Below are 57,160 nucleotides of genomic sequence, written 5' to 3'. Positions count from 1 at the left end.
ATGGCCGGGGCACTCCCGAACCACACGGCACAGGAGAGCGGATCGGCCTCCTCGTCGACGCCCTCGGCAAGGCGCTCGGCGACGCAGACCCATCGGCCGTCATCGCGATGCGACGATCGATGTTCGGTTCACCCGAAGCGTCGCAGCGCCCATCGTTCCCATCTTCGCGACGCGGATCCGCTGGTTAGTATCGCGACGTGACGGATGACGCCCTCCATGACCATGCCGTTGACGCGTTCATCGCGGCGACCAATGCCGATGACCCGGCGCGACGGGCCACGCTGCTGAGCCGTGCCCTCACCGGCGACGTCGTCTTCTGGGGTCCACTGGGCCGAGGTGTCGGGCGCAAGGCGGTCGAGGACTTCATCACCGAGGTGGTGCAGGGGCACCCGTCGGGCCCCTGCCGGATGGTCCGCACCACCAGGGTGGACGCACCGGGAGAGTGGGCGCGTTTCGGGTGGCGCTACGAGGACGCCACCGGCCGAAGCCTGCTGACCGGGATGGACGTGGTGCACGTCACCGTCGAGGGCGACATCGACGAAATAGTGATCTTCGCCGACTCCCTGGAATGACTTCCAAGGGCGAAGAGACCCCAACGTGTGCCGATCGCGGCGGAGTCCGCCGATCAGCGATGGGCCGCTTCGGTGAGGCGTCGCAGTGCGGCGTGGGCGGGTGGGCCCCAGGTGGGCTTGCCGCCTGGGCGGCCGTGGACGCCGGCGTCTCCGATGAGGATGCCGCTGAGGGCCTGCCCCGCCGCCCATCCGCAGGCGCGGCGCAGGGTCGCGGCGTCCGGGGCCGGCTGGTAGGCGGCATGGAAGAGGTCGGCGGCGCCGTCCGGCAGCAGAGCCCACGCGGCGGCGAGGTCGCAGGCCGGATCGCCGGCGCAGAGGTCGCCGAAGTCGATCACGCCGCAGATGGTGCCGTCCGCGGTGAGGATGTTGGCCGGATGCAGGTCGCTGTGGAGCCATAGCGCCGGGCCTGCCCAGTCGGGCGCGGCGGCGGCGTCGTCCCAGACAGCGCGAACAGCCTCCGGGTCGGGGATGAGCCCCAGCTCAGTGGCCGAGGCGAGCTGCGTGGCAAACCCCTCAGAGCAGTCGGCCAGCGACCCTCCGCGGCCGAAGCGGCCGGCGGGCGCCTGTTCGGGGGCAGGTTGATGCAGAGCGGTCAGGAAGGCGGCCAGGGTGGTGGCCGCCTCCGCGGCGCGCGTGACGGGAGCACGGTCGGCCGGCTCGCCCGGCACCCAGGTGGTGACGATCCAGGGGCGCGGAAACCGCACGGAGGGCTCACCGAGGCGCTGCGGGACAGGAACCGGCAGCGGAAGGCTCGGGGCGAGGGCGGGCAGCCAGGTGTGCTCCTTGCGCAGCAGCGCGTCCGCAGACTGCGTCGCCCAGGGCAACCGGACGGCGAGGTCGTCGCCGAGCCGCCAAAGCTGGTTGTCCCAGCCACGCGCGCCGAGCCACACAGGGCGATCGGCCAGGTCGGGGTGCTGGTCGCGCAGCAGATTCCGCACCAACTCCGCGCTGATCTCGATCTCGGCGTGCGTCATGCGGAGCAACGGTAGCCAATTCTCTCCCGGTTCAGGGCTTTCCGACCGGGAGAGTCAGGGGTACCGGCGCTTCCCGGACCATCGGCTGCCGCTCGGGGTCGGTTTCCTCCTGCGCGCACTGGCTGATCAGCTCAGCGAGGGCTTGCCGGTACTGCTCCAGGAGCTCGATCGCCATCTGGGGTTGTCAGGCGTTTTAGCCGGTCAGCCGGTCAAAGGTCGTTAAGCCATGTCAGGCGAACAGGCTGGCCGCAGCTGACATCTGGCGCCAATGAGAAACTACTGCTGCGATATCCCATGACGAGTGGAGAGAGCTGTGTCGTTCCAGGCGTACTTGGACAACATCGAGGACAAGACCGGACTGACGCCGCGAGAGTTCATCGCGTTGGCGAACGAGCGCGGCTTCGATGACCCGTCCACGAAGGCGGGGGCGATCATCGAGTGGCTGAAGCAGGATTATGATCTTGGGCGCGGACATGCGATGGCGTTGGTGCATGTGATCAAGAAGGGCCCGAAGATCGACGCGAAGCATATCGGCACCTCCGGTTCCCATCGCGACGAGTCCGACACGCTGTGGCTGGACGGCAGGAAGAACCGGCCTGAGACGGGTTGACAGCCGGGCCCGTCCGGAGTCGCGCCTGATGATCGAGGCCGGCGGCCGTCGTGATGCACTCATCGTTCCCATGTGGCGAGGCTCGTGAGCAGGTTCCGGCATTGGGATGAGAGCCCCCCGGCGGGGTGCTCCAACGGGGGAGGTGGAGCCGGAGCGGCACGCAGGTTCTTTCGTGGGGGACGAATCCGGGTGCCGCCACCCGCCGGGGGTGGTTCGCCGGCTCCCAACGGGTGCTGGGAGCGGTGTGTCACCTCGGCTGAGCGGAGCTCTGCACTCCGGGAAGGAGATCATCCGGAGACGACGGGGCTGATCTCCCGGCGGGACCCTCGTCAGCGTGCGGCGGATTCGCGGGAAGCTCGCACCAGACGGTCCGGCCGGGTTCGCGGCCGTGGGAGCGGTAGCCCCAGTTTCCGCCGGAGAGCATGCCGACGATGGCCAGCCCTCGGCCGTTCTCCATCAGGAGGCATACCCGGTCCGCCCGGAGGCGGGGTTCCTCGGCGTTCCGCTGACGCATTTCCTGCGCCGGCCTCCAGCGGTCGTATCACGTCGTACCGAGCTCATCGACGACCCGGCAACGGACGCCACCTGCCGGTCATATCGGCTTGAAGCAGCTCTGGCGATGTGGCTGGACGATGTCCGGCAACTCGTCGAGCTACAAGAGTTCTTTCCTCCCGCGCCCGAGAGATTCCGCGGTGCCGTGGAGAACGTCGAGACCGCTCGCCAGGCGGCCAGGTGGGCCAGGCAGAAACTCGGCCTTGGAATTGATCCGATCAGTTCGCTGATGAGCGTCTGCGAAGGGCTCGGCCAACTGGTGGCGGTGGTCGACACGCCGGGAGACGGAGCCTCTCTGATCGAGGGCGGAATCGCGGTGGCGGTCGTCAGCAGCCAGGGGACCCCGGAAGACGTCGAGCGACCGCCGCTCACGAACTGGGTCACATGATCATCGGCGATGAGTACCCGGCGGATCTGGGCGTCAACACCTCTCGCGCCGAAAGAGAACTGGTGATCGACGCTTTCGCCGCGGAACTTCTTCTTCCCATCGAATCCGTGCTGAACGGTTATTCGGGAAACGAGGATTCCTTACGAGACCCCTCGTAGTCCTCGCCGCCAAATACCGAACATCCTGGTCATTGGCCATCCGCCAAGCGGTCGCAGCCGGAGTCCTGGACAGGGACGCCAGGGATCTGCGACGGAAGAATCCAACGCGCGCCGAACTCATGGAGGCCGTGGGCTGGACGCCACAGCCTGATCTCCAAGCGGTGCTCGTGCCGCCGGGGTACGCTCACGCCGTGCTGCAGGCATGGAAGAAGAACCGGATGACCACATCCCGCGCCGTGGAACTCATGCGTGGCCAGATCGAGGAACCGGACCTCGAACCTTCGGGAAGCGTCAGCTAGGCCCTCATAATCGCGGGATGGACCAACCTTTCACCATCGGCGGCCTGAGCCTGCGGACCGATGTGCGCGCCGGCGACTGGGCGGTGGCCACAGCCCGGAACTTCAACGACAACGTCGTGGGATGCCTCGTCCCGCCGATCTTCGCGGCCTATGCGCGTGTTTTCCATCCGGCCCTCCGGGAGGACGGTGAGCGGACCGAGGAGGTGTCGTGGGCGGAGGTGGCCAGCGCCAACGGGCGCCTGACGCATCCGGCGATGCAATGGCCTTCAATCAGCGGTTCCTGGCGGTTCCTCTTCTCCGATCATCAGCCAGGACTGTGGGATACGCCTCCGAGGGAGGGCTCCCTCCCGGTGCGGCAGGCGGCACGACTGGCCCGGATCCTCGCCGCGTACACCGTGATCCCTGAGCAGTGCTGGTTCGCCGTCTGGGAGGGCTTCGGGGGGCTCGCTCTCCCCGTGGAGGATGAGGAGATCCCGAGGATGGAGATGCCCGCCCGGCCGATGTTGCTGCTGTCGGGACCGCTGTCCGCCGCGACCACCTCACTCGGCGAGCCGTCGTGGTTCGACCAGCGTGCCAGCCTGTGGTGGCCGCGGGACCGCGCGTGGTGTGTCGCCACCGATGTGGACCTGATGACCACCTATGTCGGCGGCACTCACAAATGCATCGCGACACTGGTCGCCGATGACGAACTGGAGGTCATGAAGGTCGGCGCCGACCACCGGCTCGGCTGGGACAGCGACTCTCTCAACCCGCCCCCTGCGGACCAGAGGCCTTAAGAGACGTACCGACGACGGCTTGACGACTCGTTGGCTGCGGAGGTTCAGAGTGGCCCCGTCGGGAGGGCATGGTCTCGCTAAGGACTGTGCTGCGGATCAGGGCTGGGGTGCCGCGGTGAGCTTCGCGACGTCGGAGGCGTAGACGGTCGCCCAGTGCGGATGCAGCCGGTAGTAGACCACGTCGTTGTCCCAGTCGAAGGCACCCTCGCCGTAGAAGTCCTTGAAGTACGCGAGCAGGTAGGGCCAGTCCGCGGCGGGCTCGCCGTCCTGGGGGTTGAGGATCTCCACCGTGCCGTGCGTGAACACGCCCAGTTCCTCACCGCGCATGTGCGCGGCGCTGACGGCGGGCCTGGCGGCGAGGTGGCGGGCCTTGGCGGCGTTGCGCGCCGTGCCGAAGTGCCATTTTCCGTGCAGGAAGTGCCCGTCCACACCGCTGATCCGCGGCTCGCCCTTCGCCGTCACGGTGGACAGGGCGAGGGGGCACATGCCGGTGAGGACCTCGGTGAGCTGCTCCGCGGTCAGGGTGCGCTCGCTGTTGATGATCGAGCGGAGGTACGAGGTGGAGCGGGAGAGGGAGGCGTCGAGGAGGGCCTGGAACTCCTTGATCTCCTCTGGCGTTTCGCGCATTGAAATCCTTGTCTATCCGTAGGGCCCGGTCCACGCCCGCCATCGACGCCGACCGGTGAACCCATGCTCGCCCTAAAACCCGACACCTTATGTCATATTTCTTCACCCGTCTTGCGGACCGCGGCGGGTCGCCAGGGCCGGTACGGACCCCGGACCCACAGGATTGCTCCGCATGGGCGAAGGAGCTCGCCGTGCACAAATCTCATGCGGTATCGCCACCTGCCCACACCGTGACGACCGGCTCGGCGGTGACTCACCCCGGATCCGGCAGGTTCATCGACGCGAGCCTGGCCGGGTCGGTCACGATCGCGATGCCGGCGATCCGGCCGTCGACGACGGTGAACGCGACGACCGAGAACGGGGCGCCGTCCTCGCGCCAGGACACGACCCCGGGAAGGCCGTTGACGAGCACCGCTCGCCTTCGTGCGACTGCGCCGGCGGACAGCTGCGCACCGGCGGCGACCTTGGTGGCGCCGAGGGTGACGACCACACCGTCGGAGCTCTCGACGGTCAGTTTCACCTGGGGGTCGAGCACGCGCAGCAGCCCCTCGAAGTCGCCGCGGCGAGCCGCCGACAGGAAGGCATGGACGACCTGTCGCTGCTCCCGTCCGGTGCCCGTCGGCTGCTCGGTCGCCTGCACCTTCCTGCGGGCGCGGCTGGCGAGCATCTTGGTGGCGTCGGTGGACCTGCCGAGGATCTGGCCGATCTCGTCGAACGGCACCGCGAACAGGTCGTGCAGCACGAACGCCAGCCGCTCACTCGGTCCGAGCGATTCGAGGACGACGAGGAGTGCGAGTCCGACCGAGTCGGCGAGCGCCACGTCGTCCTCCGGCGCGGGGCCGTCGTCGACCGTCACGACGAATTCGGGCAGCCGGTCGTCGTAGGAGGCCTCAGGGTGGGCTTGGCGTGATCGCAGGACGTCCAGGCTGATCCGGCCGACCACCGTGGTCAGCCAGCCGGCGAGGTTGTGGATGGTCGCCGTGTCCTGGCGGGAGAGCCGCAGCCAGGCCTCCTGGACCGCGTCCTCGGCGTCGGCGTGCGATCCGAGCATGCGGTAGGCGACCGCGCGCAGCCGGTCGCGCTGGGCCTCGAACGCCGTGGCCACCGGGTCGGTCGGGCTGGTGTCGGACATGTTGTTACCTTCCTCGGATCTGCTCCGTCATGGGTGATGACGAGCCCGGACGGGCGCAGGTAACCGATGAAGGGGCAAGGCCCATGGAAGCACGGATGAAGAGCAGGACGAGCGCCGACGTGATGACGGCGATCCAGCACCTCTACAAGGCGATTCACACCGGCGGCGTCGACCCGCGCCTGCTCGGGCTGGTCCACCTGAGGGTCAGCCAGATCAACGGCTGCAGCCCGTGCGTGTTCGCCGGGATCGAGTCGGCCAAGAAGAACGGAGAGACCGATGAGCGGCTGCACAGCGTGGTCGCCTGGCGCGAGACACCGTTCTTCACCGAGGCGGAGCGGGCCGCGCTCGCGCTGACCGAGGCCGCCACCCGGATCCAGGACGGCGCACCGGGTGTGACCGACGAGATCTGGGACGCCGCCGCCGCCCACTTCGACGACAAGCAGCTGTCCGCGCTCAACCTGGAGATCGCGCTGACCAACTTCTTCAACCGGATCAACCGCACGATTCGCGAGCAGGCCGGCAAGACCTGGTGAGCCGGGCGGGGCGTCGTCCATCCGGAGGCGAGGGATGACGCCCCGCCGGCAAGACGTCGAGCGACCACCGCTCACGAACCGGGTCACATGATCATCGGCGATGAGTACCCGGCGGATCTGGGCGTCGACACCTGCGGATCCACCACGCTCTCAGGGGCGGCGGTATCGTTCCCGCCATGTGCCGATCGACCGAAGCCGGATCTTCCCCCGTGACGGCGGACGACCTTGACCTGGCCGTTCAGCTCGCCGTCGGCACCCTCCGGGAGGTGCCCGCGCCGGCCTGGGACGGCAAGGCCGGCTCGCTGGAGTGGACCTGCTGGGAGACCGTCGAGCACCTCAGCGACGACCTCTTCTCGTACGCCGCCCAGCTGGGCCCCAGGACACCGCCCCTGGACGGCGTCGTGCCCTTCGCCTGGGAGCGCAGAAGACCCCGGGGTCCGGCGAACGCCATTCATGCCGACCGCGCGGCGGGGCCGGCCGGGCTGCTGCAGGTGCTGGAGGCGAGCGGCGCGCTGCTGGTCGCCATGGTGCGTACGACACCGCCGGAGATTCGCGCCCACCACGTGCACGGGACGTCGGACCCGGAGGGCTTCGCCGCGATGGGGATCGTGGAGACCCTGGTGCACACCCACGATCTGGCCGAGGGGCTGGGGCTCACCTGGACCCCGCCCGCGGACCTGTGCTCGCGGGTGCTCGCCCGGCTCTTCCCGGACGCCCCGACGGGCACGGACCCCTGGCCCACCCTGCTGTGGGCCACCGGACGCGCCGAACTCCCCGGGCACCCGCGTCTGACCACCTGGCGCTGGTACGGCGCACCCCGGTCATAACCCCTGCGGCCGCCCGCACATCATCAGCAACCGCTCGGAGACCGTCACCGCCGTCGCGACGTGGCTCATCGTCCGCCGCTGACACCTGTTCGTACGGCGGAGGACGTCACCTGAATCAATGCCTTCCCCCTGGGCCGGGCGTCGGCGTAGGGCCGAGATCTCCGCGAAGGCGTTGCCGCCCCCCTACCCACCGCGGAAATGAAAACGATTCTTTACATGACCTTGAATGTGACTGTATGTTGTTGTCCGATCACCCTACGCACTCAAACGAATGTAGGTGAGCAACCATGCCGGACAACGGCACCGAACACCCCCCGGACCCACGGGTGGCGTTCGCGGACCCCACGGCGGCCAGCACGGGAGAGTCGAGCGAGCGGCCGGGAGCGGCCGACCGCGTCGCGGTCGTCGCGAAGAGCGATGACCACCTTCCCCCGGTGGCCGGCGAGGCGCTTGACGACAGGCCCCTGGCCCTGCGATTCACGGAAGCGGAGGAGTAGACATGCAGCTGCGTTTCCGTAACCGCTACAGCTCCAAGGTGTGGGTCGCGATCATGTTCTACAGCCCCGACGGCTGCCGCGACTACGGCCAGTGGGGCACCCGGGGCTGGTGGGCCATCGACCCGGGCGGCGAGGCGTTCGTCCTCAACACCAACAACCGCTACGCCGCCTTCTACGCCGAAGCCGCCAACGGGGCCGTCTGGACCGGCCCCTACGGCCCGATGTACGTCTATCAGAACGCCTTCGACTCCTGCATCAACATCGGCAGCACCGCCGCCAGGCGCGTGGGCACCCGTCTGATCGACATGAACGGTTACTCCACGTACTACGTCAACCTCGTCGCCTGATCCGCCTCCTCACCTGACGCCCCGACCGGCTCCGACCGGTCCGGCCCCATGGTGAGGGCCCAACTGAGCGCCTCCTGCGTGACGGACACCGATCCCTTCTCCGTGTCCGTCCCCTTCTACCGGGAGGCGCTCGCCCCCAGAGCATCCGCCGGAAACCGCACGTCACCGGACTGCTCCCTGCCCCGCGCATCGAGACCCCTGCCGGACAGAAGCCGACCGAAATGACCGACCGGTCAGGACACTCCCGGGCCTTGGCGGCCCTCCCGCTCCCGATTCCTCTCCGGTCTGAAGGCCGGGGCATCCTGGTGACCTTCGGCAGGCTTCGCCAGGCAGGCCCCAAGGCCCGCCCTCACCTGCGAGTCCCGTTCCTGGCCAGCGCGACCGCTTCGGCGAAGCGGTGATACCGGGACAGCTCCTCCTCCATCGGGTCGAGCACCAGTTCGCGGGCGACCCGGTCGACACTCGCCCGCAGCGCCCTCGCCGCCCTGCGGGCGCGGCGCCGGCCGCCGAGCCAGGAGGCCACCCGGGAGAGCAGCGCGATCAGCAGGCCGAGCAGGACACCCCCGATCAGCAGTGTGGTGGGCCAGGGCAGCTCCCCCGCGGTCGGCAGGTAGAGCTGCGGAAGTCGTAGGTAGTCGATGGCGACCAGGGCGAGCAGCCAGGCCCCTCCGGCGAGCACCGTCGCCAGCGCCAGCCACTGCGCCAGCCCGGCCAGCCGCCACCACAGGGGCCGCCGGGCGGCACCGAGAGAGGTGGTGGCGACCGCTCGGTCCAGGCCGTCCTCCAGTTCGTCCCCGTGTGACCTAGCCGCCTGTCGCACGGCCGCCGTCCACGGCGCGGGCAGCCCGGCCGAGGCGCCCCTCGCGGCCTCCCTGATCGCGTTGTCCATCCGGGAGCGCTGGACGACCGTCGCCACCGGGATCGAGGTCCTCCCGACGATGTCCCCCTGCTCCCCCGACTCCCCAAAGGCACGGCTGGTGGCGTCCAGGCGGAGGCGGCGGAGCGGATCGGGCCGCAGGCGGCGGATCCACCGGGTGGGTGGCCATCCGGTGGCGGCGACCGAGCGGTGCCGATAGGACCTGGCCACGGCCTCGACGACGACCGGCACCCCGGCGGCCTCCGACAGCGCGTCCCTCAGCGGCTTCACCAGCTCGTCCATCGAGCGGTTCTCTCCCGGAGCGGTGGCGCTGGACACCTCTCCAAGCACGTCGGCGGCCATGCCGGTGTCGGCGGCGAGGCGGGCGGCCCATGATCGCCGGCCGGCGACCCGGGAGGCGAGCAGGGAGCGCAGTTCGGGGATGCCCGCGCCGGTGCGGGCGGAGACCCCGATCACCGGCACCCCGGTCAGCCCGTCGGTGTCGAGGAGCCGCCGGAGGTCTTTCAGGCACCGCTCGGCGGCGGCCGGGGAGAGCCGGTCGATCTGGTTGAGGACGACGACCATGACCTCCCGGTGCCGGGCCAGCGGCCTGAGGTAGCGGTCGTGGACCGCCGCGTCGGCGTACTTCTGCGGATCGAGCACCCAGACCAGCAGGTCGACCAGCTCGACGAGCCGGTCGACCTCCAGCCGGTGCGAAGGCTCGATCGAGTCGTGGTCGGGCAGGTCGAGCAGGATCAGTCCGGCGGCCTCCCCGTCCATCCCGGACGGCTGACCGGCGGGCACGGGAGCATCGGGGACGAGAGCGGCGGAACGCGCCTCGTGACCACCGGGGGCGGGCGTCTCGGAAACGCCGGAACCGGAAACGTCGGGAGGCTCGTGTCCCCCAGGGACGACGCCGGCGGAGCGGGCCTGGTGACCACCGGAGACAGGCCCCTCGGGGGCGATGCCGGCCGAGCCCGAGGTGTCCAGGAGTTCGTGGCGGCGGGGGACATCCAGCCAGTCGAGCAACGGTCCCGCGCCGCCGCCCTCCCAGAGGGCGGCCTGGGCGGTCGAGGTGGTCGGCCGGGTGACCCCGACCGTGGCGAGCGAGGTGCCGGACAGCAGGTTGAACAGCGAGGACTTACCGCTGCCGGTGGCTCCGGCCAGCGCGACCGCGGTGTGGTCGACCGACAGGCTGGCCCGTACCCCGGCGCGGGAGACCACCGAACGCGCCATGGCGACCGCCTCGGCGTCCAGCCGCCCGTCGGCCAGGTCGGCGGCCCGCGCCAGCGCCGCCAGCCGGTCGTCCAGCGAGACCGCCTTCTCCCTGCGCAGCAGCTTCACGCCTCGCCCACCTCTCCCGCGCCGGGAGCCCACCGGCCCCCGTCATCAGGTCCGCTCTGCGGACGTGGAGAATCAGGTTCACCGTCCGCCCGTGGAGCACCGTCGGATCCGCCCGGCGAGCGCGGATGACCGGGTCCACCGGTCGCGTGCGGGACATCCGGCCTTTCTGCCGGATGCTGGACGCCGCCGGACCGTCGCCGGGAATCGCGCACGGTCTCCGAGCCTTCTTCAGGCGCCGTCGTGGCTGAGGCGGCGGAACCCGCGCCCGGCGAAAGGGCGGCCCGGCGGTCCGCGACGGGCAGTTCGCGCAGGTGCTCGCGTACCGCGTCCGCGGTGGCACGGAGGGCGGGGGCGGTGCCCTCGGGCGGCTGGACGGCGTCCAGCAGGGCGGTGAAGCGGTCGGCGTCCGCACCGAGCAGGATCGCCACCCGGGCGCGCAGGTCGGAGCGGGCCTTGACGGTGAGGGTGCGGACGGCCTGGTCGCCGAAGACGGCCTCCAGGACCTTCTGGCTGAGCACGCTGGTGCCTCCGGCGATGCCGACCTCGATGCCGGTCAGGCCACCGGTCGAGGCGAACACCGCGAGCATCAGCAGCAGCCCGGCGCCGTTGAGTCCGAACGAGGTGACGCGAGCGGTGGTCCGCTTGTCCGCCCCCTCCTTTCTGACCAGGTCGAGCACGTACGACTGCCAGCCCCTGACCGCCTCCTGCGCCCTGGCGGGCAGGTCGGCGGAGGCCCGGCCGAGACGCCCCGCGGTGGCGACCCCTTCGCGTTCCAGCAGGGCGCGTCCCGACGGGTGCGACGACCACGACTCCATCAGGCGCTCGGCGGCACCGTCGGCCGAGGCCCTGATCAGTGCCTCCACCCCGCTCTCCAGCGCGACCCGCAGCTCGCTCTCCGGCGCGGGCCGTCCGGTGACGAACGCCACGACCCGGTCCCTGAGCCGGCCGACCCGGCTCTCCAGGGAGCGCATCAGGTCACCGGTCCCGATGAAGTCCTGCCAGCGGGCCAGGACCTCCCCCCTCAGCAGCGACCCGTCCCGCATGCCCTCGTCGAAGGAGGCGAGGCCCACGGCGTAGGCGGCGTCCGCCATCGAGCGCAGTTCGGCGGCCCCGGCTTGCTGGCGCTCGACCGCTCCGGCGAGCGCCGGAACACGGGTGGAGAGGCTCTCCAGTGCACCGGACAGGGTGTGGCGCACCACGTCGGCGCGGGAGCGGGAGTCGGCGGCGATGGTGGCGAGCCAGTCGGCGACCGGCTGGACCGCCTGGCGCGGCAGCCGGGCGTTCTCCTCGGGCAGCACCAGCTCGGGCACCTCGAAAAGCCGGGTTCCGCCCAGACCGTTGGCCTCCAGCAGCCGGGCCAGGTCCTTGCGCACCACGCCCAGCGCCTCCGGCGGCACCCGGGAGAGGATGACGGCCAAGGCCGTGCTCCGCTCCCTGGCCGAGCGCAGGAAACTCCAGGGGACCTCGTCGGCGTACCGGGCGGCGGTGGTGGTGAACAGCCACAGGTCGGCGGCGGCGAGCAGTTGGGCAGCCAGCTCGCGGTTGGCGGTGACGACCGAGTCGATGTCGGGGGCGTCCAGCAGGGCCAGTCCCGGCGGCAGTGCCCCGGTGGTGACGACCCTGAGCGTGCCGGGCTCGCCCCTGCCGTTCCCGGTGACGCGGGGCAGGCCGGGCAGGATGTTCTGGGCGGTGAACCAGTCGCGGTCGGCGGGACTGGTGACCAGGGTGGGGGCCATCGTCGTGGGCCGCAGCACGCCGGGCTCGGAGACGTCCGTACCGACCAGGGAGTTCACCAGCGTGGACTTGCCGGCCCCGGTGGAGCCGCCGACGACGGCGAGCAGCGGGGCGTCGATGGCGCTCAGCCGGGGGATGAGGTAGTCGTCGAGCTGGCCGGTCAGCTCGCGCAGTGCCCGGCGGTCAGCCGCCACGTCGCCGATCGCCAGGGGGAACAGGTCACGGTCGAGATGTCGCCGCAACTCTCGCAACGTCTCCAGCAGACCGTCGTTGTCGCCCATACGGTCGATCCTGCCCGACGGAATGCCCCTCTAGACGCGATCGGTGCCACCGCTCGCCCGGGTCATGGAGGCGAACACGGTCGGTACCTCGCCGCGAGGCCCCCCTCAGACGAAATTGGCCCCACCGCCTGACCGGGTTACGGGGGCGAACTCGGTAAAGCGGTGGGGCCCAGCCCTCGGATCCCAGCCGCGGACCGTGCCGGACTCGTCTCCCCCGCAGCTGGAGGCGAGCCCGAGTCCATCGGATGGTTCCGAGGAGATCGGGGGTCGTGCAGTGTCTATTTGAACACACAAAACTCAGAATCAGGTCAGGTAGAGCTGAATATCGGCTGAAAATTCAATCACTGTGCGGAGGGCGCAGCACGTACCCCACCCCGCGGAGGGTGTGGATGAGCCTCGGCTCGGCCGTGTCGACCTTCCTGCGCAGGTAGGAGACGTAGGACTCGACCACCCCGGCGTCGCCGCCGAAGTCGTAGTTCCAGACGTGGTCGAGGATCTGCGCCTTGGACAGCACCCTGCCGCTGTTGACCATGAAGTAGTGCAGGAGCTTGAACTCGGTGGGCGACAGCCGCACCGGAACGCCGGAGCGCCAGACCTGGTGCGCCTCCTCGTCCAGCTCCAGGTCACCGACCTGCAGGCGGGCCGGCAGGTCGAGGTCTCCTCTGGTACGCCGGAGCACGGCCCGGATGCGGGCGAGCACCTCCTCCAGGCTGAACGGCTTGGTCACGTAGTCGTCGGCCACGCGTAGCCCGGCGACCTTGTCGTCGGTGCCGTCCCGCGCGGTGAGGAAGAGCACCGGCATCTGCCCGCTCATCTCCCGCAGCCGCCCGGCCACGGCGAAACCATCCATGTCGGGCAGCATCACGTCCAGCACGACGAGGTCGGGGCGGATGCGCTCGGCGAACTGCATGGCCTCCCGGCCGTCCACCGCGGTCACCACCTCGAACCCGGACAGTCGCAGGCTGGCCGAGAGCAACTCCCTGATATTCGGTTCGTCGTCCACGACCAGCAATCGGGCTTCCACTCTGTCCAGCACCCCCCGAGGCTCGCTCACCTCTCTGGAACGAAGCTCAGCCGAAGCTGAACATTTCCTGGGAACCTGCTCACCGCCGGCCGCCCCCCTCGTTGATCGCGGTCGCGCTGACCGAGCCGTCCTCGGCCTTGGCTCCCTGTACGACCACCGTGCCACCGGGTTTGAGGTCCGCGACCTTGCCCTCCTTGGTGAGGCGCACGGACGTCTCGTCCGTGGTGTTCACCGTCACGACGGATCCGTCGGTCGTCTGGAGGTAGACCTTCTCGCCCTCCACCCGCTGCACGGTGCCGACGGTCATGCCACCTCGGCCGCCACCGCCCTGCCCCGGCCCTTGGCCCTGTTGCCCGTTTCCAAAACCGCCATATCCCCCGGAACCACCGGGCCCCGCGCCCTGCCGTATCGCGGCTCCCGGGGCACCGGTCGGGCCGGATGTGACGCCCATCGCCTTCTGCATCTGGATACCCACGACCACCCCTGCCACGAGCATCACCCCGGCGCCCAGCACGAGGGTGAGCGTGGACAGCCGGCGCGGCGGCCGGGCCGCCAGCTCGCTGTCCAGATCCCCCTGGAACGGGGAGCCCTCCAGGGATCTCCCCGCCGGGACCGTCTCGTCGGCGTTGCCGCCCATGTCTCTCTCCTTGCCTAAGCCGTACGGGGTCACTCGTGGCGCAGGGCCTCGATGGGCCGGAGCTTGGCCGCCCGGTTGGCCGGGTAACCGCCGAAGAACAGCCCGATGCCCACCGAGACGCCGAGGGCCAGTGCGATCGAGGACGGTACGAGCACCGGTGAGATCCCGGCGATCGTGAAGCGGGTGCCGGCGAACGCGATCGCGACGCCCACCAGGCCGCCCACCAGGCTCAGCACCGTCGCCTCCAGCAGGAACTGGCCGAGGATGGCGCTCCTGGGCGCGCCGATGGCCTTTCTGATGCCGATCTCCCTGGTCCGCTCGGTGACGGTGACCAGCATGATGTTGGTGATACCGATGCCGCCGACCAGCAGGGAGATGGCGGCGACCGCACCGAGCAGGGCGGTGAAGATCCCGATGGTCGAGCTGACCGTCTCCTGCAGGGTGGCCTGGTTCAGGATCCGGTAGTCCGCGGTGCCCGTCGGGGTGATGCCGTGCCGCTGGTTGAGTACGGCGGTGACCTCGGCCTGCGCCGAGTCGGTGGCGTCCGCGCCGGTCGCCTGCACGATGATGGAACCGAGCGCGCCGAACCCGGTCAGGCTCTGCTGCACGGCGGGCAACGGCACGATGGCCACGTCGTCGGCGTCCTGCATGCCCGTGGAGCCCGACTCCTTGAGCACCCCGATCACGGTGAACGGCACGCCTGAGACGCTGACCGGCTTGCCGACCGGATCGGCGGTGCCGAACAGCCCCTCGGCCACGGTCCGCCCGATCACCATGACCTTCCTGGCGGCGATCACGTCGTCGTTGACGAAGTAGGTACCGCTCTCGACGGGCTTGTTCGTCGCCTCGAAGTAGCTGGGGTAGGTGCCCACGAGCTGCGCGATCGGGTGACTGGCGCCCTCGTGGACCGCGGTGGCCGAGTTCGCGGTCACCACGGGCGACACACTCCGTACCGAGGGCACCTGCTCGCGGTCGGTCAGCGCTCTGGCGTCCTCCAGGGTGAGCGACCTGGCCTGGGTACGCGGGCCGGCGTTCTGTCCCGCGCTCACCCGGCCTCCCCCGGCACCGCCACCGCCCCCGGCGAAGGACGCCGAGATGGTGAGGGTGTTGGCGCCGAGCCGCTGGATGGACTGCTGGATGCTCTGTGAGGCTCCCTCGCCGAAGGCGACCAGCAGGATCACGGCCGCCACCCCGATCAGGATGCCGAGCGTGGTCAGGAAGCTGCGCAGCTTGTTCGCGGCCAGCCCGCGGAGCGCGAACCGCAGAATCTCCAGTCGGCTCACGCGATGACCTCCGGCATGCGGGGCGGGAGCCCGTCGACGGGGGCCTGGCGGCGGTCCTCGATGATCTGGCCGTCCACCAGGCGGATGACCCGCTTGGTGTGAGCGGCCACGTCATCCTCATGGGTGATGATCACGATTGTCCTGCCTGAGGCACTGAGCCCGTCGAGGATGCCCAGCACGTCCTCGGTGGAGGCGGTGTCGAGGTTGCCGGTCGGCTCGTCGGCGAGGAGGAGGGCGGGCGCGGTGACCAGCGCCCTGGCCACCGCCACCCGTTGCTGCTGGCCACCGGAGAGCTCGTTCGGCTCGTGGCGGACCCGGTCGGAGAGACCGACCTGCTCCAGGGCCGCCAGGGCACGGGCCCGCCGATCCGCGGCGCCGACCCCGCCGTACGCCATGGGCAGCTCGACGTTGGCGAGCGCGCTCATCCGGGGAATGAGGTTGAACGACTGGAAGACGAAACCGATCTTCCGGTTGCGGAGCACGGCGAGCCGGCGCTCGTCCAGCGAGCCGACATCGGTGCCGTCGATGTGGTACCTGCCGGAAGTGGGCACGTCCAGGCAGCCCAGGATGTTCATGAGCGTGGACTTGCCGGACCCGGAGGCGCCCATGATGGCGACGTAGTCGCCCCGTTCGACGCTGAGCGAGACACCGCGCAACGCCCGGACCTCGGCGTCTCCTCGGCCGTACACCTTGGTGATGTCCTTCAGGGAGAGGACGGGGACGGTCATCTGCCGGTCCCTCCCCCGCCGCCGAAGCCGCCGCCCCCGCCACCGATGCCGCCACTGCGACCGCCGCCCCCGCCACCGAGGCCGGGGATGCCTCCGCCCTGCTGGGTGGTCCCGGTGGCCGCCGGGCGGACCACCTGGTCGCCCTCGTTCAGTCCGGACTTGATCTCGGTGAGCGTGTCGCCCTTGACCCCGGCCTCCACCTGGACGGGCACCTGCCGCCCGTCACGCAGGACCGTCACCGTGCTGCGGGAACCCGTGGTGGAGATCACCGTGGAGGAGAGCGCGAGCACGTTCTCCACGCTCTCGACGACGACCCTGACCGTGGCGGTCTGGCCCAGCCTGACCTCGTCCGGCACCTCGGTGAAGGAGATCGTCACCGGATACTGGACCACGTTGTTGCTGGTGGTGGCGGTCGGCTGGATCTGGGTGACCTTCCCGGCCGCGGTGACGCCGTTGAGCGCGTCGAACCCGATGGAGGCCACCTGGCCGACCTTGAGCCGGGTGACGTCGGACTCGGTGAAGGTGCCGACGAGCTGGAGTTTGCCGGTGTCCGCGATGTCGACGAAACCGCCCGAGCCGCTCGCCACACCGCTGGAGGAACCCGAGCCGGCCGCGCCGCTCGTATTGCCCGTGGCCTTGGCGGAAGAGCCCGAGGAGCCCGAGGAGCCCCCGACCGTGCCGTTGATCGCGGTGACCGTACCGGCGAACGGTGCCTTGATGACCGTGCCGTCCACGGCGCGCTTCGCGGCCCGGTAGGTGTTCCTGGCCGTGACGTACTGGGCGTAGGCCGCGGCGGTCGAGGTGTCGTCGTCCGCGGTGTCGAGGGCGGCGGCGGCCGCGTCCAGGCTCTCCTGTGCCGAGTCGTCGTCCAGCCTGGCCAGGATCTGGCCCTTGGTGACCTTGTCCCCTACCTTGACGTAGATCTTCTCGACGGTGCCACTCGATGCGAAATCGAGCGCCCGCGCGCGGGCGCTGGCCACGGTCCCCGAGGCGGAGACGGAGGCGGTGACGGTGGCCCGGGTCACCTGCACGGTCCGCACCGCGGCCTCGGCGGATGAGGCCTCCCCGCCGAGGGAGGAGTAGGCGATCACCGCGCCGCCCAGCAACAGGACCCCGAGGGCCCCGTTCACGATCAGCGCTCCGCGCTTGGTCGACAGCTTCACAGCGCTCGACCCTGGCGTACCAGGCTTGGGCCTACCCTGACAAAGGCTGAAGATTTCCTGTAGACCGTGTCTTGCCGCTCAGGATGCACAGCAAACCTTCAGGGACCTGTGAGCATGCTGTGAATCAGACGGTCCAGGATTGTCCGCCATGAGACCGACCCATCTGTCGAAGAACCTGCGCGTGGGAGGACTTGCCCTCGCCGCCCTCGTCCTGGTGGGCGCGGGCGCGATCGTCGTGCTCGACGGCGGCTCCGACCAGGCCCCCCGGGTGGAGTTGGCCTCCGCCAGGCGCGGGACGGTGACCGCCGCGGTGTCGGCCGCGGGCAACACCGTGGACGACGGCACCCGGGACCTGGCCTTCGGTGGATCGGGAACGGTCACGAAGGTCTATGTCAAGGCCGGGGACAAGGTCGGCAAGGGAGATGTGCTCGCCAGGATCGGCTCCGCGCCCGCACGCGAGCGCTACGCCGCCGCGAAGGCGCAACTCGCGGCGGCCGAGGAGGCGCTGGAGGAGGCCGGAAGCACGACCGGAGGCACAGGACTTCCCCAGCAGCAGCAGCCGACACAGAGCCAGACCGGGACCGACCGCTCCAATCCCACCGGGCAGACCGGATGCGAGCCCACCGCGACGCGTCCCCCGGAGGCGAGCGCCACCCCCGCACCGACCGGGACGAGCGCCCCGGCGCCCGAGCCGACCGGAGCCGAGCGGGAGGTACGGGTCGTCCCGGCCGCCGGTGTCGCACCCATCGGATATCGCCTCATGACGGCACCGGTCACCCCGACGCCCGTACCTGACCCGGCGCGCTCCTCCGCTCCGGCCGCCGCGCTCACGCGGACCTCGCCCGCGACGCCCACGGCCACCCCCATCCCCACCCCGTCGGCGACGGAACGGCCGGGAGGCGAGCCCGCCCCGACGGTCACCGTCACCGTGACGGCCGCTCCGACGGTGACGGTGACGGCCACCGCGACGGTCACCGTGACCGCGCGGCCGGACGGTGGCGGGCCGCCCGCGACCTCGGGACCGGCGCCCACGACCCAGCCCTCCGGTCCGACGACCGGCCCGGGTGGGCCCGCGGGACCGACGGCCCACCCCGAGCCGACGGCCGCCCCCACTCGCACAGCCAGGCCGACGGCGACCGCCAGGCCCACCACGGTCAGAACGCCGACTCCCGGGTCCACCGGATGCTCCACCCAGAAGCCGGGCGCGAACACCGGTACCGGTACGAACGCGGGCGCGGGCGCGGGCCGGAACTCCGGGCAGGCCGCCAAGCAGGGCACCGCCCCGAACACCGGGCAGAGCGGCGGGGCCGGGCGGGGGACGCTCAGCGTGGAGCAGGCCGAGGCCCGCGTGAAGCAGGCCCGGGCGGAGCTGACCGATGCCAAGGAGGAACTGGCGGGCGTGCGGATCGTCGCTCCCGCCGACGGCACCGTCATGTCCGTGGCCGGCGCGGTCGGCGACAGCGCGGGCACCGGGGCCTTCCTCACCCTGGGAGACCTGGACGAGCTTCAGGTGGAGGCGCTGTTCACCGAGTCGGACATCGGCAGCCTGGAGCTGGGCCAGCAGGCGGCGATCACCCTGGCCACCCGGCAGGGGAAGCGGTACACGGGCACCGTGACCGGCATCGCCCCCACCGCGACCACCACGGACCGTCTGGTGAGGTACGGCGTCACGATCGCGTTCGACGAGCCCCCGGCGAACCTCATGGTGGGCCAGACCGCCTCGGTCACCGTGACCGTCGCCAAGTCGGCGGAGGCCCTCTATGTCCCGGCCCAGGCGGTGAGAACCAGCGCGGGGGTCTCCCGGGTCACCGTGCAGGGCGGCGTCGAGCGGGTCGTGGAGACGGGCGTCCGGGGCGACCAGTACGTCGAGATCACCTCGGGGCTGGCCGAGAACGACCGGGTGGTGGTGCCCGGCGGCGCGGCCGGCGGGGAGTTCCCCGACAGCAGCTGGCCGGAGGCCGACACCGGCGCCCGCTGAGCCCGGACGACCACCGCCGGCAGGAGAGCCGGGGTGGGGCCGCCAACCGGCCCCACCCCGAACGGACGGCGTCATACCGGAGTACCGGAGTACCGGACAGAGGTCAGTCGGACTCGGGGGCGAGGGGGAGGAGCACCCGGAACGTCGCCCCCTTGCCGACTTGTGAGTCCACCGCGACGCTGCCGCCGTGAGCCACGACCATCGCGGCCACGATGGCCAGGCCGAGCCCGCTCCCGCCGTCCTCGGGGGCGCGGCGGCCCCGGGCGGAGTCGACGCGGTAGAACCGCTCGAAGACGCGTTCGCACTGCTCGGAGGTGAGGCCGGGCCCCTCGTCCGCGACCTCGATGACGGCCATCCCGCCATCGGCGGAGAGCACCACCCGCACCGGCGTCCGCTCGGGAGTGTGGGTGAGCGCGTTGGTCATGAGGTTGCCCACGACCTGGCGGAGCCGTACCTCGTCGCCGGAGACGATGAGCGCGGAACCGTCCACGGAGAGCGTGACCTCGCGCTCAGGGGCGAGGATGCGGGCGTCGTGGACGGCGTCGGCGGCGATGGCGAGCAGGTCGACCGGGCGCATCACCAGCGGCCGTTGCTGATCCATCCGGGCGAGCATCAGCAGGTCGTCGACGAGCAGGCCCATCCTGACCGCCTCGGACTCGACCCGGCTCATCAGCGGCGCGGCGTCGATCCCCGGCCCCTGCCGGTAGAACTCGGCGAACCCGCGGATCGAGGTCAGCGGCGTACGGAGCTCGTGCGAGGCGTCCGCCACGAACCTTCGCATGCGCTCCTCCGACCTGCGAGCCGAGGACTCCGACTCCGAACGGGCCCGAAAGGCGGTCTCGATCTGGGCGAGCATGCCGTTGAGCGACCGGCCGAGGCGGCCCACCTCGGTGCGCGGGTCGGCATCGGGGACCCGGCGGCTCAGGTCGCCGGCGGCGATGGCCTCGGCGGTGCGCTCGATCTCCTCCAGCGGACGCAGGCTCCTGCGGATGATCAACACCCCTGCCCCGGCGAGCATCAGCATCAGGCCGCCGCCGCCGAGCAGTTCCACCAGCGCGAGCTGGCCGACGATCTGCCGGACCTCGGCCATGTCAACGGCGACGACGAGGTTTCCACCATCGCTCAGCGGGATCGCGCGGACCCTCCAGTCACCGCTGTCGAACGGCCGGATGCCCTGACCCGGGGGCACCCGTGGCCCCGGCTTGCCCTCCACGTCAATACCGCTGTAGATGTCGAAGGTCCTGCCGCTGGAGTCACGGAGCTCCAACCTCGCGTCGGACGACAGCGGCTTGCCGATCGGGATGACCCCCCGGTTCATCCGGCGCAGCGCGGTGTCGACCGTTATGTCGATCTGGGTGTCGACCCGGTCGATCAGGTAACCACGCATGATCGAGACGCTGCCGATCCCGATGAGGGTGAGCGCGATCGTCAGCAGAGCCAGAATGACGGCGATCAGCTTCACCCGTAGCGGGGTCGCGTTGAGCATCACGGCGTCGGCGGCAGGCGCAATACGTATCCGACGCCGCGCAGCGTGTGGATCAGCCGCGGGTCCGTGTTGTCGATCTTGCGACGGAGCACGGAGACGTAGGACTCCACGATCCCGACATCACCCCGGAAGTCGTAGTCCCACACGTGCTCGAGAATCTGGGCCTTGGACAGCACCCGCCCCGCGTTCGCCATGAAGTAGCGGAGCAGTTTGAACTCCGTGGGCGACAGTGCCACCGCCTTGCCCTTGCGCCACACCTCGTGGCTCTCCTCGTCGAGCTCGATGTCCGCGAAGTTGAGCCGGGGCTGGCGGGGGACGAGGTCGCCGGAGCCGGTACGGCGCAGCACCGCCCGGATCCGGGCCACGACCTCCTCCAGGCTGAACGGCTTGGTCACGTAGTCGTCCCCGCCCAGGGTCAGCCCCCGGATCTTGTCCTCGGTGGCGTCACGCGCGGTGAGGAAGACCACGGGGGTCTCGCTGCCGCCGCCGCGCAGGCGCCGTACGACGTCGAAGCCGTCCATGTCCGGAAGCATCACGTCAAGCACAATGAGATCGGGCCGGTGCCGCTGGACGGCTGCGACGGCGTCCGTACCGTTGCCCGCCGTGTTGACGCCGAACCCGGCGAACCTCAGGCTCGCGGCCAGAAGCTCAAGGATGTTCGGCTCGTCCTCGACGATCAGCAGACGTGCCTCGGGTGAGTCGGTCACTGGTCTATTTTCACCGGCCCACATGAGAAAGCAGTTAACTGGTCAACACAGAGGCTAACCCCACAATATGTCTGGCAATGGCCAGGCTGGAGGTCGCCGCCGGGGAGGGGGCGTTGCGCACGAGGGCGACGCGGCCGTGCACGTCGATCGCGAAGTCGTCCAGCATGCCGCCGGAGGCGTCCACGGCCTGTGCGCGCACGCCGCCGGTGGTCCTGACGAGGTCGGCGGCGGTCAGGGCCGGGACGTAGCGGCGCGCGGCCTTCAGAAACGACCCCCTGCCCATCGAACCGGCCACCTCCCTGATACCGGTCCGCCAGTGCCGGGCGGCCAGCCGCCGGGTGCCACGCCAGGCCAGAATCCGGCCCAGCTCCGCCAGGTCGACGTCCCCCCAGGAGTAACCCTCCAGCGCCAGCGCCATGACCGCGTTGGGGCCGACCAGCACCTCACCGTCGATCCTGCGGGTCAGGTGCACGCCGAGGAACGGGTAGCGGGGGTCGGGAACCGGGTAGACGAGCCCTCGGACCAGCTCCTTCGCCGCGCCGGCCAGCGCGTAGTACTCACCGCGGAAAGGGACGATCCGTACGTCCCCGCTGGCCTTGACCATCCGTGCGACGGTGTCGGTACCGAGCCCGGCACAGACGATCAGCCGGTCGAAGCTCAGCGTCCGCTCCCCCGCCAGGACCTTCACCCCGCTCGCGGTCTCCCGTACCGCGCGCACCGGATGGGAGAGCAGCACCGATCCGCCGCTCTCCGCCACGTCCGCGGCCAGACGCCTGGCGACGGCGGGGAAGTCGGCGATCGCGGTGCGCGGGGAGTGCACGGCACCCGTGCCGACGGTGTGCGGCTCGATCTCCCGCAGGGCCAGCGCGTCCAGCTCGGCGATGCCGGGAACCCCGTTCGCGCGGGCCCGCTCGGCGATCCGCCGCAGCTCGGGCCGCTCGGCCGAGGTCGAGGCGACGACGAGCTTGCCGACCTCGTCGTAGGGGATGCGGTGCTCGGCGCAGTACTGCCGCAGCAGTGCCACGCCCTCACGGCAGAGCGTGGCCTTGAGCGATCCGGGCCGGTAGTAGATCCCGGCGTGGACGACGCCGCTGTTGTGCCCGGTCTGGTGGGCTCCGACGCGGTCCTCCTTGTCCAGCACCGTCACCCTGGCCCCGCGGGTCAGCGCCGCCTCCCTGGCAACGGCCAGACCGACGATCCCCGCACCGACGACCCCGACGTCCATCGCCGACTCCTGACTGTGAGGTGGTCACCGCCGCCACCCCCGTCGCGCTGGAGGGATCGCGTTACCGCGTGACACTACCCGCCAGCCTGCCGACCTTGTCCAGACCGAGATGCCCTTCCTGCGCCAGCCAGCGCAGCGAGTCGGTGACGGTCTCCTGGACCGGCCGCAGCCCCACGCCGAGCGCCTCAAGGGTCGGGGTGTCGTACGCGCGGACCATCGTGACCATCATCTCGACGGCGTCCCTGGTCAGCGGGTAGTCGATCTCCTTGATCAGTTTCATCGCGTCGACCACGGCCGCCGCGCCACGCAGTACCGAGCGGTGGACCCGGAACCTCCGGCAGCGGTTCCCGGTCACCTCGTCGCAGACGTCGGCGAGCTGCGCCCAGGTGAGGTAGTGCCCGCCCAGCATGAATCGGCGAGGCCCCAGCCCCGGTTCGAGGCAGCGGGCGAGCACGAGGGCCAGATCCCGTACGTCGACGACGCCGACGCCGCCGGCGGTGATCGGCCATCCCTGTTCCAGCCCCGCGCGCAGCCCGTCCATCAGCGCGTCCAGCGAGGGCTGGCACGGCCCGGCGACCGCCGCCGGATAGACGATCGTGAGCGGCATCCCCTGCTCCTGGAGCCGTCTGGCGTAGTGCTCGGCGGAGATCTTGCTCCTGCCGTACTCGTTCCTCGGCGTGGAGAGCGGACTCTCGGTCGTGATCACCGGGCCGGTCGGGGGCACGAAGACACCGATGCTCGAAATGTGCACGACCGGGTCGAGACCGAGTTCGACGGCCTGCCCGAGGACGTTCTTCGCTCCGGTCACATTCGTACCGGCCAGGTCGCCGACCCGGCCGATGACCCCGATTTCCGCGGCGGCGTGAATGACCGCGTCGCACTGTTCGAGCCCGTCCCGCACGGCCGCCGTGTCGCGGACATCGGCCCTGTGCAGGGGAATCGGCTCCGTCACCCCGACACCGGCCAGCACTTCGCGCGTTCTCTCTGGATTGCGTATGAGAAGAAGCGGATCGTGCCCGTCGGCGAGAAGCGCGGCGACCGCATGCGAACCGACGAAACCTGATGCCCCGGTTACCAGAACGCGCATCTTCGAAAGTTAGCGGCAATCCTCACCGGAAGAGAAGGGATAACCCCTCTGGTTCTTAACCATCATTGCCTATTGCCGGAAATCTATCCGGGACGGTTGAGGAATACCCGAATATGTCAGGGCAATAAATCTGGATGTGGTCATTCATCTTCGGTACGGGGTCACGTTCCGGACCGGCCGGCGATACGGGAGACGAACGATGCTCCACGTAGCCGTTACGCACATGTCTCCCGCCCGTCGCCCACCCCGGCGGTCCGGCGGGGTATACCTTGATCAGGTCGGACGACCGCCGAAACCGACGGCTTCACCGGGTGGAAATGCGAGGCGATGAGCAGAGAACTCTCCATCGGCGTCGACCACCACGAGCATGCCGGCTGCACCGTGATCAGCGTCGCGGGCGACATCGACCACAACTCCAGCGCACTGCTCGGGGAGACCATCGAGCGGCTGATCTCCGAATACCGCCCGCGGATCGTCATCGACGCCCAGAAGATCACTTTCTGCGATTCCACCGGACTGCGGGTGCTTCTCCGTGGCGCGCGCATGACCTCGGAGGCGGGCGGCTGGTTGCGGCTGGCCAGGGTGTCGGACATCCTGGGACGTCTCCTGCAGATAACCGGGCTGTCCGCCTGGTTCCCCGTCGACGCCGACGTGGCGGCCTCCCTGACTCAAGCCGCCCCTCGCGACCTGCGACTCCCCGACTGAGCCAGGAGCCTCCCAACGGACGTCGCGGACGATCATGCGCCCCCGGCGACCTGCACTGATCGCCTTTCAGCGGGTGTTACGGGCGATCAGGGCGATGGTGCCCGTGGCGCCCGCGGCGATGGCCAGCCAGAGCAGCACGGCCGAGGTCGGCACCCCCGCGTCGTCCTGTTCGGTTTTCGCCCCGGCGACCGGCGTGGGGGCCAGTTTGGGATCCGGCGTGGGATCGGGTGTGGGAGCCGCCCGCCGCAGGGCGGTCGTGGATCCCGGAGCCGCCTCACGGAGCACCTCCTCGGGCAGCGGCACCTGGTAGACCGGGCTGCGCTTCCCCTCGCTACCGGTCAGCAGGTACCTGCCGTCACGCGTGTAGGCGATCGACTCGGCCTGCTCCAGCTGCGGCATCGTCACCCGGGTGATCTGTTCACCGGGAGCGCGGTAGACCGTGGCGGAGAAGTAGGTTCGGATCACAAAGCTCGACCCGTCGGGGGCGTAGGCGGCGTCGGTGGCCATGATGGGCGCCGTGCCGACCTTGCGGAGCACGTTGACCCTGTCGGCGCGCAGCCGTTTCGGTGCCTCGTAGACGGCGCCGGCGAACTGCTTGGTCACGATGTAGAGGCGCCCGGTGCGGGGGTTCACCATGATGCTCTCGGCGTTGTGCCCGCCGTCCTCGTAGCGGAAACGGTAGCGCACGGCGGGAACGGCGGCGTCGCTCAGCGCCGTGGGCTCCGCGACCTTGTACACCGAGATGTCAGGCCAGGCCCCGTCGAAGTTGTCGCCGATGTCCGCGAACCAGAGCACCCCCCGGCCGGTCTTCTGGTCGATGGAGGCGGCCATGCCCTCCCAGTCGCGGGCCTCCGCCCCCCGCAGGGTGAAGGTCGCGCGGGTCCGACCGTTGGGACCGACCGCGTAGAAGACCGGCCCGGCGCCGCTGTCGTTGTGCGTGTAGTAGACGTCCTCGTGGGTCGGCGAGACCGCCAGCCCGCTCGACTCGGCGATCCGGCTGTCCTTGAAGTGAAAAAGGACCCGCTCCTCGTCGTCCGCCCTCGGCCCCTGCCCCGCGTCGGCCCATGCCGCCCGCCCGTCGCCCACCGACACGCTCTGCCCGGCGAAGACCGCGACCGCGGTCAGGCCGGTCACCGCGAACGCGCGAACCAAGACTTCCCCCGGCTTACTCAGCATCCAGCCATCATGCCCCGGCGACACCGGCGGGCGGCACAGACGCGACGGGGTCGGCCGACACGGATTTCCCCGCTAATCCCCTCGCATGGAGTGCACTCCAGGTATTTAGGGTGGGCGCATGGATTACACACAGCTTGGCCGTACCGGCCTGAAGGTCAGCCGCCTCTGCCTCGGCACGATGAACTTTGGCCCCTTGACCTCGGAGGAGGACTCCTTCGCGATCATGGACCACGCCCATGAGCTGGGGATCAACTTCTTCGACACGGCCAACGTGTACGGCTGGAAGAAGGGCGAGGGCATCACCGAGAAGATCATCGGTCGATGGTTCGCCAAGGGAGGCGAGCGCCGCGAGAAGACGGTGCTCGCCACGAAACTCTACGGTGACATGGGCGACTGGCCCAATGAGGGGCGCCTGTCCGCGCTCAACATCCGGCGCGCCGCCGACGCGTCGCTGAAGCGGATGCAGACCGACTACATCGATCTCTACCAGGCACACCACATCGACCGGAACACCCCGTTCGAGGAGTTCTGGGAGGCCATGGACATCCTCAAGCAGCAGGGCAAGATCCTGTACGTGGGGTCGTCCAACTTCGCGGGCTGGCACATCGCCAAGGCCCAGGAGAGCGCGCGGCGGCGCAACACTCTCGGCCTGGTCTCCGAGCAGTCCCACTACAACCTGGTCGTCCGCGCCCCCGAACTTGAGGTCATCCCGGCGGCCGAGGACTACGGCCTGGGTCTGATCCCGTGGAGCCCGCTCGCGGGCGGCCTGCTCGGCGGCATCCTCAAGAAGATCGACAAGGGCCGGTCGGCCTCGGAGCAGATCACCGCCCAGTTGGAGAAGCACCGCGACAAGATCGAGCGCTACGAGGCGTTCGCGGACGAACTCGGTGTGGACCCGGCCAACCTCGCGCTGGCCTGGCTGCTCCACCAGAAGGTCGTCACCGCGCCGATCATCGGGCCGCGCACGCTCGAACAGCTCGACGGTACCGTCAAGGCGCTGGAGATCACGCTGGACGAGAAGGCCCTGACCCGCCTGGACGAGATCTTCCCCGGCTTCAAGACGGCGCCGGAGGAGTACGCCTGGTAGGCGGTGCCCGAACGGTGACCCCCGCGAGGTCGCCGGGCCGGCCGCCGATGAGCGGCCGGCGTCCTGTCCCGCGGACCTCGCCGTGGCCGGGCTTGGTCAGGGGGCCTCTCCCGAGACCTAGGAGGAGGCCACGACAGGCGGAAGATCCAAGGGCTAGGACACGAATGCGCCGATCACCACGAGGAGCACGAGAAGCACGAGCACCGTGGGCAGCAGCCAGCGACGGGGACGATCCACGCCCAGGAGCCTAGCCCTGCCTACGAGGTGCCCGCGCCGCCAGGTCCCATTCCTCGACCGTTTCGTAGCGGACCTTGGCCCCGAGGTTGCTCCGTATCAGGTGCACCGTCTCCAGTTCCCACTCGGTGCCGGAGAACGACCCGAACGCCTCGACCAGAGGGCCGATGTCCGTCTCGGGGCGGCACCTGGCCAGGCTCAGATGCGGCGTGAACCTCCGGTGCTCCGCCTGGCCGGCTCCGGCGCGGCGCGCCCCGGCCGCCACGGAGTCGGCCAGACGGCCCAGCCGGAGCCGGTCACCGTACAGCCCGGTCCAGAAGACCCGCGCCCTGCCCGCCGAGGGAAACGCGCCGGCGCCGGCGAAGGACAGTGTCATCGGGGCGTGCCGCGCGGCCGCCCTGGCGAGCCGCGTCCGCAACTCGGGCAGCGCCCGGTCGGGCACCTCCCCCAGGAACGACAGCGTCACATGCCAGTTCTCCGCGTCCAGCCAGCGCAGCCCCGGCCATCGCGCCCGGTGAGGTTCGAGGGCGCGGACGAGCTCATCGCGCGCCGGCGGTGGCGGCGGTAATCCCACGAACAGCCGCATGCGACCTCCTGCTGATCACCCTTGTCAGCATTGTCGCCGCAGCGGCGCCGATCAGCGTGAGCACCCCGCCGATCACGACTCCGGTACGCACCCCGCCCAGCTCGGAGATCCAGCCGAGCAGCGGCGCGCCGAGGGGGGCTCCCCCGGTGAACACGAGCACGTAGATCCCCATCACCCGGCCGCGCATCTCCGGCGAGGTGGCCAGCTGCACGCTGGCGTTGGCCGCGGTGTTTATCGAGATCAGCGCGACGCCGGTGGGCACGAGCAGGATCAGGTAGAGCGGATACCAGGGCGCCAGGCCGCTGGCGATCTGGAACAGGCCGAACGCGACGGCGCCGACGAGCAGCAGACGCCTGCTCGGCTTGACCCGCCGCGCCGCCATCAGCGCTCCCGCCAGCGCTCCGACCGCGAACATGCTGGAGGCGAGCCCGAACGAGGAGGCGCCGGCCCCGAAGGTCTCGCGCGCCATCAGCGCTATCGACATCGAGAACGACTGGGTGAACATCGAGACGAAGGCGATCAGCAGTATCGGCATGAGCAGCTCGGGCCGCGCCATCACGTAGCGCAGACCCTCGCGAAGCTGACCCTTGGCCCTCGGCACCGGTTCGGGGGTGGCCAGCTGGGAGGTGCGCATCAGCAGCAGCCCGCTGAGCACCGCGGCGAACGACACGAAGTTGATCAGGAAGATCGGGCCGGTTCCCCCCAGCGCGTGGATCAGGACACCGGCGACGGCCGGGCCGACCACGCGGGCCAGGTTGAAGCTCGACGCGTTCAGCGCGATCGCGTTGGACAGGTCCTTGCGGCCGACCATCTCGACGACGAACGCCTGCCGGGTCGGCACCTCGACACAGGCGATGAGGCCGAGTGTGAAGGCCATCACGTAGACCTGCCAGACCTGGGCCGAGCCGGTCACGGTGAGCACACCCATGGTGAGCGCGAGCAGGCCCATCAGCGACTGGCAGACGATCAGCAGCACCCGCTTGGGATAGCGGTCGGCGAGCATACCGCCCCAGAGGCCGAACAGCAGCAGCGGCAGGAACTGCAGCGCGACGGTCAGGCCCAGCGCGGCGGCGCTGCCCTTCGTCAGGTCGAGCACCAGCCAGTCCTGCGCGGTGCGCTGCATCCAGGTGCCGACGTTGGAGACCACGCCTCCGGCCGCGAACAGCCGGTAGTTGTAGACGCGGAGCGACCGGAACATCCCGTCCCGCGTCTCGGGCACGGCCTGGGCCGATCCACTCTCGGTGGCCTGGAGCTCGTTCACCACGGCGGCTCTCGCGGCCCGCCGACGCATCCGCGCCCTCAGGCCGAGCCCTCTTCCGGGCCCTCTCCTGGACTTTCCGCCTGGCACGGCGGACGCCCCGGCGTCACGCGGGACCGCCGGGGCCCCGGGTTCCTCGGGGTCCGCTAGATCCGGCTGAGCTTCTCCAGTATCGGGGCCGCCTGCCTGAGCGTCGCCCTCTCCTCGGGTGTCAGCTCCTTCAGCTGCCGCGTCAGCCACGTCTCCTTGAGACGGCGCTCCTCCTTCAGCAGCGCCGACCCCTGGCCGGTCACGCTCACGGTCACCTGGCGCCGGTCGGTCGGGTGCGGCGTACGCGACACCAGCTCCCGCTCGACCAACACGGCGATCACGCGGGTCATCGAGGGCGGCTGCACCTTCTCTAGATCGGCCAATTCTCCGGGGGTTATCCCGGAATGCCGTTCCACGGCGGCGAGGGTCGCGAGCTGGGTGGGCGTCAACGAGTGCACCGCGGCCTGCCTGCGCAGGCGCCTGTTCAGTCGTGCCAGCGACACGCGCAGGGCCGAAGCCAGACCGGCGTCGCTTCGCAGGTTCGCGACGTGGTCCTTCCTGGGATGATTCATTGTCATAAGTCATTACCTTTGCTAACTATATACGACCGCACGTGATTCCCTCCATGGGGTTTCCTGCCGAGGGCGGGCCGCACAGCGTGCCGAACGGTCAGGGGCCCGCCAATCTTGGCGTGAAGCAGCCACCCCTGACACGCGAAAGCCGCCACGGCGACCGAGGAGGATCGAGCACCGTGACGGCTTCCACGCGGCTGCTCAGCCCAGGTTGAGCAGGGACTTGATCGGGCCGAGGGCGAAGTAGACGGCGAACAGCGCCGCGACGATCCACATCAGCATGTGCAGCTCGCGGGCCTTGCCCTTGATCAGTTTGATCAGCACGAAGGTGACGAAGCCCGCGCCGATACCGGTGGCGATCGAGTACGTGAACGGCATCAGGACGATCGTGAGGAACGCCGGGATGGCGATCTCGTAGTCGGTGAAGTCGATCTCGCGGATCGAGGTCATCATCAGGAAGCCGACCACGACCAGGGCGGGGGCGGCGGCCTCGTAGGGGACGACCGCGACGAGCGGCGAGAAGAAGATCGCCAGTAGGAACAGGACACCGGTGACGACGCTGGCGAGGCCGGTGCGCGCACCCTCGCCGACACCCGCGGCCGACTCGATGTAGGTCGTGTTGGAGGAGACGGAGGCCGCGCCTCCGGCCGCCGCGCCGATCGAGTCGACGAGGAGGATCTCCCGGGTCCTGGGCAGGGTGCCGTCCTCCTTGACCAGTCCGGCCTGTCCGCCGACGCCCACGATCGTGCCCATGGTGTCGAAGAAGTCGGTGATCAGCAGGGTGAAGATGAGCAGCAGGGCCACGATGACCGAGACCGAGCCGAAGGCACCGATCGGGTCGAACTCCGCGAACAGCACCAGCGGGTTGTGGAACCCGAAGATCTCCTTGGGCATTTCCGGAACGACGAGCTGCCAGCCCGCCGGATTGGGGTCCTGGCCCGGCACCGTCGCGGCACCGACCTTGGTGACGGCCTGGACGATGATCGCGAGAACCGTCGTGGCGATGATGCCGATCAGGATCGCGCCCTTCGTCTTGCGCGCCACCAGCAGCACCATCAGCAGCAGGCCGACCACGAAGACGAAGATCGGCCAGCTGGCCAGCGAACCCGCGATGCCGAGTTCCAGCGGCGGTCCCGCGGCCACGCGGCGGACGAAGCCTGCGTCCACGAAACCGATCAGGGCGATGAACAGGCCGATACCGACGCTGATCGCGGTCTTGAGCTGGGGTGGGATGGCGTTGAACACGGCGGTGCGGAATCCGGTCAGCACCAGGAGCCCGATGATCACACCCTCCAGGAACACCAGGCCCATCGCCGACTCCCAGGACATCTGCGAGGCGATGCCGAAGGTGACGAAGGCGTTCAGGCCGAGGCCCGCGGCCATCGCGAAGGGGACTTTGCCGACGACCCCCATCAGAATGCTGAGCACTCCCGCCACAAAGGCGGTACCGGCCGCGACGAGCGGGATGTTGGGCACGCTTCCGTCGCCGATGAACTGGCCCTCGATGTCCGGGACGGTAGCGATGATCAGCGGGTTGAGCACGACGATGTAGGCCATCGTGAAGAACGTGGCGAGGCCGCCGCGCACCTCCCTGCCCACAGAGGAGCCCCGGTCGGAGATGTGGAAGAAACGGTCAAGTCCACTTATTTGGGAGGTTTTACTATCTTTCACTCACGCAGAGTGACAGCGAGTCCCTCTTTCGGGAAGACCTGGTCGCCGATGGTGATGGTTTCGAGATGGATTCGCGCTTTGACGTAATCCGTTTTGCGAACCCTGCAACCCTGTCGCCTAGTCTGGAGCGCGTGAACCAGCCACGCCTCCCGGATCTGCAGCCGTTGAAGACCAACGACACGCTCACGATCCTCACGGGTACGGGTCTGTGGGCCGTCGCCCTGGTCGTCCTCCTGATCGTGCAGCCGGACCCCGAGCACCGCTGGTGGATCTGGATGTGCGTGTCGGGCATCTGCGGCGGCCTCTTCGGCCTCTGGTTCGTACGCCGCCGCGACCGCCGCCCCCCGCCCCCGTCAGAGGGTCCGATCGAGCCCACCACGGCGATCCTGTGATCATCCGAGCGACCCCATAACCGGCTGAGCCACCGCGCGACCCAACGACGGATGAGTCGCCATGGGCGAACTCACCACCGGCCCCATCTCGGCCGCTTCCGGCCCCCACGTCCAGCCGGACGGCTACCGTCCCTTGGCGTTCGAGCCCTGAGCCGTCCGGGGCGCCCCGGCGTCCTCGGTGTCGGCGAGATCCGACACCCTGCTCTTCCGAGCCGGTGAGGTCAACCCTTTCGGACTGGGCTGAAAGGCGTCGACACCGACAAGCCACCGATCACACGATGGTCGGGCCGCCTTCGGATACGACCTCCGAGCCGAGGTCTTCCGCAGGGGGGCACCCGTCGGCGGCCATTCGACACATCCTGAAAGGAAACGCCATGACAAGGGTCTTGCGGTGATCTCTTCGCACCCGGCGGGGGCATGGGGCGAAGTCGCGCCGCAGGAGGAACGGAAGGCGAAACGCTCTCGTCATGGGGATCGCCGCGATCTCCGTACTCCTGATGGCCAACCCCGCGCTGGCCCACCAGGAGTTCTCCAACGGAACGGCCCAGCAGGTGGCGGCGACGCGGACCATTATCGCGCCGAGTATCTGGTACGACCTCAGCGATCTCGGCATCGGCTGCCCTGCCACGGCGTCGGCGAAGTTCTATCCGACCTGGACGGTCTCGAACGTCACGTCGTCGTCGGCGTACGTGAAAACGCTGAAGATCACCTTCACGCCTGCCGCCTCCGGTGCCACCCTCGGGGCGGCGGACCTGGTCGACGGCAACGGCGGCAACAGGTGGCACGGGCTGTGAAGCGTCGGCCCCGTGTCCTCAGCCGGGATCACCAAGACCTTCACCTTCAACCGCACCGTGAATTTCGGCAGCAACGGCAAGCTCTATTTCACTCAGCAGTTCGCCCTCAACGGAGGCGGGGGCGGAACCTGCGAGAATCAGAAGACGGTCTATTTCTACCTCAGGCCGATCTGATCGGAGGCCCCCGCGCAGCGGTGCGCCGCTGCGCGGGGGCACGGCCTCAACGGGCGGCGGCGTCGCCCTGGAGCAGCGCCGCGCCCAGCGGAGTCAGCGTGTGCAGGACGGAGCCGCCCATCCGGGTGGTCGATATGAGCCCGGCGTTGCGCAGCACCGTGGTGTGCTGGCTGGCGGAGGCCAGGGAGACACCGGCCCGCTCGGCCACGACCGTGGTGGTGGCCGGGTCGCGCAGGGTGGCCAGCACCTCCGCCCGGGTGCGCCCGAGCAGGGGGCCGAGGGTGTCGGCCGCCCCGGCCGGCGCGTCTTCCTCGCATACCGGATACACCAGCACGGTTGACCGGTCCGGCCGGTACATCAGCAGGGGACCCGGCGCGAAGTACGAGGGAACCAGCAGCAATCCGCGCCCGCACAACTTGACGTCGTAGCTTCTGGACGCCGGTACGTGAAGGACGGGTGGCCGCCAGTACCAGTTGGTGCCGAGCGTGGTGAGCAGCGCGTCGGTCCCGCCGCGCAGGAGGGTCTCGGCGCGCAACGCGCGATCGGCGGCACCGGCGGCTCGTATGCGGGGCCACAGCGGCTCCAGCGAGGAGCTGAAGTAATCACGCAGGTCACTCGTAAGCCTGCACCAGGTTCCCGCGGCACCGGCGGAGAGCTCCAGCCGCCAGCGCTCGGTGCTCCGGGATGGGGGAAGCCCCTCCAGGTCGGCCACCAGCTGCGCCTCGGGCGTCTGCCGGGCCAGCTCGACCGCCGAGGCGAAGTCCGGCGCGGTCGGCTGCAACAGGAAGTCGGGCAGGAAGGCCCGCGTGCCGACCAGGTCGGGGAGCATGCCGGCCCTGGCGACCAGGCTGCCGTTCATCCTCCTCTGCCACTCCCTGACACCCGGCCGTGGCCGCTTTCCCGCGGTGGGCGTGACACGCATGCCGCGTACGCTCAGCACCGACTCCAGCAGCTGGTTCGGAGCCGGTGCGAACGTGATCCGTTGAAGGTCCGTGGGGGCGAAGTGTAGGCGCATCACCCGATCGATTCTCGCCCGGCGCACGAGGAAACGCGCATCCAGGCGAGCCCCTAGGTCGAGGCGGTCCAGCTGTCCAGGTCGGCCTCGGCGAGCAGCAACGGCACCGCCGCGGGATCGCGCAGCAGCGCCGCCACCGCGAGCCGGTCGCCCCACTGGCCGGACGCCCAGGCGAGCCCGCGTGCCAGCCCCTCCACATCCGAGGCGTGCACCGTGCCCTCGAAGAACCGCCAGGCCGCGGGGACGCCGTCCACCAGCAGCCGCTCGTGCGCCACGTAGCTCGCCGGCGCGGTCGGCAGCAGCGACCGTACCGCGGGCGGGACATCGCGGACCTCGCCTGAGGACGTCACCTCCCCGGCCGCCTCCTCCCCGGCCAGCGGCAGGTCGAGCAGCTCGGAGAGCGCCTCCGCCAGGTCGAACGGGGCCAGGATCAACGGCCGTCCCGCGACGAGCGGCAGCAGGTCGGGTGCCTCGACCACGACCGGCTCGCCCGCGCCCTCGTTCCCCGAACCGGCGTCGGCGGAAACCGGCCGGCCGTCAGCGGCGTCGACGACGACGATCTCGTCACCCAGGACCGCGCGGACGGCGCGCGGGGGCGCGACACGGGCGGGGTCGACGGCGGCGAGGGCCACCCACAGGGCGCGGAGCTGCGCCCGGTCCACCTCCACGGCGGGGTCGCCCAGCAGATCGAGCAGCTCGTCCGGACCTCCGTGGGAGGCGAGCAGGTCGGCCAGCGTGCTCCGGACGCCGATCATCGCCAGCGCGGCCTCGTCGAGATCCGCCGGGGCGTCCCCGTACAGGCCGAACAGCAGCGGGTCGCCCGCCGGGAGCCGCAGCTGCGTGGGGCGCCTGCCGCCGAGCACCGGGTGCGTGGAGAGCCACCACGCGGTGTAGGACGGGATCTCCACGACCTCCCCCGACACCAGGACCCGCAGCGGGTGCAGGACCGAGCGGAGCGGCGGACGGGACAGCAGGGCGAGGGCGGCGGGCCAGTCGGCGACGTACTCCAGGTCCCGGACCGCGGAGAACTCCCGGGCGACCGGCGGCACGTTCATCTCGGGCAGCAGGTCGAGGACCGTCTCCAGCCACTCGTCCTCGCGGTCGAGGTCGTGGTCGCACTCGTCCGGGTCGATCATGACATCGTGGTCGTTGACCACGGCGAAGCCGTCCAGCACCCCGACCGCGGCGAGTACCCTCCGGCCGTACCGCTCGACCAGCTCGGGCGCGGCGGTGCCGAAGTGCGTCTCCGCGTCGAGCAGCCCGGCCAGCGCCCCGTCGGCGAGGAGCAGTTCGCCCGCCGGGTACAGCTCGCCGTCGGCGCCACGCAACGCCAGCTCGGCCAGCCAGGGCGCGTCGCCTGCGGTCAGCCCCGCGGCGTCGACCAGCGCGAGCACCGCCTGGGCCACCGACTCCGGGTCGGGGCTTTCCATCGACTCCGAGACGGCGGAGCGGGTCAGCGGATCCTCCAGGACCGTGCGGGGCGTCGCCTCACCCGCGCCGAGCCTGAGCAGGAGGGGGTGGGCCGCGTCCGGGTGCACCACGCGCAGCCCGAGCGGGGCGAGAACCGCCGGATCCAGCGCGGAGCCGTCGGTCAGCAGCAGCGTGCCGCGTGGCCCTCTGACCAGGCGGCCGTCGGCGAGCGGCACCGGCAGCGCGCCGAGCGCCTCCGGGTCGTCGGCGGGCAGCACCTCGTACAGCGACCGCCACCAGGCCGGATCCCTGTCCTTGACGGCGTCGCCGGAGAGCATGTCCACGATGTCGGAGAGCCGCACCCGCCTGACGCCGAGCGCGTTGATCGCCGGATGCCGTGACGGCCACCCCGCGGGCAGCAGCCCACCGATCATCGGGGCGACCCTCTCCAGCAGCTCGGCCGTGGCCGTGACCACGGACGCCTGCCGCCCCGAGATGACCAGGTCCGCGCCGACCGCGGGCGGAGCCCAGGCCGCGCCGGCGCTCTCCGCGAAGTCGTCGGGAAGCAGCAGCGAGGCTCCGGCCTCGCCGGAGCCGGCCTCGGAACCCTGGCCGGCCGGCAGGGAGAGCGCGGGGAGCAGCGGGGCGTCGGGGAGCCTGCGCAGGATCGCCCGGCGGATGCTCGCGTCGAGCTCGCCCTTGCCCATCAGGCCGGGGACGAGGTCGAGCAGCCGGGGCGTCCGCGGCAGGCCGGCGAGCAGTTCCAGGTAGGTGTCCGCGGCGCGCTCGACCAGGAAGTCGGTCAGCGGGCCCGGTGCGACGTGCCGCCGGTCGGTGGCCATCGGGAGCGAGGCGATCAACAGCGCCGGCAGGTCGAGCGGCTCGTCGCTCGGCGTGGGCGCGTGCACCACGGGCGGCACCAGCGCGGGCAGCGGCCGGGGCTCCCCGGTCGCCTCGCTCACGGGTACGGCCCAGCGGACCAGCCAGTGCGGCCGGGAGCGCTCCTCGGTCGGGCGGTCGGCGAAGAGCTCGGCCATCTGCTCGGGGGTGAACCGCCCGGAGACCGAGACGACCTTCCAGCCCTCCGCGGTGACGATCCTCGTCTCCCCGTCCAGGTCGACCTCGATCATCTCCAGAGCGGGCAGGCCCAGCAGCAGAGCCGGGCTGGTCTCCCTCAACATCGCTCTGACGGCGTCCTCGGCCGCCCCGTCCCGGAGCGGCAGCCGCACGAGCGTGTCGAACCCGGCGGGGATCTCGATCGGGCCGGCGGGGAAGGGCAGGCGCAGCAGCGGGACGTGCCCGCCGCGCTCGGCGAGTTCCTTGGCCAGCTCGGGCTCGGCGGCCACCAGGGCGGCGGTCTGGTCGCGGGACCAGCGGACGACCCCCGAGCCGAGCGAGCCGATCACCGGTTCGTCGCAGACCGACACCACGGCCGCGAACCCGACGCCGAACCGGCCGGCCGCGTGGGCGTCGCCGCGCTTGGCGGAGACGCGCAGCGTGGACAGCGCCTCGATCCCGTGGGTGTCGATGGGAGCGCCGATGTTGGCCGCCGACAGCACGCCCTCGCGCAGCGAGAGACGTAGCCTTCCCGGCACCCCGGCGCGGAGCGCGGCGTCCGCGGCGTTCTGGGCGAGCTCGACGATCAGCCGGTCACGGTAGCCGCCGAGCGCGAAGTCCTCCTCCGCGTTGGCGTCCTCGCGGAAACGCGCGGGCGATGCCTTCCACGCGGCCAGGACGGTGGAACGCAGTCGTTCGGTGCCGAAGATGTCAGTCAAGGCGATCTTCCAAAGGTCGGGGCCCCGCGGCCGGGCGCCCCGGCCGGGACACCGCGGGAGCGGCGCCCGAACGGCGACGACCAGGCGGACCGCCGGGAGGGCGGCTGCGGGGCGGAACAGACCCGGCGGCGCCGGGTCAGGAGTGACCGAGCGGCTCGGAGGCCGTATCGTCCACCGACCCGGTCAGGTCGGGTTGCGGGACGTCCTCGGCGGTGTCGTACGAGAGCGAGAGATCGTCGAGGATCGGCGCGGTCGGCTCGACCTGGTGCGGCAGCACCGCGGCCTCGGAGTGCGCGCCGCAGCCGTGGTCGGCGGCGACCACCCGCCCGTCGTCGGGGGCGTACTCGTTCGCGCAGACACCGAAGCCGGTACGCAGCGCACCCGCGAGCGGCCAGTAGAAACCGCAGGTCGAGCACTGGGCCGGGGCGGCGTGCGCGAGCGGGGTGTGCGGTCCCGACTCGCCGGAGTGCCAGCGTCGCACGGCTCGGTCCCGGCCGATCGGGGAGAGCACCCGGGCGCGGCCGAGGCCGTACTCGAAGATCATCTGCTGGTCGGAGTCGTCACCGGTCTCGGTGAAACCGGGCGCGAGCCGGTCGTCGTCCTCCGAGGTGGGCAGCAGGTCGCCCACGCCGAGGTCGCCCGGGCGGAGCCGATCACTCCAGGGCACCCACTGCGGCGGCATCAGCGCACCCGCCCCCGGCAGGAGCACGACCTCGCTGACCGTCACGTTGCGTGCCCGCGAGGCGCGGGCGACGGTGACGGCCCAGCGCCAGCCGCGGTAGGCGCGGTCGAGACATGCGAAGTAGTGGGTGACGACACGGTCGCCCTCGCCCTCGACCCCGAGGTGCTCGCCCACGTCGCCCGGCCTGACGTTCTCCTCGACCGCGGCACGGGCCAGGTCGACGGCCGCGACACACGCCTGGTCAAGGACCACGGCGCGGGATCGAGTCCGGCTCACGAGTCGTCTCCCGTCAGCCCCGCAGCACGACGGCTGCTGTCCCTACTGGCTCGCTCGCTCACTGCGCTCACAGTTCATTCTCACCCATGACCGGAGCGAACGGCACCGTGGACTCCCGTTAGCCCGGGGAGTGACCAGGCGCATCGGACAACTCCCCCGCCCTTCGGGTATGACTGGATACGTGGCAGCTGGGTGGGAGCGGGTTCGTAAGACGGTGAGTGACGCCTCTCGGCGGGTCGGCAGGTCGGCCGCCGCCGCGGGCCGAGCCGGCGCGCGCGCCGGCCGGGGCACGGGCCGGGCGACGACCCGGGCGGCCCTGGGCGCGGTCAACGGCACCCAGCGAGTGGGCCGGGCCGCGCGACGGCTGACCCACGCCCAGGGCGCGGGCCGCACCGGGCTGGGTCAGCTGATCGAGCTGACCGCCGCGCACAGCGCGGGTGACGCCCTGGTCACCGCGGCCCTGGCCGGGACGCTCTTCAAGCTCCCGGTGAACGAGGCCCGCGGCCAGGTCGCCCTCTACCTGCTGATCACGATGATTCCGTTCGTGGTGGTCGCGCCCTTCGTCGGCCCGGTCCTCGACCGGTTTCGCTCGGGGCGGCGCTTCGTGATGGCCGGCACCCTCTTCGGCCGCGGGCTGCTCTGCTTCGCGATGGCGGCGGCGATCGTCCCCGGCGACGTGTTCACGATCTTCCCGGCGGCGCTGGCCGTGCTGGTGCTGTCGAAGGCGTACAACGTCTCCCGCGCGGCGATCATGCCGAGCGTGCTGCCCGCCGATATCGCACTGGTCACGGCCAACGCGAGGGTCGCTCTGTTCGCACTGGTCACGGCCGGCGTCGCGGTGCCGGTCGGCGCGGGCGTCAGCGCCTGGCTCGGCGCCGAGTGGGTGCTGCGCGGGGCGACGGTGCTCTTCCTGCTCCAGGGCGTGCTGGCCGTACGGCTCCCGCGCCACGTCGACTCCCCCGACCTGGAGGAGCTGGACGAGAGCGGCGAGGAGCGGCCGCACCGCTGGCGCACGATGCTGAACGTGGGCCCGGTGGTGGCCGAGGCGATGTGGGCCAACGTGGCGATCCGCCTCTACTCCGGGTTCCTCCTCTTCTACCTGCTCTTCCTCGTGCAGGACAGGAACCTGCCCGGCCTGCCGCCGACGGTCGCCATCGGTGTGCTGGCCGTGGCCGCCGGTGCCGGCGGGCTGGCGGGCACGGCCGTGGCCTCCTGGGTGCGCAACCACTCCCCGCAGGTCATCGTGCTGGCCACGCTCGCGGTGACGACCACGATCACGGTGCTGGCCGCGGTCGTCTTCCAGCTGTGGAGCGCGGTGGCGGTCGCGCTGGTGGCCGCCTTCGCCCAGGGCCTGGGCAAGCTCGCGCTGGACGCGATCGTGCAACGGGAGATCGGCGAGGAGGTGCGCTCGTCCACGTTCGGCGTGGTGGAGGCCTTCCTGCAGATCTCCTGGGTGCTGGGCGGCCTGATCGGGCTGCTGCTCTCGCTGTTCGCCGGCGGATCGGCCGGGCTGGCTCTGATGACCGTGGTGTTGGCGGGCTCGCTCGGCTGGCTGCTGGTCCGTCGCCGCAGGCGGGTCCGGGAGGTGGACGCCAGGGTCGAGGCCGCCCGAGGTCCGGACACCTCCCACTCGGGGCCCCGTCCCGCCGAAGGTACAGAGCGGTTCGCACGGGACGGGGTGTCCGCGGAGTGGGTCAGGCCGCGGGCCGCGGGGACGGCCACAGTGGTCGTGCGGCCGGAGAACGCCCCCACCGAGAAGCGGACCAGACCGCTGACCACCCCCCACGGCTGAGCCGGGGCACGCGGGGGCGGGCTGTCAGTCGTCCAGGTCGTCGGCCACCGCCCGGAGCACGGCAGCGATCTTCTTCGCGTGCGTGGCCTCGGGGTGTTTGCCCTTCTGGTACGACGTGGAGACCGTGTCCAGAAGCTTGATCAGGTCTTCCACGATGACGACCATCTCGTCGGGCTTCTTGCGCTTGCCCTTGGGCTTGGCGGTCTTGGCGAGCGTAGGGGGCTGGTCGATCAGTCGAACCGAGAGCGCCTGCTGGCCGCGGCGCCCTTCGGCCACACCGAACTCGACCTTCTGGCCCGGCTTGAGGGAGTCCACGCCGGAGGGCAGCGCGGAAGAATGCACGAAGACCTCACCGCCGTCGTCGCGAGTGAGGAAACCGAAACCCTTGTCGGCGTCGTACCACTTGACCTTGCCACTCGGCACAGGGTGACCTCGTTCAGACTGTCGTGAAAAGGAATGGATGTAGGTTATGCCCAGCGGACGCTGAGAGCGACCGTGTATTGGGGCCCGAATTACACAAGAGCCGTAGGAGTTCGCCAGCTGTCGAACCATTCGGTGAACTCGGTCAGGTCGCCCAGGATCACATCCGCTCCGTGATCACGCAGTTCCACCGCCGGATAGACGCCCGTTGCCACCGCCACACTGACGGCTCCTCCCGCTCGCGCCGCCTCGATGTCCGCGACATGATCTCCAACATAGGCGGCGGCGCCGAAAGTCGCGAGCGCGGGCCCCTTGGCCGCTCCGAAGACCGATCCGACGAGCTCGTCCACTTCCAGGCCGAGGAACTCGACGGTGTGCGCCGCGTCGCGGGCGTTCTTCCCCGTCACCACGGTGACCCTGCCCCCGGCCCGCCGTACCGCGTCGATCGCCTCGCGCGCACCGGGCATGAGGGTGGTGACCGGGACCGCGATCGACGGGTAGAGCCGCCGGTAGACGTCGGCCGCCGCGGAGACCTCGGCGGCGGGCATCCAGTTGGCCAGTTCCCACTCCAGCGGCGGCCCCAGCCGTGCCAGCACGGCGTCGCTGTCGATGAAGAAGCCGGTGCGCGACGCCACCTCGTCGTAAACGGCGGCGATGCCCGCGCGGGTGTCGGCAAGCGTCAGGTCGAGATCGAATCCCACCGAGTTCATCGGGTCACTCACCGCTCCTTGTCGGCTACTCGAAGAGGTTTCTTCGAGAAGCCCTCAAAGAATGCCAAATCCCCCTAAATATGGCCAATCCTAAGTGTTGTACATGACGCCGCCCACTGTGGAACCCCTCACCAGAAGGGTTTACTTATCCGGTGGGCAAACCTCCCCGGCCGGTTCCCCTGAGCGCCCGACGGCGGGCGTGCCCTCCCGGCGAACGCGCCCTCACAGCGGGCTTGGACCGGCGCGGTGCGACCCGGCACGGTCGGCACTGGATAGGGTCATGGTGGAGGTATCGGCAGAGAAATGACCAGATCAACGCGCGAGCGGATCATCGACGAAGCCCTGCGGCTGTTCGCCGAGCGGGGCTACTCGGCAACCTCGGTGGCCGAGATCGAGGCCGCCTCCGGGCTGTCACCGGGCGCCGGGGGTCTCTACCGGCACTTCAAGTCCAAGTACGAGGTGCTGGCCGCGGCGGTGAACGAGCACGCGGCCAGAACACGGGCGCAGATCGCCGAGACCCTGGCCGACCTCAGCGCCGTCGACACCTCGACCGAGATCGAGGAGCGGCTGGCCCACCTGTGCAGGGCCGGGCTGGCCAAGGTCCGCGAGGAGAGAGATCTCACGCGCGTCTTCTTCCGCGACCTGAGCCAGTTCCCCGAGCTGGTCGCGACCGTACGCGAGGGCCTCCTGCAGCCCATGTTCGACGCGATCACCACCTGGTTCCGCGCCCAGCCCGAGTACGCCGGGGCCGACGCCGACTGGCCCGCCATCGGCGCCGTGCTCGGTGGGGCGGTGGTCCACTACCGGCTGTTCGAGGAGACCGTGGGCGAACCCCCCGCTCGCGCGGAGCGCGACCGTTTCGTCGCCGCCTGGGTGTGCCTCGCGCTCGGCCTGCTGCCCCGGTCGGCGGTCCAGGCCATCGGCTGAGCGGCCCGGCACGGCCCGCGGAGCGTCACCTGCCTCCCCGCCCCGGGGTGATCTCGGAGTCGAACAGGCGGTAGGCCAGCCAGAAGACCCCCCATGCCGCGCCCAGCAGGAACATGAGCCCGCTGATGCCGAAGAACTCGTCCACCACGGTGCCGAGGTCGTTCCTGGCCCGGACAAGGGCGACCAGGCCGCCACCGAGGGTGTAGCTCACGATCGGAGCGGCCATCCCGAGCACCTTGTCAGAGGTGTGCCAGCTCTGACAGGCGATCACGACGAGCACCGCGACGGCCCAGACCAGCACCGGGATCCGAAAGATCGCGATCGGGGGGAAAGGGATGGGGATCAGCAGTCCCGCCAGGGCGAGCAGGCCCAAGCCGACCGTCTCACGCCGGTGGCTCAGCAGGATCGCCCGGGTGTCACGTGCGCCGGGGGCGACGTCCTCTCGCGACCGAGCCGGGCTTCGCCGGCGCGGCCACCCCCGCTGACCACGTACCCGCCGCCCGGCCAGTAGCTCCTCCGCCTCCCGCATGCCCCTGACCACACCGGGCGGCAGCTGGGGCCGTGGCCCCGTGTCCTTTGGCCGAGGCGTCTCCGACGCCGCGGGTGCCGCCGGTGCGGCCTCCCGCGCCTCAGCCGGGGCTCCCCGCGCGTCCTGCGCTTCCCGCGGCAAGGGCTCCCGTATGAGCGGTATCTCCTCGGTCGGCGGATCACCCTCCACGATGTCCTCCCACTCGTCCACGGATTCCTCTCCGCCACCCGGGCCGTCGTCGGGGTCCCTTCGCCCCGACACCCGAGCGGCCGAGGGGCCGGGATCGCCCGGTGCGGGCTCGGCGGCGTCCGAGGGGACTCCCGTCGAGGCGTACGGATGCCCCCGCACGGGCCGGCGGGGAGCGGGGACGCCGAAATCCGTGGTCTCGTCGGGGTCCGCCGGATCGGAACCGAGGGCGGGATCGTCCGGTGTGGGCGCGGCAAGGGGCGTGGCCGGAGCGACGACGCCCGCGGCCCGGGAGCGCGGCTGGACGCCCAGGCGGCGCAGCTCGCGGCGGACCAGCGCGGCGGGGTCACCGAACCGGGCCAGCACCCTCTCCACGACGACCGGGTCGTCCGTCCCCGCCCGCTCGGCGTCGATCCGCCTGCGCAGCACCGTGACGAAGTCGATCCGCTGCCTCGGCTGCAGCACGCCCTGGGCGGCGTCGGCCGCCTTGCTGACGTAGTCCAGGACGAGCTGGTCGGCACGCTCGATCACGCTGGCCATCCTCTCTCGACATCGTCTCGCTCGTGGGCTTCTTCCCCCATTCACCACCCATCACGTGATCGATTCACCCCCTTTGTGTGATCACGAAATTCGCTCAGGCCGCATGATGTCGGTCAAGCCTCTTACCATTGACGGAATGAGCACGGAGTTCACCGAGTGGCTGCGCAGTCAGAGCGACGACCGGTTGCGGGCGCTCGTCTCCGTACGCCCCGAGCTCATCACCCCCGTGCCCGCGCATCTGGAGGGGCTGGCCGGGCGAGCCTGCAGCCCGTCGGCGGTGGGCAGGGCACTCGACCGGCTCGACCGGTTCACCCTCGCGGTCATGGAGACGCTGGTCGTGCTCGGCGCTCCCGTCCCCTACCGGTCACTACGCGCCCAGCTGGCCCGCGCCCTGCCGGGGACGGCGGGCCCGGCGTTCCAGAGCGCCCTCAAGGAGGCGGTCGAGCGGCTGCGCACCATGGCGCTGGTCTACGGGCCCGACCGGGCCCTGGCCCCGGCCCCCGGTGTACGGGAGGTGCTGGACGGTCCCGCCGGGCTCGGCCCGCCCGCCGAGGAGGCGTTCCGGCACCATTCCGCCGAGCGGCTGGCCGAGCTGGTCCAGGACATCGGAGGCGGGGACGGCGACACCAGGGAGGCCCTCGCCGCGCTGCTCGGCGACCCGGAGATCGTCGGACGGCTGGTCGAGGAGGTCTCGCCGCAGGCCCGGTCGGCGCTCAACGAGCTGGCCTGGGGGCCGGCCAGCGGCCGGGTGCCCAACGCCCGCCGCGAGGTTCGGGCCGCCGGCGCGCAGTCGCCGATCGAGCAGCTCCTCTCCCGCGCGCTGCTGGCCGCCACCGGTGAGGAGACCGTGGTGCTGCCCCGCGAGGTCGCGCTGTTCCTGCGCGACGGCCGGATCCACCGGGACCTGTCCCCCCTCCCGCCCGCGACCGGGGGCACCGAGCGCGACCAGAGGCTCGCCGACCGTACCGCGGCCGGACAGGCGTTCACCTTCACCCGCGCGGTGGAGGAACTGTGTGAGCGCTGGAGCGTCGACCCGCCCGGCGTGCTCCGCGGCGGCGGCCTGGCCGTGCGCGATCTCAAACGGGTCGCGACCCTCCTCGACCTGCCCGAGTGGGTGGCGGGGCTGATCATCGAGGTGTGCTACGCGGCGGGGCTGGTCGCGGCGAGCGGCGCGGTCGACGGGGAGTGGATGCCCACCCCCGGCTACGACGGCTGGCGGGTGAAGGCCACCGAGGACCGCTGGGCCATGCTGGCGGGCGCCTGGCTCACCATGGACCGGGTGCCGGGGGTCATCGGCGAGCGCGACGAGCGTGACCGGCTGCTCAACGCCCTCCACCCCGATCTGCGCCGCGCCGCCGCAGCCGAGGTCCGCGCCACCACCCTGGCCATGCTCGCCTCGACGCCGGGGGTGGCACCCACTCTCGACGCGGTACGGGCGCGTCTGGCCTGGGAGCAGCCCCGCCGTCGCGGCGGCCAGCGCGACCAGCTGGTGGAGTTCACGCTGCGCGAGGCCGAGCAGATCGGTGTCACCGGCCTCGGGCTGCTCTCCGGCCACGGCCGCGCCCTGCTCCCCGAAACCCTCGACGGCCCCGGCGTCTCCGGTGACCCCGGTGGTGGCCGCGTCGCCTCCGCCGCCCGCCTGCTGCTCCCGCTGTTGCCCGAGCCGCTCGACCATGTGCTCCTCCAGGCCGACCTGACCGCCGTCGCCCCCGGGCCGCTCACCGGTGACCTGAGACGGTGGCTGGCGCTGGCGGCCGAGGTGGAGTCGACCGGCGGTGCGACGGTCTACCGCTTCGACGAGCGGTCGATCCGGCGGGCGCTGGACGCCGGGCAGGGCGCCGAGGAGATGCTCGCCATGCTGGAGCGCCACTCGACCACGCCGGTGCCGCAACCGCTTAGCTACCTGGTCACCGACGTGGCCCGGCGCCACGGCCGGATGCGCGTCGGCACGGCGAGCGCGTACGTGCGATGCGACGACTCCTCGCTGCTGGACGAGGTGATGGCCGACAAGCGGGCGATCCCGCTACGGCTGCGGCGACTCGCCCCCACGGTGATCGCTTCCAAGTCCTCCCGGCCGACGCTGGTCGACTCGCTCCGCGCGATGGGGTACGCCCCGGCCGCGGAGTCCCTCGACGGCGACGTGATCATCACCCAGCTCGACGTCCACAGGACCGAGAGCACCCTGGCGGCCCGCGCCCCGGTCACGTTCGGCGGCCCCGAGGCCGATGTGGTGGCGGCCGCCGTCCGCGCCGTGCGCGCGGGTGACGCCGCCCACCAGGCCCGCAGGGCCCCGGTGGCAGCCCCCGGCGGCCAGGTGCCACGCTCCCCCGCCACCTCGACGATCGTCGCCCTGCGCGAGGCCATCCGGCAGGGCTCTCAGGTCTGGATCGGTTACCTCGACTCCCAGGGCAACGCCACCAGCCGGATCCTCGAACCGGCCCGGATGGAGGGCGGCTATCTCACCGCCTACGACGAGACCCGGGCGGCGGTGCACCGCTTCGCCCTGCACCGCATCACCGGCATCGCCGACATCGCCTGAGACATCCTCGGTGGGGCCGACCGGGATCGGGGCGCGGCCCCGGCGTGCCGGGGAAAGGCCACGGGGGTAGTCTCGATCCGAGGATGGGGCCGCCGCGGGCTCGGTCACCGGTCCCGCGGGACCGCGTCACTCGCCGGGACGCGAGGGCCCCTTCTCAGTCTCATCTCGGCCTTGGGCTCTGTCCCGCGGACCTTGCCATCGCGAGGATCGGTCGGGTGAGCCTCGCAAGGCGGAGGGAGGGGGCCGCGGTGGCCGGCGACACGGCGGGGCGCCACCTGAGCGGCCGCGATGGGCAGAGGTCCCAGAGGGTAGGGCCTGGCTGCCGGAACCCGACCGAGTCCATTCTCCGAAGGCGCACGGCTCATGCCCCATATCGTGATACCTGTTGATGTTCCGAGCTCCACAGAAGCGAGAGATCCACAGTGAGCAGCGGTCACTCCGAAGGCCCCAGCACCAACCCGGACGACTGGAAGAGCCCCTACAACACGGGGCCCGGCCAGACCCCCGGCTACGGCCAACCCCAGCAGGGACACCACTCCGGGCACTCCCAGCCGTCCGGCTACCAGGCCCCCGGTTATGGCCAGCCCGGCTACGACCAGCCTGGATACGGACAGCCTGGATACGACCAGCCCGGTTACGACCAGCCCGGCTACGGACAGCCCGGCTACGGCGAGCCCGGCTACGGCCAGACTGGTTACGGCGAGCCCGGTTACGGTCAGGGCTACGGCCAGCCCGGCTACGGAAAGGGCTACGGCGCGCCCCCGTACCGCAACACCGAGGGTGTCAGGACCCACGCGATCGTCGCCATGGTCATCAGCATCGTGTGTACGCTGAGCTGCTACGTGACCCTCGGCGGCCTGATCGGCGTCATCCTGTCGAGTGTCGCCCTGGGTAGGGTGGACACCGACCCCCCAGCCGCCAGGAACCTGCTCAAGTGGACCTGGATCAGCATCGGCATCAACATCGGGCTGATCATCCTGGGTGTGGCCGCCTTCATCATCGCCGGCATCAACGGCGCCTTCGACTGAACATCTCCGGGGATCGCCATCCACGGCTGTGGTCGCGCACGGGTGCCGTAGACCGGGCAGGCGAGGGATGGCCGGGCGGTGAGATCGATCACGCCGGGCGGGAGACGGGACTGCCTGGGCGCTTCCGCCCGTTGCACACAGGAGACATGGAGCGGGGGCGCACCCGCGAGTGCGACCATGAGCTGATCCACCGTAACCCGCAGTGACCATAGGGAGAAGTCTGTGACTGACGGACCACTGATCGTCCAATCGGACAAGACCCTGCTCCTTGAGGTCGATCACGAGAAGGCCGGGGAGTGCCGCAAGGCGATCGCCCCGTTCGCCGAGTTGGAGCGCGCGCCCGAGCACGTGCACACCTACCGCATCACCCCGCTGGCGCTGTGGAACGCGCGGGCCGCCGGGCACGACGCCGAGCAGGTGATCGACGCGCTGATCGCGCACAGCCGCTACCCCGTGCCGCACGCGCTGCTGGTCGACGTCGCCGAGACGATGTCACGGTACGGCAGGCTCCGCCTGGAGAAGCACCTCGTCCACGGGCTCGTCCTGACCAGCACCGACCGGGCCGTGCTGGAGGAGGTGCTGCGCTCCAAGAAGATCCAGCCGCTGCTGGGCGAGCGGCTGGGTGACGACGGCGTGGCCGTGCACCCGAGCGAGCGCGGCAACATCAAGCAGCACCTGCTCAAACTGGGCTGGCCCGCCGAGGACATGGCCGGGTACGTCGACGGTGAGCACCACCCGATCGCGCTCACCGAGGACGGCTGGGAGCTGCGCACCTACCAGCGGGAGGCCGCCGAGGCGTTCTGGCACGGCGGCTCCGGCGTCGTCGTGCTCCCCTGCGGCGCGGGCAAGACGATCGTGGGCGCGGCGGCGATGGCGCAGGCCAAGGCGACGACGTTGATCCTGGTGACCAACACGGTCTCGGCGCACCAGTGGAAGCAGGAACTGCTCAAGCGGACCTCGCTGACCGAGGACGAGATCGGCGAGTACACCGGCACGAAGAAGGAGATCCGGCCCGTCACCATCGCCACGTACCAGGTGATGACGACCCGCAGGCAGGGCGTCTACCGGCACCTGGAGCTGTTCGACGCCCGCGACTGGGGCCTGGTCGTCTACGACGAGGTGCACCTGCTGCCCGCGCCGATCTTCCGGATGACCGCCGATCTGCAGGCCAGGCGGCGGGTGGGCCTGACCGCGACGCTCGTGCGCGAGGACGGCCGCGAGGGCGACGTGTTCTCCCTGATCGGCCCCAAGCGGTACGACGCGCCATGGCGGGAGATGGAGAACCAGGGCTGGATCGCCCCGGCCGACTGCGTCGAGGTGCGGGTGACGCTGACCGACGCCGAGCGGCTGGCCTACGCGATGGCCGAGTCCGAGGAGCGCTACCGGTTCTGCGCGACCACACCGTCCAAGACGCGGGTGACCGAGGCCCTGGTCCGGCAGCACCCGGGCGAGCAGGTGCTGGTCATCGGGCAGTACATCGATCAGCTCGACGAGCTGGGCGAACACCTGAACGCGCCGGTGATCAAGGGGGAGACGAAGGTCAAGGAGCGGGAGCGGCTCTTCCAGGCCTTCCGCGACAGGGAGATCCAGGTCCTGGTCGTCTCCAAGGTCGCCAATTTCTCGATCGACCTGCCGGAGGCGGCGGTGGCCATCCAGGTCTCGGGCACCTTCGGGTCGCGGCAGGAGGAGGCGCAGCGGCTCGGCCGGGTGCTCCGGCCGAAGGCGAACGGAGGCGGGGCCCGGTTCTACTCGGTGGTCAGCCGCGACACGGTCGATCAGGACTTCGCCGCCCACCGGCAGCGGTTCCTGGCCGAGCAGGGGTACGCGTATCAGATCATCGACGCGGACGACGTGCTCGCCGGAGAATAGCCCCACCTGGCGAACACGCCGTCAATTTGTGTCAGGTCCACGAAATCCCGCGGGCTTTCGACAAACAAACCACCCCCTCGCTAGGCCTTACGGCCACTGGCGACATACCCCCATGATCTGCGGGAGTCACCATGTTCGCCTGGCTTTTTCACCATTTCCCAGGAGAATGACGGAGGGTGCCAGGACGATTACCGAACGATCAGGCCGCCGACAAAGAAAACGCTTTCCGCGATCATCCACATGATCACCGCAGCGATCATCAGGGTGATAAAACGATTTTCGTCATCGCGAATCCGGGGCACCAGCCAGGCGCCCGCCGTGCAGCCGGCCGCGATTACCGCGAACAGGGCCGACGCCCCGGCCACCCCGCCCAGCCGAGCCACGCAGCCCGGGTCGGAGCAGAACGCCTCCGTTCCCCAGCCCGCGAACACCGAAAGCCCCCAGAGCGCGGCCAGTAGAAGATTGGCGACCGTCGGTATGACAGGGGAGATCCGCACGACCATCGGGATACCCGCGCTCACCGCACCCCAGTCCGGCGTTAATCCTTTTGAGACACACCCGCATCGCCGCTAAGCTGGTCCATTCGCTACCCGATGACCACCACCTCCGTTTATCGAATGGGAGGCGCTTCAGCGTGCCCGCACATCAATTGGCCCTTGACATAACCGATGATCCCGCCCGGATCCTCGCCACCGAGCGCGAGCACCTGGCCACCTCCAGAACGGCGCTGCGCGCGATGCGCGAGCACGCCCAGTCCCTCTCCTCCGACGCCGCCGGAGACTGGGTCTCCCAGCAGATCCTGCAGGCGCTGCTGGACCAGCGGGTCGCGGCGCTCGCCGACCACTCGGGCACGCCCCTGTTCTTCGGCCGCCTCGACCGCCAGGCGGGCGACGACCTTCCCGGCACGGTCTACGTCGGACGCAGACACGTCCACGACGACCGCAGCCGCCCCCTGGTGATCGACTGGCGTGCCCCGGTCTCACGGGCCTTCTACCAGGCCAGTCCGTCCGATCCGATGCGCGTCGTGCTGCGCCGCCGATTCGGTTACCAGGGCGGCGACCTGACCGCCTACGAGGACGAGCGCCTCGATTCGGGCGACGCCGCCCCCGCCCAGAGCAGGATCCTCACCGAGGAGATCGAGCGCCCCCGCTCGGGACCGATGCGCGACATCGTCGCGACGATCCAGCCCGACCAGGACGAGATCGTCCGCTCCGAACTCGGCCGGACGGTGTGCGTCCAGGGTGCCCCCGGCACCGGGAAGACCGCCGTCGGCCTGCACCGGGCCGCCTACCTGCTCTTCACCCACCGTGAGCGGCTCGCCAGGTCGGGCGTGATGATCGTCGGCCCGAACCGGGCGTTCCTCTCCTACATCTCCTCGGTCCTGCCCGCGCTGGGCGAGGTCAAGGTCGACCAGACCACGGTCGCCGGGATCCTCGGCGACCACTCCGCGCCCGAGGACCCCGCGGTCGGCACGCTCAAGGGCGACGCGAAGATTGTCGGTGTACTCCGACGCGCCCTGTGGGCGCACGTGGTCAAGCCCACCGAGGGCGTGCTGTTCACCAAGGGGATCAACCGCTACCGGGTGGCGGACCACGAGGTCCGCGAGATCGTCGCCTCGCTCCGCGGCACCACCCGCTACGGTCCGGGGCGCACGACGCTCGCCCAGCGGCTCGCCCACCTGGTGCTCGTCCGGATGGAGCAGCGCGGTGAGTCTCCCGACGATCGGGTGCAGGACGCGGTCGCCAGGTCCAAGCCGGTCAGGCAGCTCGTGGACGCGGTCTGGCCCAAGCTGACTCCGCAGCAGGTGCTCCACCGGCTGTTCAGCGACCCCGCCTTCCTCGCCGCCGCCGCCAAGGACGATCTCACCGCCGCCGAGCAGTCGCTGCTGCTCTGGCCCAAGCCGGCCAAGTCCTTTCGCTCGGCGAAGTGGTCGGCGGCCGACGGCGCGCTGATGGACGAGCTGGGCGACATGATCGAGCGGACCGTCCCGCTGGGCCACCTGGTCGTGGACGAGGCCCAGGACCTGTCGGCGATGCAGTTGCGCGCCCTCGGCCGGCGCTGCCGCACCGGCTCCGCCACCGTCCTGGGCGACCTCGCCCAGGGCACCACGCCCTGGTCCGCCCGGTCCTGGAGCGAGGTCCTGGGTCATCTGGGCTTCGAGGACGGCGTCGTCACCGAACTGACCCTCGGCTTCCGCGTGCCCCGCGAGGTCCTCGACTACGCTGCCAGGCTGCTGCCCTCCGTCGCTCCGGACCTGGCCGCCCCCCGGTCACTGCGCCCCGGCGCGGGCTCCCTGTCGGTGCGGCCGGCCCCCGACCTGGCCACGGCGCTGGCCCATGCCGCGCGGGAGGCACTCGCCCGCCAGGGCTCGATCGGCGTCATCGTCCCCGACGCCCTGGTGGGCGCCGCGTCCGAGGCCCTGTCCGATCTGGACCACCGGGTGCTGAGCCCCGACACCGTCGAGGACCACCGCATCCTGGTCATCCCGGCGACCCTGGCCAAGGGCCTGGAGTACGACCACGTGATCGTGGTCGAACCCGCGGACATCGTCGACGCCGAACCCCGCGGCCTGGCCCGCCTGTACGTGGTCCTGACCCGGGCGGTCACCTCACTGACCGTCCTGCACGCCCGGGAGCTTCCCACCCAGCTCACCGGGTGACCGCCTGATCGGCGCGTCCCGGGAGGCCGGCGCCGAGCGGTACGGAAGGTTCCTCGGCCTGCGCACGGGGTTCGCCGCTCTGATCCCGAAAGGATTCCTGCCGACCGGGATGACGCTGATGACCTTGTTGGTCTTGGCGTCGATCACCGACACGGTGTCCGTGTCCAGGTTGGTCACGTAGACCTGGGCGCCGTCAGGGGAGATCGTGATCCCGAAGGGAGCGCCCTCGACCGGGATCCTGACGATGACCTTGTTGGTCTTGGCATCGATCACCGACACGAGGTTCGGGAGCAGATTGGTCACGTAGACGAGGGCACTGTCAGCGGAGACCGCGACCCTGGAGGGATTGTTACCGGCGGAGATGGTGGCGATGACCTTGTTGGTCCTCGTGCTGATCACCGACACGGTGTCGGAGTCCTGGTTGGCCACATAGACGCGGAGGCGGTTGGGGGCGAATCTGATTCCGAACGGGCTGCGGCCGACCGGGATGGTGGCGATGACCCTGTTGGTCACCGTGCTGATCACCGACACGGTGTTGGAGTCCTGGTTGGCCACGTAGACACGGCGATAGGGAATGGCGGTGAGCCTGAACGGGCTGTGGCCGACCGGGATGATGGCGATGACCCTGTTGGTCGCCGTGTCGATCACCGAAACGGTGTTCGACTGCGAGTTGGTCACGTAGACACGGGTGCCTCCGTAGGAGACGTCGACCCCGACAGGGTGGCCGTTGATGGGGACGGTGGCGGTGACCTTGTTGATCCTCGTGTCGATCACCGAAACGGTGTTCGACTGCGCGTTGGTCACGTAGACATGCGCGTTGTCGGGAGCGACCGCCACCCCGATGGGGTTCTCACCGACCGGGATGGTGGCGGTGACCTTGTTGGTCGTCGTGTCGATCACCGAAACGGTGTTCGACTGCGAGTTGGTCACGTAGACGACGTTCTCCGGCGGCGTGGTCGCCGCGACCGTGGCCGTCGGCACCGCCAGGCCGGCCATGATGACCAGCACCGCCATGGCTGGAAGGACGCGCGACCGCCACCCACCCCCCGGTAACCGACCAGATGGTTTCCAGTGGTTATGATCCATCGTTCCCCTCACCTACCGCCGTACCTCCAAGAACCCCATCCCCACAGCAGGGACTTCGTTCTATGGCCGCACGGCATCATGTCCCGGAAACGACACGCTGGCTTGAGCCCTTGGTACGCCCGCCCTGTCCATTCATTGCTCGATGGTGCCGAAGTCAGTCAAACGGCATGGATGTGATCACAGCCTCCCCTTCTCTGTGTTGTCGGCCAGGTTTTCGAGCCCCGCGGTTCCGCACGGGTGGCTTCCTGATCGAATACCACAGCTCACGGTCTCTCCTGTGGCGGCCGTCAGGACGAGACCTCGGGAAACACGCAAAAGAGGCGGCCCCGACATCTCAGGGTCGCCTCTTTTATGCGAAAGCGGTTGGACTCAGAAGTCCATGTCGCCGCCGCCGGGCATGGCGGGGGCGGCCGAAGCCTTCTCGGGCTTCTCAGCGATGACGGCCTCGGTGGTGAGGAACAGCGCCGCGATGGACGCCGCGTTCTGCAGAGCGGAACGCGTCACCTTGGCCGGGTCGATGATGCCCGTCTCGAACAGGTTGACGTACTCGCCGGTGGCGGCGTTGAGGCCCTCACCCGCGGGAAGGTTGCGCACCTTCTCCACCACGACGCCACCCTCAAGGCCGGCGTTGATGGCGATCTGCTTCAGCGGCTCCTCAAGGGCCTTCTTGACGATCGCGGCACCGGTGGCCTCGTCGCCGGAGAGCTCCAGCTTGTCGAACGCCTTGGCGCCGGCCTGCAGCAGGGCCACGCCACCGCCGGGGACGATGCCCTCCTCGACGGCCGCCTTCGCGTTGCGAACGGCGTCCTCGATGCGGTGCTTGCGCTCCTTGAGCTCGACCTCGGTCGCCGCGCCGGCCTTGATGACGGCCACGCCGCCGGCCAGCTTGGCGAGACGCTCCTGGAGCTTCTCGCGGTCGTAGTCGGAGTCGGTGTTGTCGATCTCGGCACGGATCTGGTTGACCCGACCGGCGATCTGCTCGGCGTCACCGGCACCGTCGACGATGGTGGTCTCGTCCTTGGTGACGATGACCTGGCGGGCACGGCCGAGCTGGTCCAGGGTGGTGGACTCCAGCTTGAGACCGAGGTCCTCGCTGATGACCTGGGCACCGGTCAGGATGCCGATGTCGCCCAGCATGGCCTTGCGGCGGTCACCGAAACCGGGCGCCTTGACGGCGACCGAGCGGAACAGACCGCGGATCTTGTTGACGACCAGGGTGGCCAGGGCCTCGCCCTCGACGTCCTCGGCGATGATCAGCAGCGGCTTGCCGGCCTGCACGACCTTGTCGAGAACCGGGAGCAGGTCCTTGTTGGCGGACACCTTGGAGTTGACGACCAGGATGTACGGGTCGTCGAGGACGGCCTCCATACGCTCCGGGTCGGTCACGAAGTACATCGAGGTGAGACCCTTGTCGAAGCGCATGCCCTCGGTGAGCTCAAGCTCCAGGCCGAAGGTGTTGCTCTCCTCGACAGTGATGACGCCTTCCTTGCCGACCTTGTCCATCGCCTCGGCGATCATCTCGCCGATCTGCGGGTCACCCGCGGAGATGGAAGCGGTGGAGGCGATCTGCGCCTTCGTCTCCACGTCCTTGGCCAGCTTGGACAGCTCCTCCGACACACGCTCGACGGCGGCCTCGATGCCCTTCTTCAGGGACATCGGGTTGGCGCCGGCGGCGACGTTGCGGAGACCCTCGCGTACGAGAGCCTGAGCGAGCACGGTGGCGGTGGTGGTGCCGTCACCCGCGACGTCGTCGGTCTTCTTGGCGACCTCCTTGACGAGCTCGGCCCCGATCTTCTCCCACGGGTCCTCGAGCTCGATCTCCTTCGCAATGGAGACACCATCGTTGGTGATGGTGGGGGCGCCCCACTTCTTCTCCAGAACGACATTGCGGCCCTTGGGGCCGAGGGTCACCTTAACGGCGTCCGCGAGCTGGTTCATGCCACGCTCGAGACCGCGCCTGGCGTCCTCGTTAAACGCGATCATCTTGGCTGCCATACGGCTAGACCTCCCAGAGACAGGGTGGCTTGCACCGGACCGAGCCGACGCCCGCGACGGCATGTGGGCCCACGACTCCGTTCGGTGGGCCCCATCGCCTCGATCCAGGGTTGGCACTCTCTATGCGTGAGTGCCAACAATGTGTTTAGCACTCTACCCTGTCGAGTGCAAGCCACGATCCCTTGACCTGCGTCGCGCCCGAGGCGGGCATCCGCTCCGGGCCACGTCAGTGCATACGCCGCGCCATGCGGGCGTGTGTTCCGCGCAAAGCGAAGGCCCGGCTCGCCGATTGGGGAGGCGAGCCGGGCCTAGGTGGTGTGGATCCGGCGGGCTGCGCTGCCGCGGGGTCCACCGAAGCCTTCCCGCGGGGTCACGGGACGGCCATGTCAGACCGCCCGGACGGACTCCGCCTGGGGACCCTTCTGCCCCTGGGTGATCTCGAACTCGACTCGCTGGCCCTGTTCGAGTGCACGGTAGCCATCCATCATGATCGCGGAGTAATGGACGAACACATCCTTACCACCGTCTACCGCGATGAAGCCGTAGCCCTTGTCCGCGTTGAACCATTTGACGGTGCCCTGCGCCACTTGCGACTCCTCTTACTGGACTTAAGGACGACGCCCATTCCTCTCGCGAAGTCCTCAATCTCCGGGGCAGACTTCGCCACATCGATCGTCCTCGACCATACCTGTGGGAACCGGTTGGGCAACAGAGTCAAGCACCAAACTAGCTCTTTACAAGAGCATTTAGTACGAGAACATAGTTTGACTATCACTATTAGTTAGTTAAAGATTACATCATCTTTCCCCACCGCAAATACCGGTTTACGCCACAAAGCATGACACCCGCACGCGGCCGGAGCCGGGCGGGTGTCATGGAGAGGCGTCGCGAGCACCCTTGGGAGAGTGCGGCGGCGGTGGGTCTCAGCCCCCGGCGACCGCCGGGATGATGGAGATCTGGACACCGGAGGGCGTGGCCGTGTCGAGGTTGTCAGCGAAGCGGACATCCTCATCTCCGACATAGACGTTGACAAAACGGCGGATCTTACCCGTTTCATCAAGAATTCGGGCACCGATCCCCGGGAAGTCCGCGTCAAGCTTCTGGAGGACGCCGCGCAGGGTCTCGCCCTCTCCGCTCACCTCGGCAGCACCATCGGTGTAAGTCCGGAGAATCGTCGGAATCCGCACAGAAACGCTCATAATTCAGTACCTTTCACGATTTCTAGGCGATTGCCGCACGGAATGCGTCAAGGGAGGGGCGAATCACAGCGGTGGGGCGCGCCTCGGCGGCCACCGCGTCGAGGGTCTTGAGACCGTCGCCGGTGTTGAGAACCACGGTCTCCGCCTCCGGGTCGAGCCTCCCCGCCGCGACCAGTTTGCGGAGCACGCCGACGGTGACACCTCCGGCCGTCTCGGCGAAGATGCCCTCGGTCCTGGCCAGCAGCCGGATCGCGTCGACGATCTCGGGATCGGTGACGTCCTCGACCGCGCCGCCGGTGCGGCGGGCGATGTCCAGCACGTACGGACCGTCGGCGGGGTTGCCGATCGCCAGCGACTTGGCGATCGTGTCCGGCTTCACCGGGCGGATCACGTCGTGGCCCGCCTTGTAGGCGGCGGAGACCGGGGAGCATCCCTCGGCCTGGGCCGCAAAGATCTTGTACGGCCTGTCCTCGACGAGACCGAGCTCGATCAGTTCCTTGAAACCCTTGTCGATCTTCGTGAGCTGGGAACCCGACGCGACCGGCACGACGATCTGGTCAGGAACGCGCCAGCCGAGCTGCTCGGCGATCTCGTACGCCAGCGTCTTGGAGCCCTCGGCGTAGTACGGCCGGAGGTTGACGTTGACGAATCCCCACTTCTCGCCCAGCTCGTCGCCGATGAGCTCCGAGCAGAAGCGGTTCACATCATCGTAGGTGCCCTCGATGCCGATGAGCCTGCCCCCGTACACGGAGGCCATGACGATCTTGGCCTCCTCCAGGTCGGCGGGGATGAACACGCAGGCGTCCAGCCCGGCCCGCGCGGCGGCGGCAGCGGCGGCACCGGCCAGATTGCCGGTGGAGGAGCAGGAGAGGGTGTGGAAGCCGAAGTTACGGGCCGCCTCGACGGCGATGGCCACCACGCGGTCCTTGAAGGAGTGCGTGGGATTGCCGGAGTCGTCCTTCACGTGCAGCGAGCGCATGCCCAGCTCGCGGGCGAGGTTGCCGGCGTTGACGAGCCTGGTCCAGCCGGGCTCCATGTTGGGCTTGGAGGCCACGTCGGCGGGGACGGGCAGCAGCGAGCGGTAACGCCAGATGTTGGCCGGCCCCTCGGCGATCTGCTCCCGGGTCACCCGCCCGAAGTCGTAGGCGATCTCAAGGGGCCCGAAACACTCGATACAGGCGAAGCTCGGGCCGAGGTCGTAGCGGGCACCGCACTCGCGACAGGACAGGGCCACGGCGGGGCCGAAGTGCTGGTTTTGCGTGTCTTCGACACGGCTGAGCGAGGCGGTGGTGTTCTCAGTGGTTGCGAGCGCCATGAAGCGAGGCCTTTCCCTCATCTTCGTCTGCGGACCACCCTGGTCACAGACCGGAATTGGCACCTGTCCCGGCCGACCTCGTGTCGATCACGAGTCTTGAACCGGGATGGTTGCCGGGGCTTCGCAGGGCCGATCCCTCCACCCCTCTGGATGAGCAAATATTCAGTTGGAAACCTGACAAGCAGGTCTTAGGCACTCTACATCGCCGTACCGCCGCCCCGGCCATCTGTCTCACTCCGCGAGACATGACGTGTTACCTGCCGGGCGTCTTGGCCTTCAGTGTGTAGGGGCCGGAGCCGCTCACCGAGACCACCCGGTAGCGGTAGAAGCCGGGCGGGCCGGTGTAGCTGATCTGGCCGTCCAGGCAGGCGGAGTGCGTGCCGGCGACGGCGGCCCGGTAGTACCGGCTCGGCTGGGAGACGGACCGACCGTTGTTCAGCGTGCCGGTGTAGGTGTTCGGGTAGCCGGCGCAGACCTCCGGAGCGGGTGAGGCGGCGCCTGGTGGGGTGGCGGTGCTGTCGGTCAGCAGGGTCAGGCCGTAGGCGGTGAGGATCTCGTTGACCGGCTGGAAGTAGGTGACACCACCCGTGGTGCAGTCGCCGGAGCCGCCGGAGGTGACCCCCTGGGCCTGGTCCACCGAGATGAACGAGCCACCCGAGTCGCCCGGCTCGGCGCAGACGCTGGTACGCCCCAGCCCGTAGATG

General features: G+C 70.1%; 55 protein-coding genes and 1 riboswitch. Of the genes, 22 read left to right on the top strand and 33 right to left on the bottom strand.

Translation table 11 applies throughout. The annotated features are described in order from the left end of the window. The first annotated feature begins 197 nt into the window (after positions 1–197). The gene (locus IG98_RS0135540) at positions 198–572 is read left to right on the top strand and encodes a nuclear transport factor 2 family protein (protein WP_030922681.1); all 375 of its coding nucleotides are present in this window, start codon (positions 198–200) and stop codon (positions 570–572) included. A gap of 53 nt (positions 573–625) precedes the next feature. On the opposite strand, the gene IG98_RS0135535 is transcribed toward IG98_RS0135540, so the two are convergent. Then, a complete protein-coding gene (locus IG98_RS0135535; protein WP_030922678.1) occupies positions 626–1,546 on the bottom strand; it encodes a phosphotransferase in 921 nt (306 codons plus the stop codon). Between the two features lie 31 nt (positions 1,547–1,577). Further along, positions 1,578–1,721 (bottom strand): hypothetical protein, encoded by a 144-nt coding sequence (locus tag IG98_RS51255; protein ID WP_157594708.1) that lies wholly within the window; start codon positions 1,719–1,721, stop codon positions 1,578–1,580. A 138-nt stretch (positions 1,722–1,859) separates the two neighbouring features. On the opposite strand from IG98_RS51255, the gene IG98_RS0135525 reads away from it, so the two are divergent. The 5 genes from IG98_RS0135525 to IG98_RS0135515 all read left to right on the top strand — a co-directional run bounded on the left by IG98_RS0135525 (position 1,860) and on the right by IG98_RS0135515 (position 4,329). Continuing rightward, a complete protein-coding gene (locus IG98_RS0135525; protein ID WP_030922675.1) occupies positions 1,860–2,156 on the top strand; it encodes a DUF4287 domain-containing protein in 297 nt (98 codons plus the stop codon). 619 nt (positions 2,157–2,775) lie between these two features. Further along, positions 2,776–3,096 (top strand): hypothetical protein, encoded by a 321-nt coding sequence (locus IG98_RS47680; protein ID WP_051753365.1) that lies wholly within the window; start codon positions 2,776–2,778, stop codon positions 3,094–3,096. Next, complete coding sequence (locus tag IG98_RS49440; protein WP_084195889.1) at positions 3,093–3,254, top strand: hypothetical protein; 162 nt, start codon at positions 3,093–3,095, stop codon at positions 3,252–3,254. Before IG98_RS47680 ends, IG98_RS49440 begins: the two co-directional genes overlap by 4 nt. 32 nt (positions 3,255–3,286) lie before the next feature. Beyond that, positions 3,287–3,553: a hypothetical protein gene (locus IG98_RS47675; protein WP_157594707.1), complete on the top strand. Its 267-nt coding sequence runs from the start codon at positions 3,287–3,289 to the stop codon at positions 3,551–3,553. Positions 3,554–3,570: 17 nt separating this feature from the next. Beyond that, complete coding sequence (locus IG98_RS0135515) at positions 3,571–4,329, top strand: hypothetical protein (RefSeq protein WP_030922673.1); 759 nt, start codon at positions 3,571–3,573, stop codon at positions 4,327–4,329. A 96-nt stretch (positions 4,330–4,425) separates the two neighbouring features. Here the strand turns inward: IG98_RS0135515 and IG98_RS0135510 are convergent, their stop codons facing one another. After that, on the bottom strand, positions 4,426–4,956 hold the full coding sequence (locus IG98_RS0135510) for a pyridoxamine 5'-phosphate oxidase family protein (RefSeq protein ID WP_030922670.1): 531 nt from the start codon (positions 4,954–4,956) through the stop codon (positions 4,426–4,428). A 253-nt stretch (positions 4,957–5,209) separates the two neighbouring features. Further along, complete coding sequence (locus IG98_RS0135505) at positions 5,210–6,088, bottom strand: sigma-70 family RNA polymerase sigma factor (RefSeq protein WP_030922667.1); 879 nt, start codon at positions 6,086–6,088, stop codon at positions 5,210–5,212. 83 nt (positions 6,089–6,171) lie between these two features. Between IG98_RS0135505 and IG98_RS0135500 the strand changes: the two genes are divergently transcribed. The 4 genes from IG98_RS0135500 (at position 6,172) to IG98_RS0135485 (ending at position 8,292) form a co-directional block, all read left to right on the top strand. Then, a complete protein-coding gene (locus IG98_RS0135500; protein WP_030922665.1) occupies positions 6,172–6,621 on the top strand; it encodes a carboxymuconolactone decarboxylase family protein in 450 nt (149 codons plus the stop codon). A 209-nt stretch (positions 6,622–6,830) separates the two neighbouring features. Beyond that, positions 6,831–7,448 (top strand): maleylpyruvate isomerase N-terminal domain-containing protein, encoded by a 618-nt coding sequence (locus IG98_RS0135495; protein ID WP_245651855.1) that lies wholly within the window; start codon positions 6,831–6,833, stop codon positions 7,446–7,448. Between the two features lie 287 nt (positions 7,449–7,735). Continuing rightward, on the top strand, positions 7,736–7,945 hold the full coding sequence (locus IG98_RS0135490; protein ID WP_030922657.1) for a hypothetical protein: 210 nt from the start codon (positions 7,736–7,738) through the stop codon (positions 7,943–7,945). Positions 7,946–7,947: 2 nt separating this feature from the next. Beyond that, on the top strand, positions 7,948–8,292 hold the full coding sequence (locus IG98_RS0135485; RefSeq protein ID WP_030922654.1) for a DUF1036 domain-containing protein: 345 nt from the start codon (positions 7,948–7,950) through the stop codon (positions 8,290–8,292). 349 nt (positions 8,293–8,641) lie between these two features. Here the strand turns inward: IG98_RS0135485 and IG98_RS0135480 are convergent, their stop codons facing one another. The 7 genes from IG98_RS0135480 to IG98_RS0135450 form a co-directional block, all read right to left on the bottom strand. Then, complete coding sequence (locus IG98_RS0135480; RefSeq protein WP_030922652.1) at positions 8,642–10,492, bottom strand: GTPase; 1,851 nt, start codon at positions 10,490–10,492, stop codon at positions 8,642–8,644. Next, a complete protein-coding gene (locus IG98_RS0135475; protein ID WP_245651854.1) occupies positions 10,489–12,507 on the bottom strand; it encodes a P-loop NTPase family protein in 2,019 nt (672 codons plus the stop codon). Before IG98_RS0135475 ends, IG98_RS0135480 begins: the two co-directional genes overlap by 4 nt. Positions 12,508–12,844: 337 nt before the next feature. Beyond that, the gene (locus tag IG98_RS0135470; protein WP_211264268.1) at positions 12,845–13,543 is read right to left on the bottom strand and encodes a response regulator transcription factor; all 699 of its coding nucleotides are present in this window, start codon (positions 13,541–13,543) and stop codon (positions 12,845–12,847) included. Positions 13,544–13,610: 67 nt separating this feature from the next. Next, entirely contained in the window at positions 13,611–14,168 is a 558-nt protein-coding gene (locus IG98_RS0135465; protein ID WP_051753363.1) for a hypothetical protein, read from the bottom strand. A gap of 29 nt (positions 14,169–14,197) precedes the next feature. Beyond that, positions 14,198–15,451: an ABC transporter permease gene (locus IG98_RS0135460; protein ID WP_030922639.1), complete on the bottom strand. Its 1,254-nt coding sequence runs from the start codon at positions 15,449–15,451 to the stop codon at positions 14,198–14,200. After that, positions 15,448–16,179 (bottom strand): ABC transporter ATP-binding protein, encoded by a 732-nt coding sequence (locus IG98_RS0135455; RefSeq protein ID WP_030922634.1) that lies wholly within the window; start codon positions 16,177–16,179, stop codon positions 15,448–15,450. The genes IG98_RS0135460 and IG98_RS0135455 overlap by 4 nt, the downstream gene beginning before the upstream one ends. After that, entirely contained in the window at positions 16,176–17,342 is a 1,167-nt protein-coding gene (locus tag IG98_RS0135450) for an efflux RND transporter periplasmic adaptor subunit (RefSeq protein WP_030922631.1), read from the bottom strand. Before IG98_RS0135450 ends, IG98_RS0135455 begins: the two co-directional genes overlap by 4 nt. A 148-nt stretch (positions 17,343–17,490) precedes the next feature. On the opposite strand from IG98_RS0135450, the gene IG98_RS47670 reads away from it, so the two are divergent. Next, entirely contained in the window at positions 17,491–19,320 is a 1,830-nt protein-coding gene (locus tag IG98_RS47670; protein WP_051753362.1) for an efflux RND transporter periplasmic adaptor subunit, read from the top strand. A gap of 103 nt (positions 19,321–19,423) precedes the next feature. Here IG98_RS47670 and IG98_RS0135440 read toward each other — a convergent pair whose 3' ends face one another. From IG98_RS0135440 to IG98_RS0135425, 4 genes are all read right to left on the bottom strand, one after another. Continuing rightward, positions 19,424–20,806, bottom strand: a complete 1,383-nt coding sequence (locus IG98_RS0135440; protein WP_030922625.1) for a HAMP domain-containing sensor histidine kinase — start codon at positions 20,804–20,806, stop codon at positions 19,424–19,426. Beyond that, positions 20,806–21,537, bottom strand: a complete 732-nt coding sequence (locus IG98_RS0135435; RefSeq protein ID WP_051753361.1) for a response regulator transcription factor — start codon at positions 21,535–21,537, stop codon at positions 20,806–20,808. Before IG98_RS0135435 ends, IG98_RS0135440 begins: the two co-directional genes overlap by 1 nt. Positions 21,538–21,547: 10 nt before the next feature. Then, positions 21,548–22,738, bottom strand: a complete 1,191-nt coding sequence (gene lhgO, locus IG98_RS0135430; protein ID WP_030922615.1) for an L-2-hydroxyglutarate oxidase — start codon at positions 22,736–22,738, stop codon at positions 21,548–21,550. A gap of 61 nt (positions 22,739–22,799) precedes the next feature. Continuing rightward, the gene (locus IG98_RS0135425) at positions 22,800–23,825 is read right to left on the bottom strand and encodes an NAD-dependent epimerase/dehydratase family protein (RefSeq protein WP_030922613.1); all 1,026 of its coding nucleotides are present in this window, start codon (positions 23,823–23,825) and stop codon (positions 22,800–22,802) included. Positions 23,826–24,152: 327 nt separating this feature from the next. Here IG98_RS0135425 and IG98_RS0135420 point away from each other — a divergent pair, with 327 nt between their 5' ends. Continuing rightward, entirely contained in the window at positions 24,153–24,530 is a 378-nt protein-coding gene (locus tag IG98_RS0135420) for an STAS domain-containing protein (RefSeq protein WP_051753360.1), read from the top strand. Positions 24,531–24,596: 66 nt separating this feature from the next. Here the strand turns inward: IG98_RS0135420 and IG98_RS45700 are convergent, their stop codons facing one another. Then, positions 24,597–25,706 (bottom strand): hypothetical protein, encoded by a 1,110-nt coding sequence (locus IG98_RS45700; protein WP_211264267.1) that lies wholly within the window; start codon positions 25,704–25,706, stop codon positions 24,597–24,599. A 118-nt stretch (positions 25,707–25,824) separates the two neighbouring features. On the opposite strand from IG98_RS45700, the gene IG98_RS0135410 reads away from it, so the two are divergent. Beyond that, entirely contained in the window at positions 25,825–26,793 is a 969-nt protein-coding gene (locus tag IG98_RS0135410) for an aldo/keto reductase (RefSeq protein ID WP_030922605.1), read from the top strand. 247 nt (positions 26,794–27,040) lie between these two features. On the opposite strand, the gene thpR is transcribed toward IG98_RS0135410, so the two are convergent. The 4 genes from thpR to IG98_RS0135390 form a co-directional block, all read right to left on the bottom strand. Continuing rightward, positions 27,041–27,613, bottom strand: coding sequence for an RNA 2',3'-cyclic phosphodiesterase (gene thpR / locus IG98_RS0135405; RefSeq protein WP_030922602.1), 573 nt, complete (start codon positions 27,611–27,613; stop codon positions 27,041–27,043). Beyond that, positions 27,567–28,874, bottom strand: a complete 1,308-nt coding sequence (locus tag IG98_RS0135400; protein WP_245651853.1) for an MFS transporter — start codon at positions 28,872–28,874, stop codon at positions 27,567–27,569. The genes thpR and IG98_RS0135400 overlap by 47 nt, the downstream gene beginning before the upstream one ends. A gap of 143 nt (positions 28,875–29,017) precedes the next feature. Next, a complete protein-coding gene (locus tag IG98_RS0135395; protein WP_051753359.1) occupies positions 29,018–29,479 on the bottom strand; it encodes a MarR family winged helix-turn-helix transcriptional regulator in 462 nt (153 codons plus the stop codon). A gap of 195 nt (positions 29,480–29,674) precedes the next feature. Further along, the gene (locus tag IG98_RS0135390; RefSeq protein ID WP_030922593.1) at positions 29,675–31,144 is read right to left on the bottom strand and encodes an NCS2 family permease; all 1,470 of its coding nucleotides are present in this window, start codon (positions 31,142–31,144) and stop codon (positions 29,675–29,677) included. A 131-nt stretch (positions 31,145–31,275) separates the two neighbouring features. On the opposite strand from IG98_RS0135390, the gene IG98_RS47665 reads away from it, so the two are divergent. The 3 genes from IG98_RS47665 to IG98_RS51250 all read left to right on the top strand — a co-directional run bounded on the left by IG98_RS47665 (position 31,276) and on the right by IG98_RS51250 (position 32,504). Then, positions 31,276–31,536 carry a DUF2530 domain-containing protein gene (locus tag IG98_RS47665; protein WP_063766345.1) on the top strand — a complete coding sequence of 87 codons (261 nt, stop codon included), beginning with the start codon at positions 31,276–31,278 and terminating at the stop codon, positions 31,534–31,536. 467 nt (positions 31,537–32,003) lie between these two features. Next, positions 32,004–32,330, top strand: a complete 327-nt coding sequence (locus tag IG98_RS0135375) for a hypothetical protein (RefSeq protein WP_030922587.1) — start codon at positions 32,004–32,006, stop codon at positions 32,328–32,330. 12 nt (positions 32,331–32,342) lie between these two features. Further along, a complete protein-coding gene (locus IG98_RS51250) occupies positions 32,343–32,504 on the top strand; it encodes a hypothetical protein (RefSeq protein ID WP_157594706.1) in 162 nt (53 codons plus the stop codon). A 46-nt stretch (positions 32,505–32,550) separates the two neighbouring features. Here the strand turns inward: IG98_RS51250 and IG98_RS0135365 are convergent, their stop codons facing one another. The 3 genes from IG98_RS0135365 to IG98_RS0135355 form a co-directional block, all read right to left on the bottom strand. Further along, positions 32,551–33,519 (bottom strand): ArsR/SmtB family transcription factor, encoded by a 969-nt coding sequence (locus IG98_RS0135365; protein ID WP_030922584.1) that lies wholly within the window; start codon positions 33,517–33,519, stop codon positions 32,551–32,553. Positions 33,520–33,572: 53 nt separating this feature from the next. Next, complete coding sequence (locus IG98_RS0135360; protein ID WP_051753357.1) at positions 33,573–36,704, bottom strand: sacsin N-terminal ATP-binding-like domain-containing protein; 3,132 nt, start codon at positions 36,702–36,704, stop codon at positions 33,573–33,575. 136 nt (positions 36,705–36,840) lie between these two features. Then, positions 36,841–37,662, bottom strand: a complete 822-nt coding sequence (locus tag IG98_RS0135355) for a DUF3027 domain-containing protein (protein ID WP_030922580.1) — start codon at positions 37,660–37,662, stop codon at positions 36,841–36,843. Between the two features lie 214 nt (positions 37,663–37,876). Between IG98_RS0135355 and IG98_RS45695 the strand changes: the two genes are divergently transcribed. Further along, positions 37,877–39,454 (top strand): MFS transporter, encoded by a 1,578-nt coding sequence (locus tag IG98_RS45695; protein WP_063766344.1) that lies wholly within the window; start codon positions 37,877–37,879, stop codon positions 39,452–39,454. Positions 39,455–39,478: 24 nt separating this feature from the next. On the opposite strand, the gene IG98_RS0135345 is transcribed toward IG98_RS45695, so the two are convergent. Together IG98_RS0135345 and IG98_RS0135340 are read right to left on the bottom strand one after the other, a co-directional pair. After that, complete coding sequence (locus IG98_RS0135345) at positions 39,479–39,877, bottom strand: cold-shock protein (RefSeq protein WP_030922576.1); 399 nt, start codon at positions 39,875–39,877, stop codon at positions 39,479–39,481. An 89-nt stretch (positions 39,878–39,966) separates the two neighbouring features. Then, positions 39,967–40,596 carry an HAD family hydrolase gene (locus tag IG98_RS0135340; RefSeq protein WP_030922572.1) on the bottom strand — a complete coding sequence of 210 codons (630 nt, stop codon included), beginning with the start codon at positions 40,594–40,596 and terminating at the stop codon, positions 39,967–39,969. A 291-nt stretch (positions 40,597–40,887) separates the two neighbouring features. On the opposite strand from IG98_RS0135340, the gene IG98_RS0135335 reads away from it, so the two are divergent. Beyond that, positions 40,888–41,511, top strand: a complete 624-nt coding sequence (locus IG98_RS0135335) for a TetR/AcrR family transcriptional regulator (protein ID WP_030922569.1) — start codon at positions 40,888–40,890, stop codon at positions 41,509–41,511. Between the two features lie 25 nt (positions 41,512–41,536). Here the strand turns inward: IG98_RS0135335 and IG98_RS51245 are convergent, their stop codons facing one another. Next, complete coding sequence (locus IG98_RS51245; RefSeq protein ID WP_157594705.1) at positions 41,537–42,757, bottom strand: hypothetical protein; 1,221 nt, start codon at positions 42,755–42,757, stop codon at positions 41,537–41,539. 145 nt (positions 42,758–42,902) lie between these two features. On the opposite strand from IG98_RS51245, the gene IG98_RS0135325 reads away from it, so the two are divergent. The 3 genes from IG98_RS0135325 to IG98_RS0135315 all read left to right on the top strand — a co-directional run bounded on the left by IG98_RS0135325 (position 42,903) and on the right by IG98_RS0135315 (position 48,202). Then, positions 42,903–45,305 carry a helicase-associated domain-containing protein gene (locus tag IG98_RS0135325; protein ID WP_030922563.1) on the top strand — a complete coding sequence of 801 codons (2,403 nt, stop codon included), beginning with the start codon at positions 42,903–42,905 and terminating at the stop codon, positions 45,303–45,305. A 422-nt stretch (positions 45,306–45,727) separates the two neighbouring features. Then, a complete protein-coding gene (locus tag IG98_RS52820) occupies positions 45,728–46,333 on the top strand; it encodes a DUF4190 domain-containing protein (RefSeq protein WP_051753356.1) in 606 nt (201 codons plus the stop codon). 222 nt (positions 46,334–46,555) lie between these two features. Next, positions 46,556–48,202 (top strand): DNA repair helicase XPB, encoded by a 1,647-nt coding sequence (locus IG98_RS0135315; RefSeq protein ID WP_030922557.1) that lies wholly within the window; start codon positions 46,556–46,558, stop codon positions 48,200–48,202. A 188-nt stretch (positions 48,203–48,390) separates the two neighbouring features. Here the strand turns inward: IG98_RS0135315 and IG98_RS0135310 are convergent, their stop codons facing one another. Beyond that, positions 48,391–48,723 carry a hypothetical protein gene (locus IG98_RS0135310; RefSeq protein WP_030922555.1) on the bottom strand — a complete coding sequence of 111 codons (333 nt, stop codon included), beginning with the start codon at positions 48,721–48,723 and terminating at the stop codon, positions 48,391–48,393. 113 nt (positions 48,724–48,836) lie between these two features. On the opposite strand from IG98_RS0135310, the gene IG98_RS0135305 reads away from it, so the two are divergent. Next, positions 48,837–50,861: a HelD family protein gene (locus IG98_RS0135305; protein WP_051753355.1), complete on the top strand. Its 2,025-nt coding sequence runs from the start codon at positions 48,837–48,839 to the stop codon at positions 50,859–50,861. Here the strand turns inward: IG98_RS0135305 and IG98_RS0135300 are convergent. The 6 genes from IG98_RS0135300 to IG98_RS0135275 form a co-directional block, all read right to left on the bottom strand. After that, positions 50,811–51,875: a YVTN family beta-propeller repeat protein gene (locus IG98_RS0135300; protein ID WP_051753354.1), complete on the bottom strand. Its 1,065-nt coding sequence runs from the start codon at positions 51,873–51,875 to the stop codon at positions 50,811–50,813. The genes IG98_RS0135305 and IG98_RS0135300 overlap by 51 nt on opposite strands. A gap of 441 nt (positions 51,876–52,316) precedes the next feature. Continuing rightward, complete coding sequence (gene groL, locus IG98_RS0135295) at positions 52,317–53,942, bottom strand: chaperonin GroEL (protein ID WP_030922547.1); 1,626 nt, start codon at positions 53,940–53,942, stop codon at positions 52,317–52,319. 386 nt (positions 53,943–54,328) lie between these two features. Then, positions 54,329–54,529, bottom strand: a complete 201-nt coding sequence (locus IG98_RS0135290) for a cold-shock protein (protein ID WP_012895270.1) — start codon at positions 54,527–54,529, stop codon at positions 54,329–54,331. A 336-nt stretch (positions 54,530–54,865) separates the two neighbouring features. Continuing rightward, positions 54,866–55,141 (bottom strand): MoaD/ThiS family protein, encoded by a 276-nt coding sequence (locus IG98_RS0135285; RefSeq protein WP_030922544.1) that lies wholly within the window; start codon positions 55,139–55,141, stop codon positions 54,866–54,868. A 22-nt stretch (positions 55,142–55,163) separates the two neighbouring features. Next, complete coding sequence (gene thrC, locus IG98_RS0135280; RefSeq protein WP_030922541.1) at positions 55,164–56,456, bottom strand: threonine synthase; 1,293 nt, start codon at positions 56,454–56,456, stop codon at positions 55,164–55,166. Between the two features lie 14 nt (positions 56,457–56,470). After that, positions 56,471–56,613, bottom strand: a riboswitch (SAM riboswitch). 96 nt (positions 56,614–56,709) lie between these two features. After that, positions 56,710–57,160: trypsin-like serine protease (locus tag IG98_RS0135275; RefSeq protein ID WP_030922538.1), on the bottom strand; the 451-nt coding region annotated here is incomplete at its 5' end.

This window comes from Streptosporangium amethystogenes (assembly GCF_000721075.1).
GTDB lineage: Bacteria > Actinomycetota > Actinomycetes > Streptosporangiales > Streptosporangiaceae > Streptosporangium > Streptosporangium amethystogenes.
Note: the sequence above shows the minus strand (reverse complement) of the source record. Positions and strands in the feature narration are given on the sequence as shown.

Coding starts and splice junctions, on each gene's coding strand:
- IG98_RS0135535 (WP_030922678.1), bottom strand. CDS start 1,546: ATGACGCACGCCGAGATCGAGATCAGCGCGGAGTTGGTGCGGAATCTG.
- IG98_RS51255 (WP_157594708.1), bottom strand. CDS start 1,721: ATGGCGATCGAGCTCCTGGAGCAGTACCGGCAAGCCCTCGCTGAGCTG.
- IG98_RS47680 (WP_051753365.1), top strand. CDS start 2,776: ATGTGGCTGGACGATGTCCGGCAACTCGTCGAGCTACAAGAGTTCTTT.
- IG98_RS49440 (WP_084195889.1), top strand. CDS start 3,093: ATGATCATCGGCGATGAGTACCCGGCGGATCTGGGCGTCAACACCTCT.
- IG98_RS0135515 (WP_030922673.1), top strand. CDS start 3,571: ATGGACCAACCTTTCACCATCGGCGGCCTGAGCCTGCGGACCGATGTG.
- IG98_RS0135510 (WP_030922670.1), bottom strand. CDS start 4,956: ATGCGCGAAACGCCAGAGGAGATCAAGGAGTTCCAGGCCCTCCTCGAC.
- IG98_RS0135505 (WP_030922667.1), bottom strand. CDS start 6,088: ATGTCCGACACCAGCCCGACCGACCCGGTGGCCACGGCGTTCGAGGCC.
- IG98_RS0135500 (WP_030922665.1), top strand. CDS start 6,172: ATGGAAGCACGGATGAAGAGCAGGACGAGCGCCGACGTGATGACGGCG.
- IG98_RS0135490 (WP_030922657.1), top strand. CDS start 7,736: ATGCCGGACAACGGCACCGAACACCCCCCGGACCCACGGGTGGCGTTC.
- IG98_RS0135485 (WP_030922654.1), top strand. CDS start 7,948: ATGCAGCTGCGTTTCCGTAACCGCTACAGCTCCAAGGTGTGGGTCGCG.
- IG98_RS0135475 (WP_245651854.1), bottom strand. CDS start 12,507: ATGGGCGACAACGACGGTCTGCTGGAGACGTTGCGAGAGTTGCGGCGA.
- IG98_RS0135465 (WP_051753363.1), bottom strand. CDS start 14,168: ATGGGCGGCAACGCCGACGAGACGGTCCCGGCGGGGAGATCCCTGGAG.
- IG98_RS0135455 (WP_030922634.1), bottom strand. CDS start 16,179: ATGACCGTCCCCGTCCTCTCCCTGAAGGACATCACCAAGGTGTACGGC.
- IG98_RS47670 (WP_051753362.1), top strand. CDS start 17,491: ATGAGACCGACCCATCTGTCGAAGAACCTGCGCGTGGGAGGACTTGCC.
- IG98_RS0135440 (WP_030922625.1), bottom strand. CDS start 20,806: ATGCTCAACGCGACCCCGCTACGGGTGAAGCTGATCGCCGTCATTCTG.
- IG98_RS0135435 (WP_051753361.1), bottom strand. CDS start 21,537: ATGTGGGCCGGTGAAAATAGACCAGTGACCGACTCACCCGAGGCACGT.
- lhgO (WP_030922615.1), bottom strand. CDS start 22,738: ATGGACGTCGGGGTCGTCGGTGCGGGGATCGTCGGTCTGGCCGTTGCC.
- IG98_RS0135425 (WP_030922613.1), bottom strand. CDS start 23,825: ATGCGCGTTCTGGTAACCGGGGCATCAGGTTTCGTCGGTTCGCATGCG.
- IG98_RS0135420 (WP_051753360.1), top strand. CDS start 24,153: ATGAGCAGAGAACTCTCCATCGGCGTCGACCACCACGAGCATGCCGGC.
- IG98_RS45700 (WP_211264267.1), bottom strand. CDS start 25,706: ATGCTGAGTAAGCCGGGGGAAGTCTTGGTTCGCGCGTTCGCGGTGACC.
- IG98_RS0135410 (WP_030922605.1), top strand. CDS start 25,825: ATGGATTACACACAGCTTGGCCGTACCGGCCTGAAGGTCAGCCGCCTC.
- thpR (WP_030922602.1), bottom strand. CDS start 27,613: ATGCGGCTGTTCGTGGGATTACCGCCGCCACCGCCGGCGCGCGATGAG.
- IG98_RS0135395 (WP_051753359.1), bottom strand. CDS start 29,479: ATGACAATGAATCATCCCAGGAAGGACCACGTCGCGAACCTGCGAAGC.
- IG98_RS0135375 (WP_030922587.1), top strand. CDS start 32,004: ATGGGGATCGCCGCGATCTCCGTACTCCTGATGGCCAACCCCGCGCTG.
- IG98_RS0135365 (WP_030922584.1), bottom strand. CDS start 33,519: ATGCGCCTACACTTCGCCCCCACGGACCTTCAACGGATCACGTTCGCA.
- IG98_RS0135335 (WP_030922569.1), top strand. CDS start 40,888: ATGACCAGATCAACGCGCGAGCGGATCATCGACGAAGCCCTGCGGCTG.
- IG98_RS0135325 (WP_030922563.1), top strand. CDS start 42,903: ATGAGCACGGAGTTCACCGAGTGGCTGCGCAGTCAGAGCGACGACCGG.
- IG98_RS0135300 (WP_051753354.1), bottom strand. CDS start 51,875: ATGGCGGTGCTGGTCATCATGGCCGGCCTGGCGGTGCCGACGGCCACG.
- groL (WP_030922547.1), bottom strand. CDS start 53,942: ATGGCAGCCAAGATGATCGCGTTTAACGAGGACGCCAGGCGCGGTCTC.
- IG98_RS0135285 (WP_030922544.1), bottom strand. CDS start 55,141: ATGAGCGTTTCTGTGCGGATTCCGACGATTCTCCGGACTTACACCGAT.
- thrC (WP_030922541.1), bottom strand. CDS start 56,456: ATGGCGCTCGCAACCACTGAGAACACCACCGCCTCGCTCAGCCGTGTC.